The sequence below is a fragment of the Vibrio sp. T9 genome, from assembly GCF_003123985.1.
GTDB classification, from domain to species: Bacteria; Pseudomonadota; Gammaproteobacteria; order Enterobacterales; family Vibrionaceae; genus Vibrio; species Vibrio diabolicus.
Genome location: NZ_NIGY01000001.1, coordinates 1 through 57,671, shown reverse-complemented (window position 1 = coordinate 57,671; position 57,671 = coordinate 1). Strand labels below are relative to the sequence as shown.

Sequence of the window (57,671 nt, the reverse complement as noted above, 5' to 3'; positions counted from 1 at the left end):
GTTTACGATCAGCTTCACACCGTACTCGTTTACTTCAAGCGTCTCTGATACCTGACCTAATTTTTGGTATTGGCTGCGACCCTTCTGCTTTTCACGAACTTTAAGTACTACTTTGTTCGCCTCTACACCTGTCACCTGAATCGTTGCACGAATGATATCCGTTAGGCGACGTTTTGCTTTTTCTTCTGGAATGTTTTTTGGCGCAGCATACTCTTGAATTACGATTTGATCGCCGTATACGTCTATCGCCACATTGTATTCAGGAAGATCAGCGTCATAGATTCGGTAGCAATCAAGCTTCTCTTTACGAGCCCACTTGCCAATCTTGCCAATGTTTTTCTTTAAACGATTTGAAAAGTCTGGTGCGATTTGAACATTAGTATCAGCACCCTTCACCTCATCAGCACTGCGCTCTGCAATACTGTAGTTCTTTTGGTGACAAGGTAACGCACCATTATTCAATTTAAATTGTTTATCAGCACGCATACGAAGACAGCTCAGCAGCTCGTCTGAACTCGAGAAGATAGAGGCTTTACATCCACCAAACTCAGATTTTAGCTGTCCACCAAATGCGGTGTAGAGTGCAATTAGCCCCGGCTCAGTTCCTAGACGTTCACCGTAAGGTGGGTTTGAAACGATAACACCGTGTTCAAATCCTGCAGGACGAGTTATGGTTGCAGCATCACCTTGTGCGAACTCAATCAATTCTTCAACACCTGCTCTGCGCGCGTTTTCTTGAGCAACTTTTAATACTTTAGGGTCGTTATCGAAGCCAAAAAACTTAGCGTCAACTTTCTTGACACCTCGTCTAGCTTGAACATTAGCCTCTGATTTAATCTCTGCCCAAGTCTCTGGTTCAAAGTCTTCCAACACTTCGAAACCCCATTGCTTTCGCTTAACGCCAGGAGCCATGTTGGCAGCCATCATCGCAGCTTCAATAAGCAAAGTACCAGAACCGCACATTGGATCGAGTAATGGTTGATGCCCATCCCAGCCACAACGCATGATAATCGCAGAAGCAAGCGTTTCACGTAACGGGGCACGACCCGATTCTGGTCGGTAGCCACGTTGATGCAAACCACTGCCTACCATATCTATCCCAAGCAACGCTTTATCTTTATGCAAACGAACGTGAATACGAACATCTGGGCGTTCTTTACTGATGTTGGGACGCGGCAAACCTTTATTTTCAAAGCAATCTACGATGCCATCTTTGACTTTCATCGCACCGTACTGGCTATTTCTGATCTCACGGTTTGTGCCGTTAAAGTCCACAACAAAACGTTTAGAGCTATGAAATTGGTTAACCCAGTTAATAGCAGATGTAGATAAATACAAGTCCATGTCGTTGTTACACGTGAACTCAGATAAAACACGTACAAATCGAGACGCTAAACGGCTCCACAAACAACAGCGATAAACCTGTTCGTTTGTCGCTTTAAATTTTACGCCTGCCTGTACTGGTTTCGCATTTTCAATGCCTAGTTTAGTCAGTTCTTCAACAAGCAAATTTTCCATGCCATTTGAAGTTACCGCGAGATATTGATTCATAGTGTTCTTTCGCTGATAAAAAATGGCTTCAATTATACCTGACTTTACGATCAATGCCTCGTTTTTAAAGGAATTTCCCCACCTGTTAGTTCAAATCATCACCAACAAAATGATCTGAAACTTTCAACATCTTCAATTTGAGTATTTTTTATTCACGAACGAAATTTTGTTCCCTTGGAAGGAAGTGAATACTTATTTACATAAATTTTGGTATATACCAGGCAATGATTATTGATGTAAGTTACTTACATTTTTGCCTTATAGGGGAATAAATGGGGTCATTTTAAGCGCTAGGTTGCCTAGTTAAGGGAGTCATCAGATTGAAATAAGTAAAATAAAAGTGACCAGCTTCATGTTTGCATGCATAGAAAACATACAGTTTCATGGCTGATGGGGATCTAGTATCAAAGGAAAGGACAAAAAAAATCGACCTAACGAGGTCGACTAATGCAAACAAAGGAACGAAATAAAGAAAAAATTAAACAGGTTTACCCCACCATTGCCATAGGGGTTATTGCAAAGAGGTGATTTGCACAAGCCATGCGGTCATGCATTACTTTAATCGGCTGCCCAAACTGAAGCGCCTTATTGCCATCAAGCACAAACGCTTCTTGGTTAACATAAGCACATAAGCTCGACGTCTCGCCTGGTTCTAACACGATGAACATGCCATCAGAATATTGGTTTGTTAGAAAGACCATGTCCCCTTCTTCAGGCTCGTAACCTGAGGACTGTGCGTCAAAGAACCAGCTTTTAGGCTGTACAGGTTTATGAAAGCGCTTTGCCGCAACACAATACAGTGTTAACTCAGCTTGGCGGTATTCACTGATGTCGAGGCATCGAATACGTTCATTAAACGTTTGGAATGCACTGGCGTCATCAACGGTAAATTCATTGTTTGAGAAGGCACAGTTAACCAACAATTTTCGGGATAAATTGGTTTGGAAAATCATTTCCTCCCCCAGATCCAGCATTAAGCAAGCTTTTTGCTCGTCAAAATACCAATTCCATTTGTCGCTGGGTTTAAGCATTATTCCGTTCTCTCTTGACTAGTTAAATCAGTGGTAAAGAGGTAAGACGCTTAATTACCTACTCGTGATTTTTAAATTTTACAAACGAACGGATAAAAAAAAAGAGGAAACAAAGTCCTCTTTTTTATGTAATAGCTACTGATTTTTCAGTGGTTTTTGATGTGTATGTTAAAGATTCTTAACAATATCACGTACTAGGCCTGGGCCGTGGTAAATAAAGCCGGTGTAGACTTGAACAAGTTTAGCGCCTGCCATCAGCTTTTCTTTGGCTGCAACATAGGAATCCACACCACCAACACCGATAATTGGAAGTTTGTCTCCTAGCTCTTCATGAAGCTTACGTACGACTTCCGTAGAGCGTGATTGCACAGGGCGACCACTTAAACCACCTGCCTCATTGGCGTGTTTCATTCCTTCTACGATCGTGCGATCCAGAGTTGTGTTAGTCGCGATCACACCATCTATATTGTTTTTCAATAAAGAATCACAGATTTGGCAGATTTCTTCGTCACTCAAATCAGGCGCAATTTTTAATGCTAGCGGGACGTATTTGTTGTATTTCTCTGAAAGTTCCGCTTGTTTCGCTTTTAATTCAGAAAGTAGTTCATCAAGCGCTTCACCATATTGAAGTGAACGAAGACCCGGAGTGTTTGGTGATGAGATATTAACCGCAATGTAGCCTGCGTACTCATACACTTTCTCCATACAAATCAGGTAGTCCTCTGCCCCTTTCTCAATTGGTGTGTTTTTGTTTTTACCAATATTAATTCCGAGAACACAGTTGAATTTTGCTTGCTTTACATTCTCGACCAAATTATCAACGCCTAGGTTGTTAAAGCCCATGCGATTGATGATACCTTCAGCTTCGACTAAGCGAAATAAGCGTGGTTTATCATTCCCTGGTTGCGGACGAGGTGTTACTGTGCCAACTTCGACAAAGCCAAAGCCCATGGCATCAAATGCTTCAATGCATTCACCGTTTTTATCTAAGCCAGCCGCAAGACCTACTGGGTTACGGAATGTTAGTCCCATACACTCAACTGGACGAGTTGGTAATTGTTGGCGGTAGAAGAGATCAAGTGGTGTGCCGTTAAAGCGTTGGAAGTTCTTGATTGCAAGATCGTGTGCCTTCTCGGCATCGAGTTGGAAAAAGCCAGTTCTGGCTAGACGGTAAAGCATTGTGCCTCCGAAAGAAAAAAGCCCCGTATAAACGGGACAATATTATTTACTGTTTTTCATCGTAATTCAATGAAAATGAATGTATTAAGTAAAAACCTATATCTTTCTAATATTTTCAAATATAAAACAAACAATTAGAGTAAGATTTCAACAATAAAATTTATAACTAACCACCCTAAAGCAATCGATTTCAGCCTATTTTAACTTCCCCGCACCGTTACGCTGTAACTCACTCGGCGCTATAATAGAAACGATGAGCAACAAAAAAGCCTCGCTAAATAACGAGGCTTTTACTTACAATTTGACTAACTCATCTACTCTTTCGACGAACAGTTGAGATTCAAGAGTACTAATTCTCGAAGTGCTACAGAAAACTTAGCAAATTCGTGGACAGAGCCAACTTTGAACTCATTCAAGATGCTTTCCCAACGGTGCAGTGATTGCTCGTTAGTTTCCATCCAATCTTCTAACGCTTTCATCACGTCTAGCTCTTCCGTTGCACAGCCGCAATTTAATACCTGAGCCGTAAGTTGACGTTGTTGCCAGTCCAGATCTTCTCGGAATGCAGCTCTTGCTAGTGCCTGCCAGTTATTATCAACGGCTTGGCTGTTAATTTGCTTCAAGAACCAGTGTAACGATAAACGGTCACCCAAGTTAAAGTAGAGCTTCGATGCTTGCTCAACCGTTTTACCTGTTTCACTCGCCACTGATGAGATATCCAGTGCAGATTGTAAGCTGGATAAACGAGCGACTTGATGTGCAAGTTTCTCTTCTACCCCTTTCTCAATCCATCCTTGAGCAAGTTCATTGTGTTCTTCTACTTCAGACTCAACCAGCATAGTGTCTAAGGTTTCAGTGATAACATTGACATCTTGCTTGTAGATAGCAATCAGCTCACCAACTGTGCATTTACCACTGCGGTTGCGAAGCAACCAACGTGCAATTCGACGTAGTGCTCGACGAACATAAAACATGATTTCGTACTGAGCTTGAGCAGTGGCGATATTATCGAGTTCACGAGTCTGCTTAAGAATTGCTTCTAGATCGAAAATTTCACGAGCCGCACTGTATGCGTTAGCAATATCGACAACACTTGCACCGGTTTCTTCTTGCAAACGAGTGACGAAGTTACAGCCCATTTCATTAACCATCTGGTTAGCCAATGCTGTAGCGATAATTTCAGCTCGCAGTGGGTGATTAACCATTTGATCTTTATAGTTACGTCGTAACGCACTTGGGAAATATTCAACAAGCTGTTTCGCATGGAATTCATCATTCGCGATTTCATCCGTAACAAGTTGCTGTTTAAGTACCATTTTACCGTAGGCAACTAACACTGATAGCTCAGGGCGAGTCAGACCTAGTCCCTGTTTTTCACGCTCGATTAGCGTTTCATCATCAGGGATGTATTCGAGAGCACGATCCAAGTACCCTGCTTTTTCCATGGTATGGATGAATCGAATTTGTTCCTTAACAATGCCAACACCTTGCTGTTCAGTAACGGAGATCGACTCAGATTGACGGTAAGCATCATCTAAGACAATTTCACCCACTTCGTCTTCCATAGACTCTAGAATTTGGTTACGTTGCTTAACCGTAAGATCGCCATTTGAAACCAGTCCATTAAGGAAGATCTTGATGTTGACTTCATTATCCGAACAGTCAACGCCACCCACGTTATCAACGAAGTCTGTGTTCACTCGGCCGCCAGTCAGTGCGTATTCAATACGACCAAGCTGAGTCATACCCAAGTTACCGCCTTCGCCAACCACTTTTGCTCTTAAGTCACGGCCGTCAATGCGTAGCATGTCGTTAGCACGGTCACCAACATCCGTATGAGTTTCTGTCGATGCTTTAACGTAAGTGCCGATACCACCATTCCAAAGCAGATCGACTTTCATTTTCAAGATCATCTTAATCAGATCGTTAGGCGCTAAAGATGCTTTCTTAGTCCCTAACATTTTCTGAATTTCTGGCGTTAGTTGGATCGACTTTGATCGACGAGAGAAGATACCACCACCTTGAGAGATCAAATCTTTATTGTAATCTTCCCAGCTTGATCTTGGTAGCTTAAACAAGCGGTTACGTTCTTCCCAGCTGGTGGCTGAATCTGGATTTGGATCAATAAAGATGTGCATGTGGTTAAAGGCAGCTTGCAATCGAATATGCTTCGATAACAGCATACCGTTACCGAACACGTCACCAGCCATATCACCTACACCGATTGCGGTAAAGTCAGTGGTCTGGCAGTTGATGCCCATTTCACGGAAGTGACGCTTAACTGATTCCCAACCACCTTTTGCAGTGATACCCATCGCTTTGTGGTCGTAACCATTTGAACCACCTGAAGCGAATGCGTCACCTAACCAGAAGTTGTACTCTGCAGAAACAGAGTTCGCTAGGTCTGAGAATGTTGCTGTGCCTTTATCTGCCGCCACTACTAGGTATGGGTCATCTTCGTCATGGCGCACAACGTTTTGTGGTGGCACCACTTCACCTTCAATGATGTTATCCGATACATCAAGTAGCGCACGAATAAATCGTTTGTAACAACGTTGGCCTTCAGCAAAAATCTCATCACGGGTTGTGAGAGATGGCTGGCGTTTACAAACAAAGCCGCCTTTTGCACCCACAGGTACGATAACGGTGTTCTTAACTTGCTGAGCTTTTACGAGACCAAGAATCTCTGTACGGAAATCTTCTTGACGGTCTGACCAACGTAAACCACCACGAGCCACTTTTCCGCCACGAAGGTGAACACCCTCAATATCTGGTGCGTACACAAAGATCTCGAACGCGGGTACAGGCTGCGGAATCTCTGGAATATCGCTCGGTTTCATTTTCAAAGATAACCAAGGCTTAGGTTGCTTGCTTTCGTCTAATTGATAGTAGTTAGTACGAAGTGTCGCCATGATCATGTCGATGTAACGACGAATAATACGATCATCATCCAAGCTCTCTACACGATCCAACTGCTCTGTTAGCTTTTTAATCAGATCGTTTTGGCCTTTTTCACTGCCTTTGTGTTTCGGATCGAATCGCTTGGTGAACAGCTTGACTAGACCTGTTGCTAAGTCTGGGTAGTGGCTTAGCGTGTCTTCGATGTATTGTTGACTGAATGGGAAACCGACTTGGCGCATGTATCGAGCATAAGCACGAAGAATGGAAATCTCACGCCCAGATAGCGACGCACCTAGTACCAATCGGTTAAAACCATCACTTTCAAGGTTGCCCGCCCAAATTGCGGCAAATGCTTGTTGGAAACGATCACGAGCCTCACGAAGATCAACCGTTTTCTCGCTCTTATGCAGCATAGAGAAATCAAGGATCCAGAATGTCTGTCCGTTATTTTTCTCGATCTCATACGGTGATTCACCTATCACTCGTAAGCCAAGGTTTTCAAGCATTGGCATTACGTCAGAAAGATGGATTGGCTCATCGCGATGGTATAGCTTCAAGCGAACAGCTTTTGAATCCGCCCCCTCTTCTTGAGGTCGGTAGAACAACATACCAAGTTTATTATCATCACTTAACGCTTCTAAGCGTTCAATATCTGCAACCGCAGAACCTGGCATCATGTCCTCTTTGTATGAGCGAGGGAACGCACTCATGTATTCTTTTGAAAGAGGAAGGCCTTTGCTTTCACCAAAGTTAGCAATGATGGATTCTTTTAGTCTGTCATCCCAAGAGGTAGAAACTTCCATTAGGTTTTGCTCGATCTTTTTCACGTCTACGTCAATGTTGTTATTGTCTACACGAACAATGTAATGTGTTCTCGCTAGTGGGCTTTCTGAGAAGAACGTTGTAAATTCAACCTCTTGCTCGCAACCAAAGTACTGCTTAAGAATGCGTTGAGTTTGACGACGTAATTCTGTGTTGTAACGATCTTTAGTGACATAAACCATACAGCTAAAGAAACGACCAAATGGGTCCTTACGAACAAATAAACGCAGTAGGTCACGATCTTGCATTTGTACAACACCCATACCCACCTCAAGCAACTCTTCTTCATTTGCTTGGAGTAGTTCATCGCGTGGGTAGTTTTCTAAGATATTGTGCAATGCTTTGTATGAATACGATCCGTGACGGTATCCGCTCGCTTCAAGGATACGGTCTACTTTTTCACGGATCAGAGGGATGCTTTGTACCGCTTGGTTATACACGGCAGAGGTATATAGACCAGTAAAGCGATGCTCACCTATTACTTTACCGTTTTCATCAAACTTCTTAATACCGATGTAATCAGTATAAGCTGGACGGTGAATACGAGATGCTTTGTTACCTTTTGTGATGATCAGAGCGTATGGCTTTTTCGCTTCTAACCGCGCAGAGTCTGAAAGCTCAGATAGCTTGACGCTACGCACACGCTTGTCATCAGCAAATAGACCAAGTCCTTTCTCTTTAGCAGGAACAAGCTCGGTATCACCATTGACTTCTTCTAAGTCATAATCTTTGTAACCCATAAAGGTAAAATTATGATCTTCTAGCCAACGAAGAAATGCGATCGTTTCGTCCATACGATCCGTTTGGATAGAAACACGATCTTTATTTTTCTCAAGTTCATCAGTCACAAGCTTAAGCTTATCGACCATTTGCTTCCAGTCATCAACGACTAAACGAGTGTCAGATAGAATTTTTAACAGCTCTTCTTTAAGCGCTTGCATCTCTTCTTTACTAGTAAGGCGATCTACCTCGATATGGAACAGTGATTGAAGAACACCACCCTCACCGTTTACGTCGGTAACTTGACCTTTTTTATCACGCTGTATCTGTGTTGGGTTGTTTAACATTAGGTGGCAAACAAGATCCAAACGCGCTAAAGCCATTTTGACTGAGTCCACTAAGAATGGACTATCTGGAACAACAATTTCTACGATTGTGTGTGTGGATTGCCAGCCTTGACGACTTACGGTCGGGTTAAATACTCGTACCGAAATCTCTTCTGGTTTTTTTTCATTGATATGGTGCCAAAGGCTGACGACAGCACCATAAAGATCGGATTCGTTTCGCTGAATCAGGTCATCATCAGCAATGTTACTGAATAAGTGTTGAGCAAGTTTAGTTACAAGCGTTTGGTGAGAAAGCTCGAGTTTGTCTTGAATCAGTTGGTAAACTTTTTCAAGCAGAACCGGCACTACATTTTCACGCGCGGTCATATTCACACTCCACATTAGAATTGTTGTTTTGTAGGGGGACTTAGTAGCTAGGTTGTTACCTTAGAAACTAAGCATAGGTAATGCATGTGCCCATTGTAAAAGCATAATTACAAATGTTTAACAACTAATCGTGGTGGTAAGAGGTGAAATGTCCGATTCTGTGACTAAGATTCCTATTTAACTCTCTGCAAATACAATACATCACAGAGTTTCTAACTTAAGAAACTTATTATTTTGGTCAGTTGTTAGTCTAAACTGGCCTTTAATGCCTAATTGACTAAGAAATGGTCTAAATCGTGCGGCGGGTAACTGCAAACGTAAACCATTATGTGTGACGACTTGAACAACACTTGCCGCGCCAGAATAATGGGATAAAAACGTTTGATATGAAATGTTGAGGTTGAAGTAGTAATAGTTCATGAAGTAAAAACTAAGTGACATATACAATAAGGTGGCCTTAATGACCACCCTATTGTGTTGTTTACTATTCGTCTAGTGCTTTAGTCACTTTTTCGAATAAGTCTTTAGCAAGATTATCCATTGCTTTGAGCTTTTCAAGTTCTGCTTTGATCAAAGCTTGGCGACCTTCATCGTATTTACGGAACTTAAGCAAAGGATCAATCATTCTAGATGCGACTTGTGGGTTCGAATCATTAAGTTGGCGAAGGATTTCTCCTGCAAATTGGTAACCTGCACCGGATTTATCATGGAAACGTACAGGGTTAGCACTTAAGAACGAGCCAATCAAACTGCGCGTACGGTTCGGGTTCTTCAAACTAAATGCTTCGTGGTTCATGGTTGCTTTTACTTTTTCAAGTGCATCCTCTGCAGGATTGCTACCTTGAAGTGCAAACCACTTGTCCATAACCAAACCATCGTGCTTCCATTTATCGCTATAGTCTGCCATAAGAGCTTCACGACACTCAAGCTGAGCACTATTTGCCGCACTCATCGCTGCAATCGTATCTGTCATGTTATTTGCAGATGCGTATTGTGCTTTCACTAAATCATTACCTTTTTCCGTATGTGCTAGGTATTGCAGACAACGGTTACGTAATGCACGCTTGCCAATCGCAGCATGATCGATCGTGTACTCTGTTTGCTTCAGTGTATGATAAGTTGCACTTAGCTCATCTTCTAACTCTTGAGAAAGTGACACTGTAATGCTGTTTAGCACTTTGTCTACGGCATCGATGTCAATTTGCTGGTACCAGCCAGTAATCTCATTAATTGAAGGCAAAGAGAAAACTTGAGCAATGAAAGCTGGCTCAAGCGTCTCATCCAATAGCACACCACGGAACGCATCTATCACGCCTTCAGAAAGCGACACGTCTTGTCCGGCTTGAACGTTTTTCACGTTCTGACGAATGTACTTAGCCAATAGCATTTGGCTTGCATCCCAACGAGCGAAGTCATTCGTCGCGTGCTTCATCAAGAAGACTAATTCATCATCACTGTAGTCGTATTCTAGTTTTACTGGTGCCGAGAATTCACGCAACAAAGATGGCACTGGCTGTTCTTCGACATTTTCAAATACGAACGTTTGCTTATCTTGTTTAATATCTAGCACGTTGTGAACAGATTCACCGTTAATCAGCAACGGGATAACTCGACCTTTCGAATCGTACAGCTCGATATCAAACGGAATGTGCAGCGCTTGCTTCTCAGCCTGGTCTTGCGTTGGCTCCGTAAATTGCTCTACCGTTAGTGCGTAAGTTTTTGCATCGGCATTGTATTCGCTATTTACGCGCAGCGTCGGTGTACCAGACTGGCTGTACCATAGACGGAATTGTTTTAAATCGACACCAGTGGCATCTTCCATTGCAGAAACAAAGTCTTCGCATGTCGCAGCAGTACCATCGTGACGTTCAAAGTAAAGTTTCATCCCTTTTTGGAAGCCCTCTTCGCCAAGTAGCGTATGGTACATACGAATAACTTCGCTGCCCTTTTCATACACTGTTAGCGTGTAGAAGTTGTTCATCTCAATGACTTTGTCAGGACGAATCGGGTGAGACATTGGACTTGCATCTTCTGCAAACTGAGGGCCACGGATGATACGTACGTTATCGATGCGATTATCTGCGCGAGAGCCTAAATCAGAAGAGAATTCTTGGTCACGGAATACGGTTAAGCCTTCTTTTAGACTTAGTTGGAACCAGTCACGACAAGTGACACGGTTGCCAGTCCAGTTGTGGAAGTACTCATGACCGATCACAGCTTCGATACCTAAGTAGTCACGATCGGTCGCCGTTTGGTCATTAGCCAGAACATACTTTGAGTTAAAGATGTTTAGGCCTTTGTTTTCCATTGCGCCCATATTGAAGAAATCAACGGCAACGATCATGTAAATATCCAGATCGTATTCAAGGCCAAAGCGTTCTTCATCCCACTTCATCGAGTTGATCAGCGATGTCATCGCATGGCCTGCACGATCTAAGTTACCTTTATCAACAAAGATTTCTAAATCAACACTGCGACCTGACATCGTTGTGTATTTGTCACGCAGTACGTCAAAGTCCCCTGCGACAAGAGCAAACAAGTAAGCTGGCTTTGGATGCGGGTCCTGCCATTGAACCCAATGACGACCGTTCTCTGCATCGCCTTCTGCAATTCGGTTACCATTGCTCAGCAAATATGGATAAGCGGATTTATCTGCGATCACTTTTGTCGTGTATTTTGCCAGAACATCAGGACGATCTAAGTAATAAGTAATACGACGGAAGCCCTCGGCCTCACACTGAGTACAAAATGCGCCGCCTGATTTGTACAAACCTTCGAGTGCTGTATTCGCTTCAGGATCAATTTTGGTGACGATTTCAAGTTCAAACTCGGATGGAAGATCGGTCAGTACAAGCGATGATTCTTTCACTTCGTGATGAGCCCAATCCTCACCGTTTACTTTTACAGCGCGCAGCTCAAGCCCCTCGCCATCGAGTTCTAGCGTTGTTGTATCGCCTTTTTGAGCAACCTTTGATATCGCCGTAACGATGGTGTCATTGTCATAAAGATCAAACGTAAGATCGATATCGGTAATCGCGTGAGATGGCTCTTGATAATCTTTACGATATTTGGCCTGGGGAGCTTGGGACATGAGCATAAATCCTTGTATGTCGAACAACAAAAATACCAGACTGCATGATCAAAAATGCAGTTCTGGTATCACTATATAAGCTATTTGTAGGGGTTGTGGTATCAGAATACAAGTCTTTCCATCAAAAAACGGAGCTTTTAGTGCTCTAGCTCCGTTTTTTTGATTAACATTTAAACAACATTGACAATTTACCGTATGCTCGCGTAATTTGTCGTAGCAAGATAAGCTATCAAGGCGTTACCCGATTAAGTACCGCGTACATATCGCCATTTGAATCTTCGATCGTTAATTCATTTTTGTTGAGCTTATAGGTGGTCCCGTGCTCGCCATTTTCATAGAGCAAGACTAAATATTCATCTTCTGTGTAGAAAACACCTTGCTTGATTGACTCATCCCCTTCTTCGTTGGATACCCGAAACATAAACACGAAGTCAGGTTGAAGTATCAGATCCATATGGTTGATGTTGTTTGCCACAAGGCCATCTCCGGATACATAAGAGCTAGACCATATGCCCGCTAGCGAGTTAGACAACCCTTTAGTAAAAGTCACACCATTAAGATCAAGTGTATTGTGATTATTGCGATAGGCATAAATTTGAGGCTCATCTGTGTTTAAGCCAAGAACGATGGTGTCTTCATTGGCGTTATACAATCCTTCCCAATGATCGACAGAATAATCTTTCTTTTGAATATCAATAGAAAAGCTGTAGTCGGAACCCAGTGACAGTTTTATCGCACGAAAATTTTCAGCCGACTCTTCGGGGTTTGGGTTCATTAAATACCAGTCTCCGATGAGAAACGGCGTGTCAAAGTGACTTAATTCATCTTCTCTGGTGTTTTCTCCGCTAAACACACTAAAGCAGCAAAAGCTAAGTAAAATAAAGAACCATTTCATATCGGCATCCTTATCGTTTTCTTTTAGCTTAGGCAGTAGTCCTCACTTTCGCGAAATTTTAGATGTAGATCACGTAAATTATTGGGAAAAAATAAGCGAATATCTTACTTGATACTCAATACAAACAAAGATGAAAAGACATAAAAAAAGAGTGAGCCTGAAAGACTCACTCTTTTTACTTTGAATTGCCAGTTATTATGACTGATTTTTCTGCTTGAGTAGATCAACCATAATCGCGACAGACTCATCTAAATAAACATCAGGCGCTTCATAATCTTTAGGTATATCATCCAATGTTTTGAATGCTTCCTTACCTAAAGCAGCTTGACGCTCATTGATGCGTTGCAATCGAAGGGCTTCCGCTTTATCCGATTCAGCCTTACGAACTTTCTCGTTCAAAGACAACATATTATCGTCTTTTTCTTTACGATACTTCTCTATGTCTTCATTGATGAAACGGAATTCCATCTCATCAGAAATACGCTTGTTATGAAGAGCGGTGAGTTTTTCAACTAATGCTTCGTTGCTTGGGAAGGTTTGATATTTTGCTTTATCAATCTGATCCCAAGGTAGTGCATTGTCTTCTACACTTTCACCCGTTTCAGAAGCTTCAATTGGTGTTGGGTACGAAATATCGGGTGCAACACCGCGATTTTGCGTACTTCCACCGTCAATACGGTAGAACTTCTGAATCGTGTACTGAACGTAGCCTAGCTCTTTATCGAAAAGATCGTAGATATGATTCAGTGAACGATGCTGTTGAACCGTACCTTTACCGAAAGAATTTTCACCTAAAATAATGGCACGATTATAATCTTGCATCGCTGCGGCGAAAATTTCAGACGCCGAAGCACTGTAGCGGTTAATCAACACCGTCAGTGGACCATCATAGCTCACTTTTCCGTCAGTATCGGCGTTCACCTTAATACGACCATAGCTGTCACGAACTTGAACAACAGGACCTTCTTTAATGAATAACCCTGTTAATGCTGTCGCTTCCGTTAATGCACCACCACCGTTGTTACGTAGATCAACGATTACGCCGTCAACGTTTTTGGTTTTTAACTCAGCAAGCAGTTTATCGGTATCTTTCGACAAACCGACGTAGAAACTTGGCACTTCTAAAATACCAATCTTCTTACCATCTTTTTCGATGATCTCCGACTTCACTGCGCGATCTTCTAGACGAACTTTGTCACGAACAATTGTGACAATGTAACTCTTAGCATCGTTACCTTCTGGCAAGATCTGTAGATTAACCTTTGTGCCTTTTGGGCCTTTGATTAATTGAACTACATCATCCAGACGCCAACCGATCACGTCGACAATCTCTTCACCGTCTTGTCCAACACCGATGATTCGATCCCCTTCGCCAAGCTGCTTGCTCTTCGACGCAGGGCCACCAACAACAAGTGAACGAATTACTGTGTAATCGTCAGTCATTTGCAGAACGGCACCAATGCCTTCCAGAGAAAGGTTCATTTCCGATTGGAATTGCTCAGCATTACGTGGAGAAAGATAGCTAGTATGAGGGTCGACTTGTCGGGCGAAGGCATTCATATATAACTGGAATGCATCTTCGTTATTAGTCTGTGTGATCCGCTTCATCGCGTTGTTATAACGCTTCTCTAAAACCTCTTTAATCTCTGGCCACTCTTTGCCAGTCAGTTTCAGATTTAACGCGTCATATTTCACACGCTTGCGCCACAACTCGTTGAGCTCTGCTTCGTCTTTTGGCCATGCAGCTTCAGAACGGTCTAACTCTATCTCGTCATCAGTATCAAACTTGATCTCTTCGTCGAGTAGCGTTAACGCATAAGCAAAGCGCTCGAAACGCTTTTGCATTGAGAGGTTATAAACATCAAAAGCAATTTGGTTGTTACCAGCTTTTAGCTGATCATCAAGCTCAATTGACCAGTCTTTAAAAGAGTCGATGTCCGCGTGAGTAAAAATATTTCTATTATAATCAAGCAATTCTACATAGCGCTCAAAGATCGCTTTGGAGAAATCATCATTGAGGCTGAAATGCTTATAATGAGAGCGGGTAAATCGAGAGGTGACTCGTTTGCTAGCTGTTTCGTGCTGAACTTCAGGAGCGAGAACCGGCAAGTCATCTTTATGTAGTTTGGCTTCGAGAGCCTGAGCTGATGCTGCTAGCCATAAGCTAGCAGCAATCAGTGTCACTTTTGAACGGCAATTCATGCGTAGGAGTATCTCCTTTATGCGCGCAAGTGCTCCGCTTTCACAACCATTTGTAGGCCGTTAGCAAGTTGAACACGTACATCATCCTTATTGATTTCAACAATGGTCGCTGCCATGTTTCCTTTGCCCATGTTCACGTTAACTGCGTTACCTACTGTGATTTCGTCAGCATTTAGAGCGCGCGTTTCTACAGGCTTAGTTGGTTTTTGTACTTTTGGTTTGTTAGTACGACGAGGCTGTTGAGGCTTTTTAGCCGCTGGTTTCGCTTTCGCCTTACCCTCTTCACGAGCTTTTTGTGCTTGTTCTTTACGACGAGCTTGAACTTTTGCCTTGCTTTCTGCAAGTGTCGCTTTCGCGTGTTCAACGTGCTCTTCTTCTAGCTCACCACAAGGGTTGCCGTCTAGGTCTACACGTACTGCACCTGGTTTTACACCATGTAGGTAACGCCATGATGAAGTGTACTGTCTTAACGCTGCACGAAGCTGTGTTTTGCTTACTTTTTCGTCTTCACTTAGACGTTCCGCAAGATCTTGAAAAATACCAATTTTCAGAGGTTTTGCTTCACCTTCTAAAGTAAAGCACTTAGGGAAACATTCAGCAATATATGCAATAACTTCTTTGCTGTTTTTTAACTTTTCAGTCATGAGGGGTCCTGATTTGAGCGGATTTCCGCGAGCATTAAGAAAAAATATTCTCGTATTATAGTGACATGCCAAGGAAAAACCACACTCGAAGGCTAATTTATGCGTCGTTCGCGTGTGAATTAAGCAGCTTTTCTACTTCAGCCATGAAATGAGTGAGACCTTCTTCGTCTGTTTCATTGAATCGACCAATACTTGGGCTGTCAATATCAAGGACACCAACCACCTTTCCATTAATAGAAAATGGAATCACAATTTCTGAATTGCTCGCTGCATCGCACGCTATATGTCCCTCAAATTCATGAACGTCGTATACTCTTTGTATGGTGTTAGTTTTTGCAGCAGTACCACAGACACCGCGCCCCATAGGAATGCGGACACAAGCTGGTTTTCCTTGGAACGGACCAAGAACGAGCTCTTCACCTTTTGCTAGGTAAAAGCCAGCCCAGTTAAGATCGTCCAATTCCATGAAAAGCAGTGAGCTCAAGTTTGCTAGGTTAGCAATAAAGTCTGGCTCAGACTCAATTAGAGCAACGGCTTGTTTGGCTAGTCTATGGTATTGTTCTATGTTCATATTAACTTCCTACTTACTATAAAAGCTTCCATTCTCACTGTATGGCGCTAAAATGCAGCCCTACTTTATAATAGGACTTATTCTCAATTACAATGCTTCTGAAAAATGACACTATTAGCCGTTCTTGGTTGATAACACAAGTAAAAAAGCACAAGTCCAAGCTGATCATAGCGAACTTGATAGCGGTGCTTGCAACCTTGATTAGTGTTCCAATCCCCCTTCTCATGCCGTTGATGGTTGATGAGGTTTTATTGGACCAACCAGCAAAAGGCTTAGCTGCTATGAATGCCATTCTCCCTGAAGCGTGGCACACTCCGACGGGTTATATATTTTTCACCCTTTTCTTGGTCGTCCTGATGCGAGCTACAAGTCAGGGGTTAAATATCCTTCAAAGCCGACAATTTACACTTGTTTCTAAAACGATCACGTTTGAGATGCGCAGTAAAATGATCGACAAGCTTGGTCGTATCAGCATCCGCCAATACGAAACCAAAGGCAGCGGAGGCATCAACGCCCACCTTATCACTGACATTGAGACCATTGATAAATTTATTGGTTCTACGTTAGCAAAATTCGTTATCAGTTTTTTAACGGTCATTGGTACTGCCATCGTTCTGCTTTGGCTCGACTGGCGACTTGGTCTATTTATTTTGCTAGTTAACCCTATTGTCATTTACTTCTCACGTAAACTAGGAAGTATGGTTAAACATCTGAAACGGAAGGAAAATCATTCTTTTGAAATTTTCCAAAATCGTTTAGTTGAAACATTAGATGGCATTTACCAGCTGCGCGCAGCCAATAAAGAGCGAGAATTTCTCCAGCAACTCAAAGACAGTGCGAACCAAGTTCGTGTGGATGCAGACAAGTATGCGTGGCAATCAGAGGCGGCAGGTCGCGTCTCTTTCCTACTCTTCTTAATCGGTTTTGAGTTATTCAGAGCCGTCGCCATGCTGATGGTTATGTTTAGTGACCTCACTATTGGTCAAATCTTTGCTGTTTTTGGTTACCTATGGTTTATGTTGTCTCCTGTTCAAGAGCTGCTCGGCATTCAGTTTTCTTGGTACAGCGCGAAAGCTGCGTTAAAACGCATCAACGACTTATTAGTATTAGAAGAAGAACAAAGACCGGCACCTAAGGTAAATCCTTTCAAAGAAGGCAGAGAAGTCGATGTTAAAGTAGAAAACGTAGACTTCTCTTATAATAATGAAAACAAAGTCCTAGATAACCTTTCTTTACATATACCGGCAGGAAAGAAAGTGGCGCTAGTTGGTGCGAGCGGAGGCGGTAAGTCGACCTTAATACAACTACTTATTGGGGTTTATCGTCAAAACTCCGGTAGCATTCGCTTTAATGATGAATTAACAGAAGATATTGGTTTTGAAGTAATTCGCGACAAAATTGCCGTGGTATTACAGCAACCTATACTATTTAACGACACCTTGAGGCATAATCTAACACTCGGTGGGAATTTTGACGAAATGTCACTTTGGCGAGCTCTTGAAGTAGCCCAGCTGCAAGATGTTATTTCTCAACTGAACCACGGTTTGGATACTCAAGTCGGCCGTAACGGCATTCGTTTGTCAGGTGGTCAACGACAACGCCTTGCCATCGCAAGAATGGTGCTGAGTAATCCTCAATTTGTTATTTTAGACGAAGCCACGTCTGCGCTTGATACCGCTACTGAAGCGGCATTGCACAAAGCATTGACTGAATTCTTACGTGGTAGAACAACATTAATCGTTGCGCACCGTCTATCAGCCGTAAAACAAGCCGATTTGATCTACGTGCTTGAAGATGGAAAAGTGACGCAAACAGGTACTCATGGTGAGTTAGTTGAGCAAGAAGGCTTATATCAAACCTTATATGGGGGCATACAGTCCCACGCTTAAATCGTTCAAGTTAGAGAGGTCGTTATGACCTCTCTGTCTAAGCACGCCATGCAGCCAAATAATGTGCGCTTGTGCCAAGGTTGCGAATTGCCTGTCGATATCGTCGACTTACCCAATGGAAAAAATGCACACTGTCCTCGTTGTGGCACACAGTTGTATCGAGGCGGTAGCCCTAGCCTCTCAGGTAATCTAGCCGTCGCGATAACCTGTATTCTGCTATTTATTCCATCACACTTTTTTAACTTTATTAGTATCCGACTCTTTGGTGTGATGATTCCGGCAACCCTACCTTCAGGGATGATCACATTGATGGAAGAAGGCTTTGTTCTTCTTTCACTGCTTATTCTATTTTGTAGCTCTCTAGCGCCGCTGACGGTTTGTGTTTCAGTGGTTACGGCACATATCTCGCTGCATCAACGGTGGTTTCGAGGGCTTCGTGTTTCACTGTGGCTAATTCAACATTTGAAACATTGGGTAATGCTGGATGTGTTCTTAGTTAGCATCGCCATTTCCTGCTTCAAACTCCAAGATTATTCCGACATTTTTGTAGGCCCAGGGTTAATTGGTCTGGTTCTTTTGCAGATATTTACCGTTTTGTTAGTTTCAAGAATCAGCGTGCGTCGTTACTGGGAAGCCTGGAAACCAGAAAGCCTTTATTCCTTTGAACACAAAGACGTGCATTGCCATGAGTGCCACCTGTCTCAACCTGAAGGTGACCATTGTCGGCGTTGTCACCACGAGTTATATCATCGCAAGCCCAACTCCATTCAGAAGACGTGGGCTTACCTCATTGCGGCAACGATAGCGATTTTCCCAGCCAACTTGATTCCTATTTCCATCTTGCTGACCAATGGCAAACGTTTGGAAGATACTATTTTCTCAGGCGTAGCTGGGTTGGTAAAAAGCGGTATGTATGGCATCGCAGTGATCATTTTTGTGGCCAGTATTGTTGTGCCAGTTGTAAAAATACTTGGCCTTGCCTACATCATGCTTTGCATTCAATTCAAACGTTCGGTGTTTAAGAGACAACGAATGATGGTTTACTTTGTTGTTAAATGGATCGGTAAATGGTCTGTGATGGACTTGTTTGTTATTTCTATCATGATGACCTTAGTCGATCGTGGTCAGATACTTGATTTCACACCAGGATATGGCGCCGTGGCCTTTGGTGTTGTCGTGGTATTGACCATGCTTGCAGCGGAAAGTATTGATCCAAGGCTAATCTGGGACCAAACAGGCCCAACACAATCAGAAAAAGAGTCAATGAATGAGTGATCAGAACAGTTCTCAAACGTCATACGTACCAGATGTAAAGCGGAGCAAAGGCATATCTCCTCTTTGGCTTTTGCCAATTTTGACCATGGTCTTAGCTGGCTGGCTTGTGGTGAAGTCGATACACGATGCCGGACAACGGGTGCAAATCTATTTTTCTGACGCTGCTGGCTTGGTCGCCGGGCGAACCACTATCCGTTACCAAGGGCTAGAAGTCGGTATGGTGAGAGACATTAACCTCACTGAAGATCTCGGCAGTATTTATGTTGATGCCGATATCTACCCTGAAGCGGCAAAATTGCTGAACGATAAAACTCGCTTTTGGCTGGTAAAACCAACAGCAAGCCTAACAGGAGTTTCTGGGCTCGATGCGCTCGTGTCGGGTAATTACATCTCGATTCAACCTGGAGATGGTCAAGAGTTTGAAACAACGTTCCATGCGTTAGACTCTGCACCAACAGATTTGCGCGTTTCACAAGGTTTGAACATTAAACTCAAAAGCCGCGATTTAGGTGGTGTGTCGATTGGTTCTCAAATTGTTTATAAGAAAATTCCAATCGGTGAAGTCTACAGCTACCAGCTGGATGAAGACGCAAAATCTATCACGATTCAAGCCAACATCCAGGATCAATACCGACATATCATTAACAACCGCAGTCGGTTCTGGAACGTAAGTGGAATCGGTGCCAGCATCGGTTTTGAAGGCGTCGATGTAAGGCTAGAAAGCATGAGTGCTCTACTCGGAGGCGCGATCGCCGTCGATTCTCCGGATGACGGTGAGCCTGTAGAAGAGAATACTGAATTCCGTCTGTATAAAGATTTGAAAACTGCAGGTCGAGGTATCGCTGTTAAAATCGTCCTCCCTGATGACAGTAAAATCAGTGGCGAAGGCGCACCCATTATGTATCGCGGAATCGAGATTGGCCAAGTTACAGACTTAAACCTATCCGAAGGGCGAGAAGTGATATTAGCGTCAGCTGCAATTCAACCTGCTTTCAGTGACATGCTGACGACAGGTACCCGATTCGTCTTAGAAGAAGCAAAAGTGTCCCTCTCTGGTGTTGAAAACATTGCCAATCTCGTGAGAGGAAACTTCTTAACCATCGTGCCAGGTGCCGGTGATCGCTCTCGCCGCTTTACTGCCATTCGTAAAAACGTTTTTAACCAACAGCAAGAAAAGTCCATCGCTATTCGTTTAGTGTCTGACAACTCGTTTGGCCTAGATAGCGGTGCCAACGTGCTTTACAAAGGCATCGTTGTCGGTTCAATTATCAACGTAGGCTTAGTTGAAGAAGGTAAAAAATCACAACATGAAGTATTTATGGACGTATTGATTGATCATGAATACAAACATCTGATCAAATCAAACAACCGTTTTTATGTAACCGGAAGTGCCTCTGCAGAGTTAACGGAGTCGGGCCTCAGCGTTACCGTTCCTCCGGCAAAGCAGTTGTTAACTGGGTCCATTAGCTTTGTAAGCGAAGGCAAGCAAGATATTCAAAAAGAGTATCAACTCTTCCAAAACGAATCATTGGCAGAATTAGCACAGTACAACCAAAGTGGCTCTAGAGCACTCACACTGTTTGCTTCTGAATTGCCGCCGATTTCCAAAGGCAGCCCTCTGCTCTATCGTAACCTTCCTGTTGGTAACGTCTCCGATTTCCAATTGGTTGATGGCGGTGTGTTAATTAAAGCAACCATCGAAAACCGCTTTGCTTACCTCGTAACACCGCAAACCGTCTTTTGGAACCGTTCAGGGATCGAGATAGATGCATCGCTAGCCGGTGTGAGTGTGAAAGCTCACCCTTTAAAATCGTTAATCGAAGGTGGCATCGCTTTTGACTCTGTTCCTGGCGTTGAAAACAAAATTGGAGACAACTGGAAGTTATATACAGATCAAAAAACCGCACGCAAATTTGGACGCGTTATTGCGTTAGAAACAGACGGCTCACAAGAAATTGCCAAAGGAATGCCGATAGAGTATCAAGGCGTCAAAGTTGGTGAAGTCACACTGGTTGTACCAAATTTTCGTCGAAATATGGTTGAAATTACCGCAAGAATCCTACCTGAATACGTAGAAAACATTGCGGTTGAAGGCTCACATTTTTGGCTAACTGAGCCAGAGATTGGCTTAGGGGGCGTGAAAAACCTTGGCGCATTGGTGTCGAAATCCATCAGTGTTGAGCCAGGTAAAGGTAAAGCTAAATTTGATTTTCAGTTGGAAAACGGTTCAGAACGTGTTAAGGGCATAATGTTTACTTTACAAAGTGAACAACGAGGCTCAGTACAAGTCGGAACGCCTATTCTTTACCGCCAGATGGAAGTCGGCCAAGTAACCGACGTGAGCCTAGGAGAGTTTGCAGATCGCGTCGTCACGACCATCAAGATACAGCCTGAATATGCTTACCTCGTTCGTCAAAACAGTGTGTTTTGGAATGTTTCAGGAGTAGATGTCTCCATCGGAATTACTGGTGCGAACATCAAAGCGGGCACATTTGATAGTTTAGTTCGCGGAGGAATTGCGTTTTCAACGCCAGAGCAATCGACTATTCCACCAGCGGCAAAAAGTGGGCAATCTTTCTTTTTGTATCCACAAGCTGAAGAAGGTTGGACTCAATGGCGTACTGCGATTCCTAAGCCGTAGAATAAAGCTCAATTGTATGTGAATTGAAGTTTGAGTACCTTAAAAGAGCAGCAATCGCTGCTCTTTTTTATTGCTCGGCCCTTGTCACTATTCGTTTCTGCTTCGCTTTCGTATATTATTTGCCACAAATTCTGCAAACGAGATCCCACATTGCATCCTAATGTTTACATCCCAGACGCGTTTCTGGAAAAAATCCAAACTATCCTTCCTGCTAACCTCAACATGGAAGACTTTATCGCATCGTGCCAAAAGCCATTGCGCAAGAGTATTCGTGTTAATACGTTGAAGATCAGCGTTGAGGCGTTTCTAGAACGTGCAGACGCAAAAGGCTGGAAGCTTTCCCCTGTGCCTTGGTGTGACACGGGTTTTTGGATTGAAGCGGACGAGTCAGTTGTACCATTAGGCAACACCGCAGAGCACATGTCAGGCTTATTCTACATTCAAGAAGCCAGTTCAATGATGCCAGTATCTGCGCTGTTTATGAATGACGAATCTTACGATGCCGTGTTAGATACAGCAGCTGCACCAGGATCAAAGACCACTCAAATCGCGGCTTTAATGAACAATGAAGGCGTTCTCGTGGCCAATGAATACGCCGCAAGTCGTGTAAAAGTGCTGCATGCCAACGTGGAACGTTGTGGTGTACGTAACTCCGCACTAAGTAACTTCGATGGGCGCGTTTTTGGCGGTTGGCTACCAGAACAATTTGATGCGGTTCTGCTCGACGCGCCCTGCTCCGGCGAAGGCACCGTTCGCAAAGACGAAGATGCAATGAAAAACTGGACGCAAGCTTCCGTGCTCGACATCGCTGACACACAGAAAGATCTTATTGAAAGCGCCTTCCATGCACTAAAGCCCGGTGGTGTGATGGTTTACTCAACGTGCACACTCAGTACCGAAGAAAACCAACAAGTTTGTCATCACTTGAAAGAAACCTTTGGTGATGCCGTTGAGTTTGAAAGCCTTGAGACCTTGTTTGAAAACGCAAATGCTGCTCTAACTGAAGAAGGTTTTTTGCATATCTTTCCACAGGTCTACGACTGCGAAGGGTTCTTTGTTGCAAGAATTCGTAAACTGGCTGCTGTTGAACCACCAAAGGTCAAAAAGCGCATGGGCAAGTTCCCGTTTACCAAAGCATCGAAAAAAGAATCGGTTGAAATTGCCCAACAGCTGCAAAGTGCGTTAGGTATTGAACTTCCGAATGACAGTTCTGTATGGCTTCGCGATAAAGATGTCTGGTTGTTCCCTAATTCTTTAGAGCCAATGATCGGCGAATTACGCTTCTCCCGTATGGGTATCAAGATCGCGGAAGCCCATAAAAATGGCTACCGTTGGCAGCATCAGGTGGCAACGGCATTAGCGACATGCTCTGAGGCAAACGCCATCGAGCTAACCATTGAAGAAGCGCGCGAATGGTACATGGGACGTGATGTTCGCCCACAAACGATTCCTGAGGGAATGAAAACAGGTAAAGGCGAAGTACTTGTTACCTATCAAGGCGCAGTCATTGGCCTTGGAAAGTGGGTAAGCAACAGAATAAAGAATGGTCTTCCTCGCGAATTAGTACGAGATAAGAACTTATTTTAAAGAAGTAACGAATCATAAATAAATGAAAAGCCATCGTATTTGCGATGGCTTTTTAATTCGTAAGTATGAAAGCAACTGGGCTCGCTAGCGATCCGGACACGCTGTACTAAACTAGTTGTATCAAAGTAATGCTTTGATATGGCATTTCTCTCTATGTTCCCAACAAAATTATTGTTGGAAAAAGTTTAGCGCAGGCTCTGCGGAGCCGTTTCCCCTAGGCCCAAAAAAAGGAAAAGTTTGGGCCGTTTTTTTGGCTGCAGATCCGCTATACGTGAGCTTGGGTTACGCCAGACGAATACCGTCTTTCTCGATAACAATCTTGCCCTGCTTGTACAATCCACCAATGGTCTTTTTGTAAGTACCTTTACTTGTACGGAAAGCGTCAAAAATCGCTTCAGGAGAAGACTTATCGTTCAAAGGTAAAAAGCCACCCTTCTTCTCTAACAGATCAAGAATCTTGCTAGAAAGATCGTCCATTTTTGCCACGCCGACTTTTTGTAGCGCGAGATCGATTTTGCCATCTTCACGAATTTGCTTAATAAAGCCTTTCAGTTTCTTACCGATGTAAAGCTTACCAAACACATCTGATGGGAAAATCATGCCCCAATGCTTACCGTTAACAATCGCTTTGTAGCCAAGTTGACTGCGCTCTGCGATGATCAAATCAACTTGTTCGTTAACTTCATAATTCGCCGGAGTTTTGTCTAACCATTTGTTGAACTTAGTCGTACCAACAATGCGGCCTGACGCTTTGTCAGTATATACATAGACAAGAATAGTTTGTCCCGCAGAGAAGCGAGTGCGTTGCTCACTAAAAGGAATAAGTAGATCCTTTTCTTTGATGCCCCAATTTACAAAAGCACCTGTCGCGTTGACGCCCTCAATCTTCATTAAGCCCCATTCACCCACTTGGGCAATAGGTCTTTCAATGGTCGCAGCAAGCTGGCTTTCTGAATCGAAGTACAAAAATACGTCTACATGATCACCAATTTCAGTACCCTCTGGTACATACTTATTAGGCAGTAGAACAGAACCGTAATCATCACCATCCAGAAATACGCCAAAATCAGCCTTTTTAATGACTTCTAAGCTGTTAATTTGACCAATTTTAATCATTGATTTTGTCTCTTTTTAAATTTACGTGGAATTATACCTAAACTAACAAGAAAATCAGAGAGAAAAGCATAGTGCTCTGTTATGCTGTTGTCGTTCAGCTATATGCCCCAGTCACTCTTTTAGCACTTTTATGCTTACCTGCTCAACAGTACGCATAAGTTAAGAATGCTTTAACAAAGTCAGGAGCTTTCTTTGGTCACCGTCGATAAACAAGACTCAATAACATTAAAAATCAGTCATGCACTCGCAAAGAGCAAAAGTGTCGACCTAGATATTTACTTTTTTATACCTGGTGAGCTTGGTTTAAACGCCGATATCATCAGTGAATCCGAATTTTATTACACTTCAATCACACAGCAACGCTCTTATTACAGTACTGAAATCCTTCTACCGCTAGTACACAGTCGACTTGCCAAACGTGGACGCCTGTCGAATCAACAATACCGAGTAAGTTTGAGTTTGTTCGCGTACCAATACGTTATCGCGCTAGACAAAGCGGTGGCAAGTTTAAACAAACATCAGAACAACTCCGTAACGGAAGATGAAGTAGACGAAGTTATCGAGCTCACGCTTGAGATCTTAAAGCGCTTGCGACGTTCTATTCCTTATGAAGAGAACTTAAAACGGTACTACGTTAACATCGATAACTACCTGTCTTGGTATACCGAGCAGAAGTTTTTATCTCTAGTGGCTCATCTCCCGCGTGAAGGCGATTATGGCACGATTAAGAAACGCTTGATCACGCTCTGTGAAAAAGAGCAAGCCCATCGAAAACTCAACAAGTACAACTCTCCAAGAGTCGTTGAAGACGTTACTCGCCTATCTAACAAAATGCGCTTGCTAAGACGCTTGATTGAACACCCTATCGTGCTTCGTGAAGAAACCGTATCAATGGGGAACAACATCAAGCGTGCTATCAAAGGTATTGCGACTGGCTTGGTGATGGTTGTCGTGACCTCAACCGTGATTCTCGCTCGCGATTACCTTGGGGAAATTTCCGCGTCCTTCATTATCGCGATGTCATTTATTTATGCTCTACGAGAAATCTTTAAAGATGATTTGCGCGATGCGATGTGGCGATGGATCCGTAAAGGCAAGCCAAAGTGGCGTAAGAAGTATGTTGATCCAACAACGAAAAAAGTGGTAGGCAGAAAATTAGAGTGGCTCGATTATCGTACGTTAAGTAGCTTGCCAGATAAGATTCAAAGAATACGTAAGAAGCGCGTCGTGCAGCGCGAAGAGCAGATACTTCATTATCACGAGAAAACCGAAATGGCGACCTCTCTATTCTTGAGTGGTTATGAGCAAACAAGAGAAACACTGAACATCAGTTTGCGCCCTATCATCCGCTTGATGGATAAAAGCTCAAACCGAGTTTACCGTTTAAATGAAGGGCAAGTGACCAAAGAGTCGGTAGAGAAACGTCATTTGCTCAATGTGATTGTCAAAGAGGACAACCACACCGATGAGCCTGTTTATTACCGTTGGAAAGTGGTCTTAAACCGCTCCAAAATAGTCTCGATTGAGCAGATTGAACTCAATTAAAGCGATATTCTTTAAAAACAGCAAACCACTACGCAGCCTCTTTTCTTTGTTGGGCTGCTTTTTTTATCGAAAGAGTCAACGAGAATTCAGCCATAGGTTCGTCACCATGTAAGCTAGGACACAACGCGACGATTTTTACATCGCGATTCACTCGTTCACCCGTTGCCAACGTATGATCGAGCATCTCATCAATGACATGACCATCGTTACACACAAAGTGTACATCCGCTTCCGGACGTTTTAAAAACTCGGCTTTGACGCCTTTAAATGCTAAAGAGATCGCTTCTCCTTTTTCTTGCGCCTTGCTCATAGCAAGAAAACCACCAGCTACATCCGCCCCAACCGCTAAAGCGCCGAAATACATGCTATTCAAATGGTTCTTTGTTCTTCTTCGCAAAGGGATTCGAACCTCAACGTGCTCGCTATCTATCGCAATGATCTTAGGATGACAAAGCCAAATCAGAGGCACTTTAGAAAAGCCAAATAGATTTAGGTACAAATTTGCACGACGTACAGCTGATAACATTTTGGTCTCCTTACCAATCTAGTCAGACCAGTTAATCAACGAAAGAAATAGATGTCAAAGAAATGTTAACAAAAGCTCGATCTCACGAGTTATTTAGCCACTAATTTAGTGACATTGTCACACAGATAAACATGAGGTTTGCCGCAGTTATCTTGATTGCCTAACGGTGAGATAGATGAAATGGTTATAAATTCAAATGTATATATATTGATTTAATGATCAAGTTTTGTCATTTATACATAAGTCATTTAAATGAATACCTACACCTTTGTATACAATTCGGTATTTCCTGGCGAAGATTCCCGTGAAACGGTTTATTCCTGCCTGTAATTCCGTTATCTTTACCCCTTCGCAATAGAGAATAAAGCTATAACATGCCTATAAAAACAGATGAATTGAGAACCCAACCTTTGGGTCCAATGCCTACCCCAGCAGAGCTAGGTAGTGTACATCCTATTACGGATGACGTTGCAGACCGTATCGCTCAATCTCGTCGTCAGATTGAAAACATTTTATCGGGTGAAGACGATCGCCTTCTTGCGATTGTAGGTCCGTGTTCTGTTCACGACACTGAAGCTGCCATTGATTACGCCACTCGCCTGAGTGAAATCCAAGACAAGTACAAAGACGAACTGTTTATCGTGATGCGTACTTACTTTGAAAAGCCTCGTACAGTAGTTGGTTGGAAAGGTTTAATTACCGACCCTAACCTAGATGGCTCTTACGCGCTTGAAGCTGGTCTCCATAAAGCACGTAAACTACTACTGGATATCAACAAGCTTGGTCTTGCGACTGCTACTGAGTTTCTTGATATGATTACTGGTCAATACATAGCGGATTTGATCACGTGGGGCGCGATCGGTGCTCGTACAACAGAATCGCAAATTCACCGTGAAATGGCATCGGCGCTGTCTTGCCCAGTTGGTTTCAAAAATGGCACAAATGGCAACGTAAAAATTGCAATTGATGCAATTCGCGCATCGAAAGCCTCGCATTACTTCTACTCTCCAGATAAGAATGGCCGCATGACGGTTTATCGTACAAGTGGTAACCCATATGGTCATATTATTTTACGCGGCGGAGAGAAAGGCCCTAACTTTGATGAAGCGTCAGTAAAACAAGCGTGTGATGCTCTAGCCGAGTTTGGCTTGCCACAACGTTTGGTTGTGGATTTCAGCCACGCAAACTGTCAGAAGCAGCACAGAAAACAAATCGACGTTGCTCAAGACATTTGTAACCAAATTAAGTCAGGCAGTACTCGTATTGCGGGTATCATGGCTGAAAGCTTTATTCTTGAAGGCAATCAACCAATGACTGACATCAACAACCTAACGTATGGTCAATCTATTACAGACCCATGCTTAGGCTGGGAAGATACTGCTACAATGCTAGATATGCTGGCAAACGCCGTTAAATCCCGAAAGTCCCTATAACAAAATAATCAAGGAATCTTCATGCCATCGTTTGATATTGTTTCTGAAATCGATACGGTTGAACTACGTAACGCCGTTGATAATGCTAACCGTGAATTGTCTACTCGTTTCGATTTCCGCAACGTTAATGCGAGCTTTGAGCTAGTAGAAGAAAACGTAAAAATGTCTGCGGAAGGTGACTTCCAACTTAAGCAAATGCGCGATATTTTACGTAGCCACTTGGCAAAGCGTAATATTGATGCAAACGCAATGGATGCACAGGACCCAGATGTAACTGGTAAGAATTGGCACCAAACTCTGCTTTTCCGCCAAGGTATCGATACACCAACAGCCAAAAAAGTAGTGAAACTTATCAAAGACGCAAAGTTAAAAGTGCAAGCCTCTATTCAAGGCGACAAGGTACGTGTTACTGGTAAGAAACGTGATGACCTGCAAGCGACAATGGCAGCGATTCGTGAAGCAGAGATGGGCATACCATTCCAGTTTAACAACTTCCGTGATTAACTCAGTCTGAGAAGTAATTTAGTTTAAAAACGCCAGCGCATAGTTCGCTGGCGTTTTTGTTGGCCTTTTAATCAAGAAGCCAAGTGCCCACTTTTTAACGTGGTTATATCACCAAGTCCTGCCCTTGCAGCAATAAGAACTCGCTCGTCCCTTTAGGGATAAACACGCAAACTCGAAGCTTTTCAGATTTAGCCTTGGTCAACATATCAGAGAGTTCAGCTGCGCTGGAGAAAGCTTCTCGCTCTGCATCTCTTCGTATTAGCTCTAACACGTTCGCTTCGCATCGAGTTGAGTAAAGTGCTAGCTCGGCTTGTTGCATGTAGCGCACGGCCTTAATTGGCAACATCTCAACGTCTTTCCCTACCTGTATCCAAGTACAACTTCCCTTTTCATCCAAAGGTGTTGCCATGGTCGCTTGGTAAATCGTTTCTAACTCTCTATTATCTCGCGCGTTTTCAACCTCAGGATTCGAGAAGAATTGCTCCCAAAACTTACGACGTAAATCGACGCTAGGTAGTGCTTCTTTAATCGAATTACGCTTTGAGTTAGCAAAGTCCGCCATCAACCCCATGTTTTGTGGCAGTATCGATTCAAGCTTTTCACGGATGTTTCGAATTAAAACTGGTGAGGCGCCGCCACTAGAAATAGCAATTTGTATGCGGCCACGATTGATCATAGAGGGCGTAATGAAGTCACAATAAGGCTTATCATCCACAACGTTCACTAGGATGCCTAATTCTTTCGCATCTTTATACACTTGGTGATTTAGCTCAGGATTATCTGTCGTGGCCCACACTTGAACAAAGTTTTTAGTGACAATGTCACTTGAATAGAAACGTTGCACCCAGCGCACTTGATGCTCTGCAGCAAGCTTAGACAGAAAATCGACCAACGTTGGAGAAACGATAGTGACATCCGCCCCTGCCTTTAGCAACGCTTCCACCTTTCTGCTTGCCACTTCACCGCCGCCCACGACAAGAACGGGTTTATTGATTAAATCTAAGAACAGAGGAAAATATCGCATTTCAATCCATGATTACTCTAATTAGCTGTTGCGGACCATGCTACCAAAAATGGGGCAAGCTCATCACCCTGTTTCGGTATCACAAATAATTTTTGTTCGAATTTTTACTGAACTTCACCAAGCTCAGCTAATGACAGTTTTAATAACAACTTTTTATTCTCTTGTATTGTTCACTCTTCTATTGATTGTTCTGATGCACCAAATTGTCCATGATTTGCACTATTTACAAACAATTAACATTTCGTCATTCTAAATCTCAAGGCGCTTTGTAAGTTCTCTCAAAACTTCATTTAAATTATATATTTGAGAATTAACAGATCCTTTCCTACGCTTATAACTGGTTGATCTATCGAATACCGTTTCTTCGAAAATCAATCACGTAGGACGATAACTCTAACGAATTGGACACGTTGTTTCAGGTCACTCCTGATTAAACATGGATCATACAGGAAGGATACAAATGGCAAATAAACTCACAGTTCTTGCTTCCGTCGTAGCGGCTTCTACTGCGATGATGGCAACATCAGCTCAAGCAGCAGACACTACTCTGGACAAAGTCACAAAACAAGGTTTTCTTACTTGTGGCGTAAGTACCGGTCTACCTGGTTTCTCTAACCCTAACTCAAAAGGTGAATGGGAAGGTATCGACGTAGAATATTGCCAAGCACTGGCTGCAGCCGTTCTTGGGGATAAAACGAAAGTTAAATATGTACCCCTAACCGCGAAAGAACGTTTCACTGCGCTTCAATCAGGTGAGATTGATGTGCTTTCTCGTAACACCACCTGGACACTGCATCGTGATACTGCACTTGGCCTCAACTTCGTAGGGGTAAACTACTACGATGGCCAAGGCTTCATGGTGAAGAAAGATCTTGGCATTTCAAGCGCAAAAGAGCTTGATGGTGCATCAGTTTGCGTACAGTCCGGTACAACAACTGAGCTGAACCTTGCTGACTACTTCCGTAACAGCGGTATGTCATACAAGCCGGTCGTATTCGATACGGCAGCCCAAACGTCAAAAGGTTTCGATGCAGGACGTTGTGATGTGTTAACGACTGACCAATCTGGTCTTTATGCATTGCGTCTGAACCTGAAAGATCCCTCTTCTGCAGCCGTTCTTCCGGAAATCATTTCCAAAGAACCACTAGGTCCCGTCGTTCGTCAAGGTGATGACCAATGGTTCAACATTGCGAAGTGGACATTATCAGCAATGATTAACGCCGAAGAGTATGGTATTAGTTCGAAAAATGCGGATGAAATGCTGAAATCGAAAGATCCAAACATCAAACGTATTCTTGGTGTTGACGGTCCGAAAGGCAAAGGTTTGGGTATTCGTGATGATTGGGGCTACCAAGTTATCAAGCAAGTCGGTAACTATGGTGAAAGCTTCGAACGCACAGTCGGTACTGGTTCGCCGTTAGAAATTTCTCGTGGCGTTAATGCGCTATGGAATGCAGGCGGCTTTATGTACGCGCCACCAATCCGATAGAACGAGTTAATCAGGGCGGTTCATGCCGCCCTTTTTCTTGATTTTATCCATCTGTATGAGTAAGGACCGCTCATTGAATGGCAAGAAGTTTTCGCTTAGACAGGCTATTTCAACTCGAATATCGCCGTTTAGCTCTGGTGAAAACATGCTTCGACCAGCAAGGACGTGACTATTTATACAGGCAGATATCTATAACTAAGGTTTGAGGTTATCGCTGTATGAAACCGACAAAAGATGCATCGCCAAGTACGATGTCCAAACCGAGCGGAAGCAAGAGCTTGATTTATAATCCCGCCTTTCGTTCTGCTATTTTCCAGATCATTGCCATAGCTGCACTGGTATTTTTCTTTTACACGATTATTAACAACGCACTGAACAACTTAGATGCTCGTGGGATCGCTACGGGTTTCGGTTTTTTAAATCAAGAAGCCGGGTTTGGTATCGGGCTGACGCTAATTGAATACGATGAAACGTACTCTTACGGCAGAACGTTTATTATTGGCCTTCTAAATACAGCGCTGGTCTCCGTATTAGGTATTATTCTGGCTACCGTGATTGGTTTTACCATGGGGGTCGCTCGCCTTTCTTCTAACTGGTTAGTGAGTCGCTTGGCTGCTGTTTATATCGAAACGTTCCGAAATATCCCACTTCTTCTACAAATATTTTTCTGGTATTTCGCTGTTCTTCAAGCATTACCCTCACCTCGTCAAAGCTTGAGCCTTGGCGAAGCCATCTTCTTGAATGTTCGTGGTTTATATTTTCCAGCACCAGAAATGGAGCCAGGCAGTGGCTTTGTTATTGCTGCATTAATCTTCGGGGTGATCGCCAGCTTGCTGATCAATGTATGGGCGAATAACAAGCAACGCCTAACTGGGCAACAAACGCCAATGGGAAGAATAGCTTTAGGCTTAGTCGTTGGCCTTCCGCTGATTGTCTACTTCCTTGCTGGTATGCCAATTTCACTAAATTATCCTGAACTGAAAGGGTTTAACTTCCAAGGTGGTATTAGCATTATTCCTGAACTTGCTGCACTACTTTTGGCACTGAGCGTTTATACCGCCTCCTTCATTGCCGAAATTGTACGTTCTGGTATTAATGCGGTTAGCCATGGTCAAACGGAAGCGGCGATGTCGCTGGGCTTACCACGCGCGAAAACTTTAAAGCTTGTTGTCATTCCGCAAGCGTTACGAATTATTATTCCACCTTTAACCAGTCAATATCTCAACCTCACCAAAAACTCATCGTTAGCGATGGCGATTGGTTACCCAGATCTTGTCTCTGTCTTTGCTGGTACTACCCTGAACCAAACGGGGCAAGCGATTGAGATCATTGCGATGACGATGGGCGTGTACTTAACCTTAAGTTTGATTACGTCTGCATTAATGAACTTGTATAACCGTAAAGTCGCACTGGTGGAGAGATAATATGAGTACTCATCAATTTCAACCGGATCTCCCACCACCAGCCAATACCGTCGGCTTTGTTGGTTGGATGCGGAAAAACCTATTTAATGGACCTGTCAATTCCATTGTTACCGTAATTCTTGCTTATCTTGTCTTTAGTGCAATTTGGCATATCGTTGATTGGGCGTTTATCAACGCGGACTGGATTGGTTCGACGCGTGACGATTGCAGCCGAGAAGGTGCTTGCTGGGTATTTATCAGCGTGCGCTGGGAGCAGTTCATGTACGGTTTCTATCCTGAGTCTGAACTGTGGCGCCCTCGCCTTTTCTATATCACATTGGCTATATTTACTGTGTTGCTAGCGTATGAAAAGACACCGAAACGGATTTGGATTTGGCTTTTCTTCGTAAACATCTACCCATTCATTATCGCTGGGCTGTTATATGGTGGGATATTTGGGCTAGAAGTGGTCGATACACACAAATGGGGCGGATTACTCGTTACGCTCATTATTGCGTTAGTTGGTATCGTAGTTTCACTGCCAATTGGTGTGGTGCTTGCGCTTGGTAGACGTTCAGAGATGCCCATCATTCGCAGTATTTGTACCGTCTATATTGAAGTTTGGCGTGGTGTGCCACTGATTACCGTTCTGTTCATGGCTTCCGTTATGCTGCCTTTGTTTATGTCCGAAGGGTCCGAGACAGACAAACTTATTCGCGCTCTTATTGGTGTAGTGATGTTTGCCTCGGCTTATATGGCAGAAGTGGTACGGGGTGGCTTACAAGCGATTCCAAAAGGCCAATATGAGGCTGCCGACGCACTTGGGTTAAGTTACTGGAAAAAAACAGGGCTTATTATCTTGCCACAAGCGCTGAAGATTACGATCCCTTCTATCGTGAACACGTTTATCGGATTGTTTAAAGACACCAGTTTGGTTCTTATCATTGGTATGTTTGACGTACTAGGTATAGGACAAGCAGCAAACACCGACCCTGACTGGCTAGGCTTTGCTACTGAAAGTTATGTATTTGTCGCGTTAGTGTTTTGGGTATTTTGTTTTGGCATGTCGCGTTATTCGATATGGCTTGAAAACAAACTTCATACCGGTCACAAACGATAACTCATCAAGCTCAAGGACGTATTATGACGCAACAACAAGACTATATGATCCAATTGAAGGACATGAATAAATGGTATGGTGAGTTTCACGTACTAAAGAATATTAACCTCGATGTTAAGCGCGGGGAAAAGATCGTAATCTGTGGCCCATCAGGTTCAGGAAAATCAACGATGATTCGCTGTATTAACCGCCTCGAAGAGCACCAAGCTGGTAGCATCTATGTTTCCGGTACGGAGTTAACTGAAGATTTAAAAAATATTGAAGCTGTGCGCCGTGAAGTGGGCATGTGCTTTCAGCACTTTAATCTCTTCCCTCATTTAACCGTACTGGAAAACTGTACGCTCGCGCCTATTTGGGTGAAGAAGATGCCTAAAGATGAAGCAGAAGCGGTCGCGATGAAATATCTGGAACGCGTTAAAATTCCGGACCAAGCAGAGAAATATCCTGGCCAGTTGTCTGGTGGTCAGCAACAACGCGTGGCGATTGCTCGCTCTTTGTGTATGAACCCTAAAGTCATGCTTTTTGATGAACCAACATCAGCACTTGATCCGGAGATGGTTCGCGAAGTGTTGGATGTAATGGTCGAACTCGCCGAGGAAGGCATGACCATGCTCTGTGTGACACATGAAATGGGCTTTGCGAAAGAGGTTGCCGATCGCGTGATATTTATGGACGCAGGAGAGATCATCGAAGAGAACAACCCTGTTGATTTCTTTGAAAACCCTCAATCAGATCGAACTCAAAATTTCCTAGCGCAAATCTTACATCACTAAGATCTTTTGCAATTGGCATAATAAAAGCACTGATTTCAATGAAGTCAGTGCTTTTTGTTAGTAAATGCAAAATTCTGTGTGACAATCACTATGACTTTGCTCTGCAGTAATATTGTGTTACAAGTTGTCAAATACATAACATCTTATTTCTATTATTATTTTATCTAAGTTACGCATGGTTAGGGCTTGATTTTTTGAACTTTCAGCCCCATAAATGTACCAATAGTAAACTCCCTTACTGAGGATAATTATGAACAGTCCAATGTTTACTCGTTCAACAAGTGTTCCTAACACACTTGAAACTAACAAAGTACTGAAAAACACTTACTTCCTACTGTCGATGACACTGATGACCAGTGCGATCGCAGCAGTAGCAACAATGGCAATGCAAATTTCACCAATCATGGCGATCGTGATGCAAATTGCAGCGATTGGTATTTTGTTCTTTGTCATGCCAAAAGCAATCAACTCATCATCTGGTATCGTTTGGACATTTGTTTTCACAACTCTAATGGGTGGTGCTTTAGGTCCAATGCTTAACTACTACGCATCGATTCCAAACGGTCCAACGATCATTGCTCAAGCTCTAGGGTTGACTGGCATGGTGTTTCTAGGCCTATCGGCTTACACCATTTCGAGCAAGAAAGATTTCTCTTTCATGCGTAACTTCCTGATGGCAGGTTTGATCATTGTTATCGTGGCGATGTTGATTAACATTTTCGTTGGTTCAACAATGGCCCAACTAGTAATAAGCAGCGTCTCTGCACTAGTGTTCTCTGGTTTCATCTTGTTTGATACAAGCCGTATCGTTCGCGGCGAAGAAACTAACTACATTAGTGCGACAATTTCGATGTACCTAAACATCCTTAACTTGTTCACTAGCCTACTAAGCATTCTAGGTATTATGAACGACGATTAATCGTTCGCTCTAAGGTGAATACTAAAAGCCCGAAGGTAATTCCTTCGGGCTTTTTCTTTGTCAGTGGTTACGTACATTACGCCTGTTCGACTGCTAACTCGATAACTTCATCAGCCTCAGGGTTTTCTCTAAAACGTCTCACTTTAATCGTATCTTCACCCAACATTATTTGCTTGGCGATTCGATGCATACCATCAAAAACGCGGTAATCATTGGTTAAAATTACGGGATACGACAAATCGGCATTGTTGATGCGTTGGCAATGCTTCGCGATCTCACGACAGGTTGGCTGTGGTCCATCATCACTAAACCAGGTCACTTCATTAGGGCCTTTGATATCATCAATAGCAATTTCTTCTACAGGTAGGGACTCCGCGAGCTCCCAAATACGCTCAATAGACCAAATGGATTTTACGTTGTCATTTATTTCAATGTAACGTTGTTTCGACATGACTAACTCCTTGTCATCATTATTGTTTACAACCAGAATGTAGGTTGCTTATCAACCAAGAGAATATCGGTCTATAAGAGCAAACACAACGTCGTAAGCTATTCATTCACCGATAAAATTCCATATTCAGACAAGTAGCCAAGAAAAAACCAAAACAAAAATGAATAAGCCTGGATATCCATGCAATTTTATTGGTACTCAACCCGAAAAATTTCTAACAAACTGAATAGTTTCCTATTTATTTGAATAAAAGAACATTTATATCAAAGCACCTGGCTCAGTCAAAAAGCACTCACCATTTTGTACGCTTTTGCTTCGCTCGGCACTACTTCGAGATTCTTTTGTTGAGAACATCCTCACCTGTCGCTAATCTATAAACATCCATGTTCACTTAACGGATAAAACGTTATGTTCGTTTACAACGGCAAAGAAATTGAAACTGATGCTCAAGGCTACTTACTGGATCATACTCAATGGGAAGAAGGTATGATTGAGCTTTTAGCAAAAGAAGAAGACATCGAGCTTACGGATGCTCATTTGGAAGTTGTGCACTTTGTGCGAGATTTTTATGAAGAGTTTAATACTTCCCCTGCTGTGCGTATGCTTGTCAAAGCAATGGAAAAAGCGCACGGCCCAGAAAAAGGTAACAGTAAGTATCTATTCAAGCTGTTTAAAAAGGGGCCAGCCAAACAAGCGACTAAATTAGCCGGCCTACCAAAGCCAGCTAAATGCTTGTAGAATTTACAAAATCTTAAAACCGCGCAACGGCTTATATGACGCAGACTCCTGTATCACACTCTCTACTGTTGCCGTTCGCGGGCCTTCTTTCAACCACTCGGAAAACGCAGCTATTTGTGCATCTGTTCCACACGCCATCACTTCAACATCACCATCGTTTAGGTTCTTCGCGTAACCCGTCAAACCCAGTTTCAATCCTTGATGGGAAGTATGGTAACGAAAGCCGACGCCTTGAACGTGACCTTTTACTATAAATCTCTCACACTTTACGTTCATCTTTGTACCGCTTCTTTTTACTGAGTGATATATTCTTTTCGTCTATTCACCCCACTAAGGATAGTGGGTTTTTGCACGGTTATTATAATTATGAAAGAAATTCCATTCCGCTGGATTGATAAGTATCTCATTCACTTAAAGATTCAAGAAAAGTTCTATTTGCTCTTCGTTCTCCCTCTTCTTGCTTTAGTCATTCTCACTCTCGTCCTTAATAGCGCGGCTAATACGTTGACCTCAAGTATGTACCAAGAAGAGCTCATGCTTATGAAAGGTCTGATAGAGGCAGGCAACCTTTCTCAATCTCAAGTAGCAAGCCTCATAGCTGGTTCAGAAACCGTTTCTATTGGCTCAGGGCCGCAATCCGTGTCAGTTTTAAATGGTGCGTACAGCTTGGTTGCAAACCATGAACTTTCATTATGGTCTGCCCTATCAACGACTCAAGTGAGCATCATCTGTGTGAGCTTGTTTATTCTCGCGCTTGGCGTTTACTACATCATGACGTTTATCGGCGGCGCAATGTTCACGATGAATAAAGCATTAAACACCCTAGCGGATGGTGACCTAACCGCGAGAATGAACTTCTTCCCAGTTCGCGACGAGTTTAGTGAAATTGCTATTACGATAGACAAAGTTGCAGAGCGAGAGCAACAAATGGTGCTGTCGATTCAAGAGTCTGTGGCGTTAATGCAACAAATTAGCTCAGACCTGAATCAATCAATTCATCACAGTTCAGATATTTCTGCGACGCAACAAGAGCACCTCAACTCTCTTGCGAGTGCAACGGAACAGATGGCATCAACGATTCGAGAAGTCGCGACATTAGCCCACGATTCAAGCGCGCAAACCGATGATGCACGCAGCGTGGCTCAGTCTGGACAAGTAAAAGTAGAGAATACGCTTCACTCGATTTCGAACCTCTCTAATGAGATTCAATCTGCGTCTCAAGCAGTAGCGGAGTTAGATGCCAATGCCGCACAAATTGATGAAGTCGTGACAACCATTAATGGGATTTCCGAGCAAACTAACCTACTTGCATTGAACGCAGCCATTGAAGCAGCACGTGCTGGTGAGCAAGGTCGTGGATTTGCGGTCGTTGCGGATGAGGTTCGCGCTCTTGCGGGACGTACTCAACAAGCAACTGTTGAAATCCAAACGATGATCGAATCATTACAGCGTAACAGTCAATCACTTACTAAACTGATGGAAGTGACTGTCAACAATGCAAATGAGGGACAAAACCTCATGACGGAAGTGAATCACGAAATCGGCTCTTTGGCAGATAAAAATCAAACTATCTCCGACAGTAGCATTCAAATTGCAACAGCGGCTGAAGAACAAGGTGTAGTCGCGGACAATATCGCCTCAAGCGTTGAAGAGATTCGAGTTCAAGCAGATAACGTGTGCAATATGATCAGCACGACTTCACAAAACGTGGATCAACTGCGTACGCAAAGCGACACCATGGAATCGCTCCTTACTGGACTTAAAGCGTAGCAACGTAATCTGTTACGACCAGTTCAAATAAAAGGGTTACTTTGGTGACCCTTTTTTGTATTTAAAAGCCACTACAATGTACTGGATTGCCGAGGGATATTGCTTTTACCATTCACATCCCGGACAATACGCCCCTTTCAAAATTCAACAAGAGCTAATGAAATGACAGCTGCTATCTATTTGGTAAAAGGTCGTGAGAAATCGGTCAAGCGCAAGCACCCTTGGATCTTCTCTCGAGGCATCAACAAAGTTGAGGGCGAACCGGCTCTTGGCGAAACGGTTGATGTATTCACTCACGACGGTAAATGGCTAGCTAAAGCGGCATATTCGCCAGCTTCACAAATTCGTGCTCGTATTTGGAGTTTTGATAAAGAAGAAATCGACACCGCGTTTTTCGTAAAACGATTAAAAGACGCACAACTTCTTCGTGAAGACATTATCGAACGTGATGGCCTTACGGGTTACCGCCTTATCGCGGCAGAGTCTGATGGTATGCCAGGCGTTACGATTGACCGTTACCAAAACTTCTTTGTGTGTCAACTTCTCAGTGCTGGCGCAGAACACAATAAACAGGCCATTGTTGATGCTCTAGTTGAGTGCTTCCCTGATTGTAATGTGTACGAGCGTTCTGACGTCACGGTACGTAAGAAAGAGGGTTTGAAAGAAGCCACTGGTGTACTGCACGGCGAAGAACCACCTAAATCGGTCGTCATCGAAGAAAATGGCGTAAAGATTAGTGTAGATATCGTTGGCGGTCATAAAACAGGTTTCTACCTAGATCAACGTGATAGTCGCCAGCAAGCGATGAAATATGTGAAAGGCAAAGAAGTTCTTAACTGCTTCTCTTACACAGGTGGCTTCGGACTTTACGCTCTGAAAGGTGATGCAAAGCGTGTGATAAACGCTGACGTATCACAACCTGCTCTAGACACTGCGAAGTTCAACGCAGAACTGAATGAATTTGATATCTCGAAGAAGCGCGCCGTGTTCCTAAACGCAGACGTGTTTAAACTGCTTCGTGAGTATCGTGACCAAGGAACTCAGTTCGATGTGGTTATCATGGATCCACCTAAGTTTGCAGACAGTAAAGCCCAACTAAACGGCGCATGTCGTGGTTACAAAGACATCAACATGCTAGCAATGCAAATTCTAAAACCGGGCGGCACGCTACTGACCTACTCGTGCTCTGGCTTGATGGATCAAGTTTTGTTCCAGAAAATCATTGCTGACGCAGCCTTAGATGCTAACCGCCAAGTAAAGTTTGTGGAGCGCTTTGAACAAGCTGCTGACCACCCAACCGATACAGCATACCCGGAAGGTTTCTACCTGAAAGGTTTTGCATGTAAAGTTCTGTAATCACAGTGCTAGTGTACCGTATTATTAAATAAAAAAACGGAGCGAAAAAGCGCTCCGTTTTTTTTATTTTTGGCCATCTATTCTCGTAATTGCTCGAGATTAGAAATCAGACTATTGGCAATATCGGCTGCAGAGGCACCATCAAAGTTAACCTCTAGCTGTTGTCCATCTTTGTTGATGGTCAACGTCGAGTTACCTCCACTTTCAGTCACTTCAACGGAAATGTCATCCACACTGCCGCGATAGTCACCCGAACCAAGATCATCAAGCAAGGCGGAGATATCCGTACCACTCATATCATCAAATACATCGGTAAAATCAAGCTGATCCCCGTCACTGAAATCTGTCACGGTATCAGTTGCGGATTGCATTTCTGTCCATTTGAATACGTCATCACCTTCACCGCCAGTCAAGATATCATTACCTAAACCACCGATGATCAGGTCATTGCCTTCAGTACCAACCAGAATATCATCGCCATCTGTCCCCATAACCAGATTCAGATCCGAATTTAAGGCCATGGTTTGATAACCAAGCGCCGTGACAGCGTCTACCGTGACGTTCTCGAAATCAACCGCTACCGTAGCTTCGTTACTTACCGCACCATCAGTGTCAATAGCTTGGTAGGTAAAGTCATCGTTCACGTCAGTAAAACTGGTGATTTCAGTTCCCACCAAGGTAAAGCCCGCTTTATCACTCGCGCTATCGGTTTCTGGAGTAAGTCGAATTTCATCAAAGCTGCCATTTGCTAACGCAACGGTAATAGAACCTTCGTGGTTGCTGGTATAAGTAATATCCGTTGAGTAAAACTGCTGAACATCAACAAGTGCACCATTTAGGAAGATGTATGCCGTTAACCATGCACCACCACTGTTGAAGCGGTCATTCAGACTGGCTAAGTTCAGTTTCGCTTCGGCAGCTGATAAATCCTCATCCAGTTCTAACGTAATATATTCACCAGTACTGATTTCATCACCCTGACCCGTTTCATTTGGCGAAACGACAACCAATCCGACCTGTTGATTCGCAAAATCGACTGAAATCTGAGCGTCGGAATCAAAGATGATGCTGTTGCCAATGGTGATGATCTGGCCTCCAGTGAACGTTAAGTTCGAGTTAGGAGGAGTGTAAGAACCAACCAAAATATCTTTCCCTTGATCTTCAAGAAGATCGGCTGAGTCAAAGCTCTGCTCCTCAAAGAAATCTTCAGTCAGACGATACTTAACCTCTGTGTTTTCAGGGAACTGTGTGGTTTCGTCTATAATGACTTCCTGTCCATTTCCATCCACATAATACAGTTCACCGTGTTCAGGAAGGCTAACGACCTGAATTAAAATATCATCATCATTTGCAGTAACTGCGTCATCTTCGAGATCTTCAACACGCTGTTCCCCAGACGTCGTTAATCCATCAAACTCAACATCCTGAACCGGGAAAATACCATTTTGAACATCGAGCGAAATGATGAAATCACGGGCTGTAGGTGGTGAGTTATCCACGATGGTCGCCAGACCAGTATCGCTGCCCTGAACTGCTCCCAAGCCAGTTGCTGTAACGCTGAAATCTTCAGAGCCTTCGTACACACCGTCATCAATTGATTCGATGCGTAGATCAAATTCCGTCATACCTGCCGGCACCGTCACGATGCCACTGACAGGTACACTTACCCAACCTGAACCGGTGTTGTACTCTAGAGTGCCAAGGTCACCTACTTCTGTTTCATCCAGGTTCAGCGTTAACTGAACCTGGACCGCGGCTTCTGAAGCATTACTCAATGACACGGTAAATGTAGCGAAACTACCTTCATCAATGGTACCCGCATCCGAGATAGACACAGTTGGTCGATCGTCGTCCGTTTTAGTGCCATCATCCACAATGGTCGCTAAACCAGTATCAGTGCCCTGAACTGCGCCCAAACCCGTCACGGTCACGCTGAAGTCTTCCGGACCTTCATAAACTTCATCATCAATGGTCGCAATGCGCACATCAAATTCGGTAAGCATTGCTGGCACTGTTACGATGCCATCGACAGGCACAGCAACCCAACCTGCTCCGGTGTTATATTCTAGCGAGCCAAGATCATCCACTTCTGTTTCGTCTGGGTTTAAGGTCAACTGCACCTGGACTGTACCTTCCGAAGCATTACTCAATGACACGGTAAACGTCGCGATATTACCCTCATCTACGATACCCGCATCTGAGATAGATACGGTCGGGCGATCATCATCCGGGTCAGGACCAGGGCCGTTACCACCGTCGTAAATAATGCCCAGCGCACTGTCACTGCCTAGGACGCCCGTGTCACCTTGTACCGCCACAGTGAAGGTTTCATCCCCTTCGTAGACGCCATCATCTGTGGTTGGCACAGTGACTTTCAGCTCGTTCTCACCGGCGGGAATGGTATACGTACCGTCACTGTTGGCATTCACCACTGTCACACCATCAGCAAGGGTCACCACAAAGCTACCTATATCGTCCGCTTCCGCCGTGTTGCTGCCGTCGGTTGAGGTGTTCAACCTGACGGTCACATCGATATCGGCTGCCGCCGACAATCTAACGGTATACACAGCATCGGTACCTTCGTTAACACCCACGCTATCTTCAACGATGTAGACATTCGGACGGTCATCATCTGGATCGGGACCTGGACCACTGCCGTCATCCACAATCGTCGCCGTGCCCGTATCACTGCCTTGTACTGCGCCAATGCCCGTTACCGTAACACTGAAATCTTCCGGACCTTCGTACACTGCATCATCAATGGAAGCGATACGCACATCAAACTCAGTCTGCCCGGCAGGCACCGTCACCACGCCATCGTTTGGCACCGCAACCCAACCGGAGCCCGTGTTGTATTCTAAGGTACCTAAGTCTCCGACTTCGGTATCGCCTAAGTTGAGGCCGAGTTCAACTTGAACACTCGACTCTGAGGCATTCGATAATGTGACTTTAAAGTTCGCCGTATCACCTTCATTAATGGTGCCAGCGTCGGTAATAGTCACACTCGGGCGGTCATCGTCTGGATCGGGGCCCGGGCCACTGCCGTCATCCACAATCGTCGCCGTACCTGTATCGCTGCCTTGCACCGCCCCAATGCCCGTTACCGTAACGCTGAAATCTTCCGGACCTTCGTACACTGCATCATCAATGGAAGCGATACGCACATCAAACTCAGTCTGACCGACAGGCACCGTCACCACGCCATCGTTTGGCACCGCAACCCAACCGGAGCCCGTGTTGTATTCTAAGGTACCTAAGTCTCCGACTTCGGTGTCACCTAAGTTGAGGCCGAGTTCAACTTGAACACTCGACTCTGAGGCATTCGATAATGTGACTTTAAAGTTCGCCGTATCACCTTCATTAATGGTGCCAGCGTCGGTAATAGTCACACTCGGGCGGTCATCGTCTGGATCGGGGCCCGGGCCACTGCCGTCATCCACAATCGTCGCCGTACCTGTATCGCTGCCTTGCACCGCCCCAATGCCCGTTACCGTAACGCTGAAATCCTCTGGGCCTTCATAAACGGCGTCATCAACAGAAGCGATGCGCACATCAAATTCGGTTTGCCCGGCTAGCACGGTCACCACGCCATTATTTGGCACTGCAACCCAACCACTTCCCGTGTTGTATTCTAAGGTGCCCAAGTCACCGACTTCGGTATCACTCAAGTTGAGGCCTAGCTCGACTTGAACAGTGGACTCGGAGGCATTCGACAGCGTCACTTTGAAGTTCGCCGTATCACCTTCATTAATAATGCCAGCATCGGTAATAGTCACACTTGGGCGGTCATCATCGGGATCAGGTCCAGGGCCACTGCCGTCATCCACAATCGTTGCTGTACCCGTATCGCTGCCTTGCACCGCACCAATGCCGGTTACCGTGACACTGAAATCTTCAGGGCCCTCATAAACGGCGTCATCAACAGAAGCAATGCGCACATCAAATTCGGTCTGTCCGGCAGGCACCGTCACCACACCGTCGTTTGGCACCGTAACCCAACCGGAGCCCGTGTTGTATTCTAAGGTGCCTAAGTCACCCGCTTCGGTATCGCCTAAGTTGAGGCCAAGTTCAACTTGAACACTCGATTCGGAGGCATTCGATAAGGTGACTTTGAAGTTCGCAGTCTCACCCTCATTAATGGTGCCAGCGTCGGTAATAGCCACACTCGGACGGTCATCGTCTGGATCGGGACCTGGGCCACTGCTGTCATCCACAATCGTTGCCGTGCCCGTATCGCTGCCTTGCACCGCACCAATGCCCGTTACCGTAACACTGAAATCTTCTGGACCTTCGAACACCGCGTCATCAATAGAAGCAATGCGTACATCAAACTCAGTCTGCCCGCCAGGCACGGTCACCACACCATCGTTTGGCACCGTGACCCAACCACTTCCCGTGTTGTATTCTAAGGTACCTAAGTCACCGGCTTCGGTGTCACCGAGGTTGAGACTTAGTTCGACCTCAACATCTGTAGCTGATGGATTCGATAAAGACACTTTAAAGCTGGCTAACTCACCTTCATTAATCGTCCCTGCATCGCTCATCATTACCGTTGGACGATCATCATCAGGACTTAAACCAGGCCCACTACCATCATCAACAATGGTTGCAATCCCAGTTGCAGGTGTACTTTGTTCTTCTGTGTTGCCTGAAAGCGTAAATGTTTCTGGACCTTCGAATATAGAGTCATTTATAGAGTCGAGAGAAACCGTAAAACCATTTTCCCCTAACGGGACCGACACAGTAAAAATACCGTTGTCATCGACTGAGATTTCTTCTGTTGTGCCATCGGAAAATGTTATGAGAACACTCTCGTTGACGTAGTCACTTCCGCTCTCGTCAGTAGATCCACCAGTCGCAGTCTGATCGAACAGAGAAAAAGTGATATTGATATTGTCTTCTGTTGGTTGGTTAAGTGTGACGTCGAAAGAAACCAGATCGCCCTCATTGACAGTTGGGCTAGAAATCTCTTGAACAATTACTGTTGCAGGAACTGATATTGCTGTTGGTTCTGGTGGTTGTATTTGGAAAATATCGAGTAGCGTCTCTACCTGAGTACTTGAAAATCCTATTCCGTCAGTTCCTACTGTCTCAAAATTGGTACTAGCGAGTAATTCAGCACCTGTGCGATCTATAGCCCCCGTATTTTGTGGGCTAGACCCGTTTCCTTCACCTGCAGCAGGATCAAACTCTTCACCCAGCTCAGTCGGGTCTTCCCCACTAGCAATTGCTTCAATTAACGCTGTGATATCATCAGTTACGTTTATCGAGCTTCCTTGTGGTGTCACCTGCTCGATCACAAGCTCAGAAGTATCTGATACCTCATCAATTATTAACTCTCCTGGTTGAGGTAGTTGTCCCTCTTCTAGGGTCCTAATTTCCCCATCCAGCCCGATAACCACGATGTTGCCCATCAATGAGCTCAAAGTTACTCGATCCATATCTACCTCGCCCCACTTCAAACCAAGTCAAAAGTTTGTCACCCCTACATTTACGTCTATAGTTTAGTCAAAATCATCATTTTTTCGTTGTATGCGCAGCTCGTGGGATGCTTGGTAACTCAAGGGGCGGAGTTATTCAAAAAGTACAGAGTTACGCTAGCTGCGAAACGCTATGATATTAAGAATTCAAGCTTTTCTCTGGCCTAAACATGCTGTGTTGCTGAGCAACATTTGCCATATGTGCTAAGGTTTAAAAAGGCGAAATTCTGGAATTTTTAAACAAAAGCCTAGTTTTAACAGTAGGTTGATAAATCCCTTACTCAAGCACTGTTATTTATGATGTTTCGTCTCAGTTATGAGATGAAACAGCAAAAAGCAACACGAATTTTTAGGAGAAATACCGTGAAATGGAACCGACTAAATATTGCTTGCTGCTGTAGTTTAATAGTGTCTTTACCCGCTTTCGGTCAAACTTTAGAGCAAGCCGTGGCATTGACGTTAAAAAACAATCCTGACATTAAGAGCGCATTTAACGAGTTCACCAGTCGAAAATACGTAAATGAAGCCTCTTCGGGCGCCTACTTACCTTCTATTGATTTAGATGCGGGCATTGGTTACGAGGGATTAGACCCTTCTGACGAGGTGGGACGTGGGGATACAGATTACACTAGAAAGGAAGCTTCGGTAACACTAACTCAGCTCATATGGGATGGCAGTGCAACCTTAAATGATATCGATCGTACCGCAGCTGACGCTGAATCAGTAAGATTTCAACTTTTAGCCGATGCATCAGATAAAGCACTTGAAGTCACCAAAGTGTATCTAGATGCAGTAAAAGCTTACGAAATACTCAAGCTTTCTGAAAATAACTTGGCGGTTCACAAAGATATTTACGAAGACATTAAAAAACGAGTCAACTCAGGTATCGGCTCTACCGCTGACTTAACACAGGTAGAAGCACGTTTGGCAAAAGCGCACGGTAATTTGGCAGCTGCTCAAAATAATTTGTACGACTCTCACACTATGTTCACTCGTTTAGTGGGTCAAACCCCGCAAGGGTTGATCTTTCCAAGAGCGGATCAGAATTTCATTCCATACACCATTGATGAAGCGGTAGGTTTGGCATTTGAGCTGCACCCTGTCATTCAGGTCGCGCTCGCAGACGTAGACTCGGCTAAGTTTCAATACAAACAATCTAAAGGTGTTAATTACCCAACCATTTCCATTGAAGCTTCACAAACATGGCGTGACGACGCTGATGGCTTAAAAGGCCGCAGTGATGAGACACTTGCCATGCTGCGTCTACGCTACAACCTATTTAATGGCGGCAGTGACGCTGCAAACTCAGAAAACTTCGCCTATCAGTTAAACAAAGCGAAAGACTTACGTGAAGGTGCTTATCGCAATGTTGAAGAAGGGTTAAAGCTTTCATGGAGCGCACTGGATTTGACCCTACAGCAAAAAGAGTTCCTGTCAGATCATGTAGACTCAGCATCTGAAACCGTTATTGCGTATGAAAAACAATATCGCATTGGTAAGCGAACGCTGCTTGATCTATTGAATACTGAAAACGAACTCTTTGAGGCACGTAAAGACTACTTAGATTCTAAATACGCAGAGCAGTACGCCAAATATCGAGTGATGAACGCAACAGGTCAACTGTTGAGTGCATTAAGGGTCGAAATGCCTAAAGAATGGCTAGAAGAAGTGGAGTATTAATTATGAAACACATAACTCTTATTGCACTCTCATTGATGATTTCGGCATGCAGTTCATCCGATAAAGGCGATGAATATGATTATATTGATACGCCAATTGCCGAGCAGTGGGCAGATCATCTTGATGATGATTCTGATGGAGTCATTAATGAGCGCGATTTATGTCCGGGTACTCCTTTAGGTGCCGAGATTGATAACGATGGCTGCGGTTCGTATGTCGACTCCTCGCAAGAAATGCAAATTCGAGTTCTGTTCGCGAATGATTCCGATGTGATCAATCCAATCTTTACGGAGCAAATTCGAGAACTATCCGACTTCTTGAAGGAGTATCCAAATACATCGATAGAGATTCAGGGCTATGCCAGTCGTACTGGTACTGCAGAACACAATCTTGACTTATCTAAACGCCGCGCTGAGAACGTTAGAAAAGAACTCATGATGAATGGTATTAGTGGAGATAGAGTCACCATTGTCGGCTATGGAGACACGGTACTTGCAACACAAGGCACCGACCAAGTGAGTCATGCGTTGAACCGTCGAGTCACCGCAACGGTGATTGGCCACAAAGGTGAAGTGAAGAAAGAGTGGACCGTTTTCACGACACTTCCTAAGAGCTAACATCGCAATGAACGGAGTTTAAAAGTAAAAGGTCTAGCAAAATGCTAGACCTTTTTTGATTTTCAATTTCACCTGTGGCTAGACATGCTACATGTCTTTGTATTGCGCTTCTAAACTTGCAATCAGACTTTGAGTCACATCATCGACACTTGCACCATCAAAATGGATGTCCAACGTCGAGCCTCCTTTCGTAATACTCAAGTTCGCTTCCGAGCCGCCATCTGGTGCCACTTCTACGTGATACTCTCCGACATCACCAGTATGATCACCTGATTGAAGATCATTAAGAAGCTCTCCAATTTCATCTTTAGATAAGTCATCAAACAGATCGGAGAAGTCTAAAGTATCCTCATCTTTGTTGAAATCAGTAACCGTATCAACCTCGTTGGTCACTTCACTCCACTTAAAGATGTCAGAGCCCTCATCTCCCGTTAAGATATCATTACCTAAACCACCAATCAGAATATCATCACCTTCACCGCCAACGAGTATGTCGTTACCACCCTGACCAAACAGTAAATCGTTGCCAGCACCACCAGATAAGTTATCCGACTTATCACCTTGGTGAGATTGGTTGAATTCTTCTAAGTTATTTTTAACGTATTCATGGATGTCTTCACCATCAATGGTAGAAACATCTTGACCCGTTTGCTGTGCCACATGTGATTGAATCGCACTCAAACCTTGCTCATTACCGCCAAATTCAATTAAATCACCCAGCAAGATATCGTCACCTTCTCCACCCTGAATAGTGTCTGAGCCTTGTTTTAGGGGCACATCTTGACCCAATATCGTTTCAGCAAGTTTAGTAACATCGATATCTGACTCTACCACACCATCAGTGTCATACTGCTTAAGTGTTTGTTCATCAACACCACTACCAAGACCTATCGACTCTACTGAAGACAATGCTGCTAACACTTGATACATATGTTGAGCTTGTGTTGAGCTACCACCTTCATCGTAGTAACGGATAGAACCATTATATCTGTCGATATCACCAAGGGTTCTGCCTGTTAGCGGTGAATATACCTGACCGTAACTATCTATAACGACGTCACCTTTGTAGGTAACCGTCTGTCCGTATGAATAACTACTGTTACTAACTATATCTTGCAGGGTAACAAGCTTGCCAGAATCATCGACATCCAAAATCACTTTCGAGAATTCATTCGGCGCTAAATGATAGAGATGCGTTGCTCTATTTGGTTGACCATCAGTAACAAAGTACGTGATATTTTGGCCATTAGGGTTAGGTTGACTGCTAAACCATTCAACAGCTGACTGTAAACCCGCCTCATAGTTTGTGCCGCCGTCACCCTCATCACCTATAGCACTATTCAGTTCTTTTACAAACTCATCTCTTGCTGTTGGAGAACTCAAGTCAACGGAAATAACTGCTGACGCACTTGAAGCAAACTCACTGAGGTGAATATTCACTGTTCCAGGCTTCTCACCCTGATTTGCAGCGCTTAACAGTTCATCAAACACATCTAGCACTTCTTGCTTCGCAGTTCCTACCCAGCTACCCATGCTCCCTGAAGTATCCAAAACAAAGGCGATGTTGTAGTCCTGACCCGCAATAATCTCCAATCCTTGTACATCGCCAACAATAATATCGTGATCGTCACTGCCCGTTATCTGATCGTTCCCATGTGAACCCGACTCTAGAACATAGTCACGAGCTGTAAGCTCAACAGACTCTGTTGTTGAAGCAGCATCATTATTTGCTTCTTCAACCGACGTCGCGGTAACGCTTAGTGGGAACTCTAGACTACCTTTATAATCAAACGGCACTCTGATATCTAAAGAGACCTTACCGTTAGCATCCAGGGTGACAAGGTAATTACCGTTTGCGTCCTGATTAACGGCATGTCCATCGATATACAGCTCTACACCATCCGGCAAACCTTCCACAAAAACAGTTTGCGCCAAGCTTTCACTTCCATCGACATCAACCAAATCAACGTTAATATCAACGGGAATCCAACGCTCTTGAAGCACTTCATAGGTACCGTCGGGCTTCAATTCAACGACTTTGTCTGCAAAAACAATTCGTTCAATCTCATATAAGTGATCACCACGATCATCACTACCTGTGTGGTCGTTTACCGAATCGATAGAACGATTATCTAGCAAAATCCAATATGGGACTTGACCTCCATGATCGTCTTTGAAGGTCATTTTGTAGTCACTGAAGTTTCCAGTTAAGTAAACCGTATCTTGGCCATCATAATCTGTAATAGTGGACGCATCATCACCATAGAAAGAATCGTTATTACCACCGCCAATAAATACGTCATCACCGCCGCCACCATAGAAGGTGTCATTGTAATCAGTCCCAACGAATAAGCTATCGGTATCACTTCTGTCGTTGTTGTTTCCTAGCATCACTCCGGTGTATGAGTGATTTTTTTGCACAACATCATCCAAACCAAGATCAGCAGCGACGAGTTCATTCTCTGTAGGCGTTTTATCTATCGCAGAAGTGGCTAAGTTGTGATTAGGATCAACAGCATCTCTCTTTACTAACTCTCCAACATTAATCGTGATCGCAGGGGCATCTGCAACTGCGACAACGTTGATATCAAGCGTATTTGTTGCGCCAGTATTTGTGGTGTAATTAATTAATGGAACATCACCTGACCAGTGCTCGGTAGGTTCAAATACGTAACTACCATCTTGGTTTACTAATAAAGTACCACTAGTCAAAGATACGTTTTCACCTACCGCATAGTCAGTGCCATTAATAGTAATGTGATCAACCATCAGAAGGTTGTCGTCATCAGAGTCATTACGCAATACGTTACCCTGTAGCGAATTATCTTCGTTGGTCTTCCCAATATCACTTTCCGTTTCCGTCGGTAAGTTCTCATGTACTACAACATTGATGGCTAAGTTAGACTCTGCTGAATCACCATTCGCGCGTTCTGTACTCGTTGCCGTCAAATTGATTGTGAAGTCATCATGGGAGCCAGCTGGTGGAGTCACAGTAAGTGTATCTAATGCCCAACTTGTCACGTCCAGTTCTTCATCAATGGTTGCTACAGTAATAGAACTGTTTCCATCTGAAAGGATCGCACCTACAGGTAAGCCAGTTAGCGTGACTTTAAGTGATTCAGAGCCATCTTTATCATTTAAGCTTGTTTTAATTTCAGAGAGCGGTATCGCTGTATCTTGTAACCCTTCGTTCAGCTGATATGTTTCGTAAAACGCAACACCATTAACTTCTTGTAGTTCAGACGTTCTGATATCAGTTGCTTCTAGTGCACTTTCATCACTAACTACGTAAAGACTGCTGTTGCTCAGATTGACAGGTGCTTGTCCATTAATGGATACATCCACATTAAAGTTACCCGGACCACTTTGGTTATGGTGATAAATTTCAATTGGATAAAAGCCAGATACCGAAGGTGTAAAGCTAGCACCCTTAATATCACCACTGTCGCTACCCCAACGAGCTTGATCAAGTAACGTACCACCCAACTTGATAGCAAGGCTATCATCTGCTTGGCCAACAAAGTCGTAACTCGATCCAGCTTCGAGATAAACAAGAGATGTGACTAGAACGGCCTCATTTGCCAAGGTTGCATGAGTCCCTAAATCTTCCACATTTGACCAACTCAATTGAGTTCCATCTGCTGCATCAAGAGCGTTGATCGCTGCAATTAGAGTCTCGCCGTTGACCCCCATGCCATTACTAGAACCAACTTGAACATTGCTCCATGTTGTAACGTTAAACTCTTGTTGGGGTAATGAGTTCTCGTGCGTCACTGCGATTAAGTTCGGTTTATCAGCGATAGGGTTTACGTCTATTGTCAGTGTTGACTCTTGACCGGTACTCTGTCCATCTGTTGGTTTAAAGCCAATTTGAGCGTAACTAGACTCCTGATCTCCGACTTGATTTCCGCCGAAACTGTCACTGCCAGACTCATTTAATTCAGGTACAAAACGAACACTGTTTTCATCAAAGAGCGATTTATCAAGCACTTGATCGATTTGGACAGACTGCCAATCGCCCTGCGAATCTTTATACTCTAATGACCCATCGCTAGGAAGCGTTGTGATTTGGACGGAGAGCTCTGATACGTTAGAGTCCACATCGCTAATACCGAATGATGACCAATCAAGTATCACTTGGGTATCTTCACTCATCTCAACCGCGGAAGGCGAAGATTCAGGTGCATCATTCACATTTACCAGAGAAACATTGACCTCGGCAGTATCAATCCCGCCAGTTCCATCGATAACCTCAACCTGAAGCGTATAATCGCCCAAGTCAACATCATCGATTGTCTTGTTCAATGAAATCTCTCCGCTTGTCGGGTCGATATCAAAAATACCATTAGTGGTCGAGCCATCTGCAAAGCGGTATACAAGCACGTCATTATCGTGATCTTCAGCAACGACCGTACCAATAACGGACCCACTCACCGTGTTTTCGTTAACTGACCCGAAGTCGTAAACATCATCATTTGGTTTGTCACCAGCACTATCGCCGTCAGAAATAAACTCTGGAGCGTGCTGAGCATCTATAATAGAGACTGTTGCTTCATTCGAGTCACTTGCAAGCGTCGAATCTGCACCAACCGTATCAATTAGAGTCACGGTTAGGTTTTCAAGATCTTCGTAAATACCATCATCGAGAGTTTTTATATCAATCGGCGCCGACGTTTTACCCGCTGGAATCGTGACTGTGTAAGTACTTGGAGCAATATAATCTTTGTCATCAACATTTCCGCCGATTGTGAATGTTACCAGTACATCTTCATCTGCTTTTTGGTCAATGTTGACGATAAATTTTGCATCACTACCTTCATCAACTGAGGATTGATCTGAGCCAATAGTCACTTTCGGTGCACTTTGGGCATCAACGATCACAACACTTGCGCTGTTATTTGAAGCAATGCTCGCATCAGCGCCATCCACCTCTTTAATGGTTACTGTGAAAGATTCTGCGCCCTCATAAATACCATCGGTGAGCGTCAGTAAGTCAAGAGCAGCTGAAGATTGACCCGCAGGAACTTCAACACTCAGAACGCCAACAAAATCTTTTCCATCTTGGGCCACGCCACTATATTCGACATCAACCGTAACGCTCTCATCTGCAACTTTATCAAGTGTCAGTGTAAAGCCTGCCGTTTCACCTTCATTTACGCTGTTTTGATCAGCACTAATACTAACTAAAGGTGCAGGATCAGAATCCACAATATTTGCGTTACCAGTTGCAATACCATTACTGGTGACACTACCGATTTCCGTAACCGTCAGACCAAAGCTCTCACCACCTTCATGGACATTATCTAGTTTGGTCGGGACTGCGACTTTAATTTCAGCGACACCTAGAGGTATGGTAACGTCTCCATTAGGCGCCATATCTAATGTTTGAGTTTGACCATGAGTATCCACATAGGTCACTACCATAGTGCCTAAATCAACATCTTCCGCAGTATAGCTATCATCTGTTGTTGACTTCAGATTGACGACAACGGCCTCTTGAACAGGGTTAGAGAGTAAAACGGTAAATATTGCGTCAGTTCCTTCAATGACATCGCCGGCATCTACTACGCTAAGTTCTGTACTATCATTATCAAGAACTGTTGCCGTCCCCGTTTCACCGCCGATCTCAAGAACGATCGTTTCGCTGCTTTCCACAACCAAATCATTAATAGTCGGAATCGATATTTCGAAGCTGCTTATACCTGCAGGAACAATCAAGTAACCACCTAAGAAAACAACACCATTTGTGTAGGTTGCATTTGATAGATTTACGTCATTCTTATCAACTGAAGAACCTTGAGCAAGCATATCAACTTGGTACTTAACAGCAGTACTGGTGACTTCATCTAGAACAACCGAAAACGTGACATTGTCACCCTCAGTCACGCTATCACCGACCACAGACAGACTTGGCCCATTTTCAGCAACATTACCATCTAGCATTTCATTAACGATATTGACTATAGATGGATCGCTAACGCCACTTTCAGAGTCGACGGCCACATATCCAAAGCTGTCTTCGGCAGGAACACCTTCTACATAACGTAACTCCCAGTTACCTTCATTTTTCGTAGAAAAATCTAACTGAGTAATGACCGAAGCTTCAGGAAGAGCTAGCTCTTTCCCATAACCAACGCTTGTTTCTTGGAATAGCATGAAGTTGCCTTCAGGCTTCAAAAACTCGAACGTTTGAGTCTGTTGGACATTATTTGAATCTAAGTATGTAACCGTAATAAGCGCTGCGTTGTCATCACCGTAATCAAACAATCCACCTAGTCCATCTAGTCCAAGGTTTACGCTGCCCACAGGGTTATTAGACAAATCGATCGTAATTGTTTCACCCTTCTCAATACCCTGCCCATCATTGTCAGCAATACCATTGCCGATATGTGACACCTGGCGGTTGTATTGAGCAAGCTCATCACTATCAGAAGATATAGTGATGGAGGAACCATTTACTAAATGCTCAGTACGGGAATGTGAAGGACCTCCGTCCTCACTTAGCCCCCAATTGTTGAAGTCTGTTGTAGACTCAGAGCTATTAGGAGTATCTGGGCGACCCTTGATACCTAATAAGAAACCAACATTATCAGCTTCATAGTAAAGACTGTCTTTGTCATAAAGCGTATCGCTTACTTCTTTAATTTCGTGCAACTCACCGTCACTATCTTTAAAGAACAACGTACCTGATGTTGGCAGTTCAGTAATCCGAACATGTAGATCGTTGCTATTTAAGTCATCTTCAATATCCGCTATATGATCCTGAGAGTCGCCATCACCTAAAGGTTTCGTATCGGTATCAAACACAACGTGCGTAAGCTGATCATCGGCCACATGCGTAAAGTCTTCACTGTCAGGTTTGTCGTTTACTGGCGTGACATCAACTTTAACAATGGTGGATTCACTGACGCCCCCAGACGTAACGATGTAGGTGAAGCTGTCTGCCCCGTGATAGTTATCGTTTGGCGTGTAAGTTACGCTGCCGTCAGGGTTGACCGCGACCGTGCCGTTGGCTGGTCCGTTATTGGTATCGAGCGACACCACTTTATCGTCGCCTTCGAACGTGTCGTTACCTAAGACCTTGACGATGGTCGGCGTGTCTTCCACAACCGTCGCTTTATCTGCCACGATGTCTGCCACAGGCGCTACCGTGAAGTTCACCGTTTGGCTGATGCTTTCACCACTTGGGTCTTTAGCTGTGAACGTAATTGTCTCTTTGCCATTCCAATCCGCAGTCGGAGTGATGGTGGCAACGCCATTCACAATAGAAACCAACACGTTGCTGTTACCGGCTACTGAGAAGCTAAGCACGGAGTCGCTGTCTTTAAATGCGTCGTTTAAATCAATCGTGTAGGTCGCGAAATCTTCCGATAACACTTGATCTGCAATGGCATTTTCAACAGTCGGCGCATCGTTAACACGATTCACAACCAAGCTATCACTGTCGCTAGCCGTTGGATTAACACCATCCGACACTGACGCGCTGATAGTAAGGTCTTTAAGGTTGAGTTCATCGTTGTTAACCGCGTCAACACCCGCTTGAGTTAGCTTGACTTCATTGCCAACCAACACGAAGTAGCCGTTTGAGTTGTTTTCTAGAGAAATGGTTAATGGGTCTTCTGGCGTATCAGTATCACGAACCGTTAAGGTTGCGACTACCGTATCAGTGCTCACTGCATCTTCAGTGATGCTTTCTACGGCATCAACTTTGATAGTTGGCGCATCGTTTACTGGGTTAACGGTAACTACCACTTTCGCTTCGTCGGTCAATTGACCATCCGTTACGATGTAGGTAATTTCAGCGTCGCCATTGAAGTTTTCTGCAGGAGTGAAAACGAGTTTTCCATCCACCACTTCAACCGTACCCTGCTCTTTAGGTACAGAGGCTGATTCAATACTCAGCTTATCGCCATCCACATCGCTGTCGTTTGGCAGGACATCAATCGTCACTGCGGTGTCTTCTTGTGTCGTAGCGATGTCATCTTTCGCCACAGGCGCATCGTTGACCAGTGTCACATCGACGTTCACCGTGGTGGACTCACTTACGCCACCGGAGGTGACGAAGTAGGTGAAGCTGTCTGTACCGTGGTAGTTGTCGTTTGGCGTGTAAGTCACGCTGCCGTCAGGATTGACCGAGACCGTGCCGTTGGCTGGGCCGTTATTGGTATCTAGCGACACCACTTTATCGTCGCCTTCGAACGTGTCATTACCTAAGACATTAATGATGGTTGGCGTGTCTTCCACGACTGTCGCGCGATCAGATTCAATATCTGCCACAGGCGCAACTGTGAAGTTCACCGTTTGGCTAACGCTTTCACCGCTTGGATCGGTTGCAGTTAAGGTTAGGATTTCAGAGCCATTCCAGTCTGCCGTTGGAGTGAACGTAGCAATGCCATTGACGATCGCCACTTGAATGTTGCTGTTGCCAGAAACGCTGAAGCTCAGCTCGCCATCCACGTTATCCACATCGCTGAAAGCGGTATTCAGATTGATGCTGTATGGCGTAAAGTCTTCCGCCAAGGTTTGGTCTGCAATGTTGCTCTCAACCTCTGGCGTGTCGTTCACCGCATTCACGGTGACGTTGACCGTCGCTTGGTCGGTCAGTGTACCATCGGTAACGGTATAAGTGATTTCGGCGTCGCCATTGAAGTTCTCTGCCGGTGTGAAGACCAATTTGCCATCAACAATCTCGACTGTACCTTGGTCACTCGGCACAGATGCCGAGTCAATCGACAGCTTATCGCCATCAATATCGGTGTCGTTTGGCAGGACATCAATCGTCACTGGTGTATCTTCGTCAGTAACGGCATTGTCATTGGTCGCCACTGGCGCATCGTTCACTGGTGTGACATCGACGTTCACCGTGGTGGACTCACTGACCCCACCGGAGGTAACGATGTACGTGAAGCTGTCTGCCCCGTGGTAGTTGTCGTTTGGCGTGTAAGTCACGCTGCCGTCCGGGTTGACCGAGACCGTGCCGTTGGCTGGACCGTTGTTGGTATCCAGCGACACCACTTTGTCGTCGCCTTCGAACGTGTCGTTACCTAAAACTTTAATGATGGTTGGCGTGTCTTCCACAACCGTCGCTTTATCAGCCTCAATGTCCGCCACAGGCGCTACTGTGAAGTTCACCGTTTGGCTGACGCTTTCACCGCTTGGATCGGTGGCAGTAAAGGTTAGGATTTCTGAGCCGTTCCAGTCTGCGGTTGGGCTAATGGTCGCGATGCCATTTTCAATCGACACCAACACGTTGTTGTTGCCAGAAACGCTGAAGCTCAGCTCGCCATCCACGTTATCCACATCGCTGAAAGCGGTATTCAGATTGATGCTGTATGGCGTAAAGTCTTCCGCCAAGGTTTGGTCTGCAATGTTGCTCTCAACCTCTGGCGTGTCGTTCACCGCATTCACGGTGACGTTGACCGTCGCTTGGTCGGTCAGTGTACCATCGGTAACGGTATAAGTGATTTCGGCGTCGCCATTGAAGTTCTCTGCCGGTGTGAAGACCAATTTGCCATCAACAATCTCGACTGTACCTTGGTCACTCGGCACAGATGCCGAGTCAATCGACAGCTTATCGCCATCAATATCGGTGTCGTTTGGCAGGACATCAATCGTCACTGGTGTATCTTCGTCAGTAACGGCATTGTCATTGGTCGCCACTGGCGCATCGTTCACTGGTGTGACATCGACGTTCACCGTGGTGGACTCACTGACCCCACCGGAGGTAACGATGTACGTGAAGCTGTCTGCCCCGTGGTAGTTGTCGTTTGGCGTGTAAGTCACGCTGCCGTCCGGGTTGACCGAGACCGTGCCGTTGGCTGGACCGTTGTTGGTATCCAGCGACACCACTTTGTCGTCGCCTTCGAACGTGTCGTTACCTAAAACTTTAATGATGGTTGGCGTGTCTTCCACAACCGTCGCTTTATCAGCCTCAATGTCCGCCACAGGCGCTACTGTGAAGTTCACCGTTTGGCTGACGCTTTCACCGCTTGGATCGGTGGCAGTAAAGGTTAGG

At 44.2% G+C, this 57,671-nt stretch carries 35 protein-coding genes (1 of these 35 running past the window's edge); 17 read left to right on the top strand and 18 right to left on the bottom strand.

The annotated features are described in order from the left end of the window. The 10 genes from rlmKL to CBX98_RS00130 all read right to left on the bottom strand — a co-directional run. Positions 1 to 1,551, bottom strand: the 5' portion of a protein-coding gene (gene rlmKL, locus CBX98_RS00175; protein WP_005396504.1) for a bifunctional 23S rRNA (guanine(2069)-N(7))-methyltransferase RlmK/23S rRNA (guanine(2445)-N(2))-methyltransferase RlmL. It extends 570 nt beyond the left edge of the window; 1,551 of the gene's 2,121 nt are visible here — the first part of the coding sequence; it begins with the start codon at positions 1,549 to 1,551; its stop codon lies beyond the left edge, outside the window. A 488-nt stretch (positions 1,552 to 2,039) separates the two neighbouring features. Next, positions 2,040 to 2,582, bottom strand: a complete 543-nt coding sequence (locus tag CBX98_RS00170; RefSeq protein ID WP_005396505.1) for a cell division protein ZapC — start codon at positions 2,580 to 2,582, stop codon at positions 2,040 to 2,042. A 168-nt stretch (positions 2,583 to 2,750) separates the two neighbouring features. Continuing rightward, a complete protein-coding gene (pyrD, locus tag CBX98_RS00165; protein WP_109168322.1) occupies positions 2,751 to 3,761 on the bottom strand; it encodes a quinone-dependent dihydroorotate dehydrogenase in 1,011 nt (336 codons plus the stop codon). A gap of 314 nt (positions 3,762 to 4,075) precedes the next feature. After that, positions 4,076 to 8,917, bottom strand: coding sequence for an NAD-glutamate dehydrogenase (locus CBX98_RS00160; RefSeq protein WP_109168321.1), 4,842 nt, complete (start codon positions 8,915 to 8,917; stop codon positions 4,076 to 4,078). Between the two features lie 201 nt (positions 8,918 to 9,118). Continuing rightward, positions 9,119 to 9,337, bottom strand: coding sequence for a DUF2835 domain-containing protein (locus CBX98_RS00155; protein WP_046876238.1), 219 nt, complete (start codon positions 9,335 to 9,337; stop codon positions 9,119 to 9,121). A 64-nt stretch (positions 9,338 to 9,401) separates the two neighbouring features. Beyond that, on the bottom strand, positions 9,402 to 12,008 hold the full coding sequence (gene pepN / locus CBX98_RS00150; protein ID WP_109168320.1) for an aminopeptidase N: 2,607 nt from the start codon (positions 12,006 to 12,008) through the stop codon (positions 9,402 to 9,404). A 229-nt stretch (positions 12,009 to 12,237) separates the two neighbouring features. Continuing rightward, entirely contained in the window at positions 12,238 to 12,903 is a 666-nt protein-coding gene (locus CBX98_RS00145; RefSeq protein WP_005396553.1) for a hypothetical protein, read from the bottom strand. Between the two features lie 195 nt (positions 12,904 to 13,098). Then, positions 13,099 to 15,105, bottom strand: a complete 2,007-nt coding sequence (gene prc, locus CBX98_RS00140) for a carboxy terminal-processing peptidase (protein WP_109168319.1) — start codon at positions 15,103 to 15,105, stop codon at positions 13,099 to 13,101. A 17-nt stretch (positions 15,106 to 15,122) separates the two neighbouring features. Beyond that, on the bottom strand, positions 15,123 to 15,749 hold the full coding sequence (proQ, locus tag CBX98_RS00135) for an RNA chaperone ProQ (protein ID WP_005396555.1): 627 nt from the start codon (positions 15,747 to 15,749) through the stop codon (positions 15,123 to 15,125). Between the two features lie 97 nt (positions 15,750 to 15,846). Continuing rightward, on the bottom strand, positions 15,847 to 16,320 hold the full coding sequence (locus tag CBX98_RS00130) for a GAF domain-containing protein (RefSeq protein WP_109168318.1): 474 nt from the start codon (positions 16,318 to 16,320) through the stop codon (positions 15,847 to 15,849). A 92-nt stretch (positions 16,321 to 16,412) separates the two neighbouring features. On the opposite strand from CBX98_RS00130, the gene CBX98_RS00125 reads away from it, so the two are divergent. The 4 genes from CBX98_RS00125 (at position 16,413) to rsmF (ending at position 23,712) form a co-directional block, all read left to right on the top strand. Beyond that, positions 16,413 to 18,209, top strand: coding sequence for an ABC transporter ATP-binding protein (locus CBX98_RS00125; protein WP_109168317.1), 1,797 nt, complete (start codon positions 16,413 to 16,415; stop codon positions 18,207 to 18,209). 24 nt (positions 18,210 to 18,233) lie between these two features. Next, the gene (locus CBX98_RS00120; RefSeq protein WP_109168316.1) at positions 18,234 to 19,484 is read left to right on the top strand and encodes a paraquat-inducible protein A; all 1,251 of its coding nucleotides are present in this window, start codon (positions 18,234 to 18,236) and stop codon (positions 19,482 to 19,484) included. Then, a complete protein-coding gene (locus tag CBX98_RS00115; RefSeq protein WP_109168315.1) occupies positions 19,477 to 22,125 on the top strand; it encodes an MlaD family protein in 2,649 nt (882 codons plus the stop codon). Before CBX98_RS00120 ends, CBX98_RS00115 begins: the two co-directional genes overlap by 8 nt. A gap of 150 nt (positions 22,126 to 22,275) precedes the next feature. After that, the gene (gene rsmF, locus CBX98_RS00110) at positions 22,276 to 23,712 is read left to right on the top strand and encodes a 16S rRNA (cytosine(1407)-C(5))-methyltransferase RsmF (RefSeq protein WP_109168314.1); all 1,437 of its coding nucleotides are present in this window, start codon (positions 22,276 to 22,278) and stop codon (positions 23,710 to 23,712) included. A 282-nt stretch (positions 23,713 to 23,994) separates the two neighbouring features. Here rsmF and CBX98_RS00105 read toward each other — a convergent pair whose 3' ends face one another. Further along, on the bottom strand, positions 23,995 to 24,828 hold the full coding sequence (locus CBX98_RS00105) for a S1-like domain-containing RNA-binding protein (RefSeq protein WP_005396561.1): 834 nt from the start codon (positions 24,826 to 24,828) through the stop codon (positions 23,995 to 23,997). Between the two features lie 192 nt (positions 24,829 to 25,020). Here CBX98_RS00105 and CBX98_RS00100 point away from each other — a divergent pair, with 192 nt between their 5' ends. Further along, positions 25,021 to 26,373: a hypothetical protein gene (locus CBX98_RS00100; protein WP_104971743.1), complete on the top strand. Its 1,353-nt coding sequence runs from the start codon at positions 25,021 to 25,023 to the stop codon at positions 26,371 to 26,373. A gap of 28 nt (positions 26,374 to 26,401) precedes the next feature. On the opposite strand, the gene CBX98_RS00095 is transcribed toward CBX98_RS00100, so the two are convergent. Further along, positions 26,402 to 26,899, bottom strand: a complete 498-nt coding sequence (locus CBX98_RS00095) for a DUF4442 domain-containing protein (RefSeq protein ID WP_005396564.1) — start codon at positions 26,897 to 26,899, stop codon at positions 26,402 to 26,404. A 374-nt stretch (positions 26,900 to 27,273) separates the two neighbouring features. Here CBX98_RS00095 and CBX98_RS00090 point away from each other — a divergent pair, with 374 nt between their 5' ends. Both CBX98_RS00090 and CBX98_RS00085 read left to right on the top strand, forming a co-directional pair. Beyond that, the gene (locus CBX98_RS00090) at positions 27,274 to 28,332 is read left to right on the top strand and encodes a 3-deoxy-7-phosphoheptulonate synthase (RefSeq protein WP_006743262.1); all 1,059 of its coding nucleotides are present in this window, start codon (positions 27,274 to 27,276) and stop codon (positions 28,330 to 28,332) included. Positions 28,333 to 28,353: 21 nt separating this feature from the next. Continuing rightward, a complete protein-coding gene (locus CBX98_RS00085) occupies positions 28,354 to 28,836 on the top strand; it encodes a YajQ family cyclic di-GMP-binding protein (RefSeq protein WP_048626417.1) in 483 nt (160 codons plus the stop codon). Between the two features lie 103 nt (positions 28,837 to 28,939). Here the strand turns inward: CBX98_RS00085 and CBX98_RS00080 are convergent, their stop codons facing one another. Further along, complete coding sequence (locus CBX98_RS00080) at positions 28,940 to 29,860, bottom strand: bifunctional precorrin-2 dehydrogenase/sirohydrochlorin ferrochelatase (protein WP_048626418.1); 921 nt, start codon at positions 29,858 to 29,860, stop codon at positions 28,940 to 28,942. A gap of 460 nt (positions 29,861 to 30,320) precedes the next feature. Between CBX98_RS00080 and CBX98_RS00070 the strand changes: the two genes are divergently transcribed. Further along, positions 30,321 to 31,349, top strand: a complete 1,029-nt coding sequence (locus tag CBX98_RS00070) for an amino acid ABC transporter substrate-binding protein (protein WP_005396567.1) — start codon at positions 30,321 to 30,323, stop codon at positions 31,347 to 31,349. A gap of 6 nt (positions 31,350 to 31,355) precedes the next feature. Here the strand turns inward: CBX98_RS00070 and CBX98_RS26240 are convergent, their stop codons facing one another. Then, positions 31,356 to 31,496 (bottom strand): hypothetical protein, encoded by a 141-nt coding sequence (locus CBX98_RS26240; RefSeq protein WP_172605900.1) that lies wholly within the window; start codon positions 31,494 to 31,496, stop codon positions 31,356 to 31,358. A 71-nt stretch (positions 31,497 to 31,567) separates the two neighbouring features. Between CBX98_RS26240 and CBX98_RS00065 the strand changes: the two genes are divergently transcribed. The 4 genes from CBX98_RS00065 (at position 31,568) to CBX98_RS00050 (ending at position 35,564) form a co-directional block, all read left to right on the top strand. After that, on the top strand, positions 31,568 to 32,773 hold the full coding sequence (locus CBX98_RS00065; protein WP_006743259.1) for an amino acid ABC transporter permease: 1,206 nt from the start codon (positions 31,568 to 31,570) through the stop codon (positions 32,771 to 32,773). A gap of 1 nt (position 32,774) precedes the next feature. Then, a complete protein-coding gene (locus tag CBX98_RS00060; protein ID WP_012841798.1) occupies positions 32,775 to 33,872 on the top strand; it encodes an amino acid ABC transporter permease in 1,098 nt (365 codons plus the stop codon). Between the two features lie 23 nt (positions 33,873 to 33,895). Beyond that, on the top strand, positions 33,896 to 34,645 hold the full coding sequence (locus tag CBX98_RS00055) for an amino acid ABC transporter ATP-binding protein (RefSeq protein ID WP_005377400.1): 750 nt from the start codon (positions 33,896 to 33,898) through the stop codon (positions 34,643 to 34,645). A 250-nt stretch (positions 34,646 to 34,895) separates the two neighbouring features. Continuing rightward, positions 34,896 to 35,564, top strand: coding sequence for a Bax inhibitor-1/YccA family protein (locus CBX98_RS00050; RefSeq protein WP_046876207.1), 669 nt, complete (start codon positions 34,896 to 34,898; stop codon positions 35,562 to 35,564). Positions 35,565 to 35,640: 76 nt separating this feature from the next. On the opposite strand, the gene CBX98_RS00045 is transcribed toward CBX98_RS00050, so the two are convergent. After that, entirely contained in the window at positions 35,641 to 36,015 is a 375-nt protein-coding gene (locus tag CBX98_RS00045) for a hypothetical protein (protein ID WP_005396572.1), read from the bottom strand. A gap of 408 nt (positions 36,016 to 36,423) precedes the next feature. On the opposite strand from CBX98_RS00045, the gene CBX98_RS00040 reads away from it, so the two are divergent. Continuing rightward, complete coding sequence (locus tag CBX98_RS00040; RefSeq protein WP_005377396.1) at positions 36,424 to 36,753, top strand: TusE/DsrC/DsvC family sulfur relay protein; 330 nt, start codon at positions 36,424 to 36,426, stop codon at positions 36,751 to 36,753. A 3-nt stretch (positions 36,754 to 36,756) separates the two neighbouring features. Here the strand turns inward: CBX98_RS00040 and yccX are convergent, their stop codons facing one another. Next, positions 36,757 to 37,029 carry an acylphosphatase gene (yccX, locus tag CBX98_RS00035; RefSeq protein ID WP_005396574.1) on the bottom strand — a complete coding sequence of 91 codons (273 nt, stop codon included), beginning with the start codon at positions 37,027 to 37,029 and terminating at the stop codon, positions 36,757 to 36,759. A gap of 90 nt (positions 37,030 to 37,119) precedes the next feature. Between yccX and CBX98_RS00030 the strand changes: the two genes are divergently transcribed. Together CBX98_RS00030 and CBX98_RS00025 are read left to right on the top strand one after the other, a co-directional pair. After that, positions 37,120 to 38,523 carry a methyl-accepting chemotaxis protein gene (locus tag CBX98_RS00030; protein ID WP_109168313.1) on the top strand — a complete coding sequence of 468 codons (1,404 nt, stop codon included), beginning with the start codon at positions 37,120 to 37,122 and terminating at the stop codon, positions 38,521 to 38,523. 162 nt (positions 38,524 to 38,685) lie between these two features. Continuing rightward, positions 38,686 to 39,879: a class I SAM-dependent methyltransferase gene (locus tag CBX98_RS00025; protein WP_172605899.1), complete on the top strand. Its 1,194-nt coding sequence runs from the start codon at positions 38,686 to 38,688 to the stop codon at positions 39,877 to 39,879. A gap of 77 nt (positions 39,880 to 39,956) precedes the next feature. On the opposite strand, the gene CBX98_RS00020 is transcribed toward CBX98_RS00025, so the two are convergent. Continuing rightward, positions 39,957 to 45,320 (bottom strand): Calx-beta domain-containing protein, encoded by a 5,364-nt coding sequence (locus tag CBX98_RS00020; RefSeq protein ID WP_172605898.1) that lies wholly within the window; start codon positions 45,318 to 45,320, stop codon positions 39,957 to 39,959. A gap of 402 nt (positions 45,321 to 45,722) precedes the next feature. Here CBX98_RS00020 and CBX98_RS00015 point away from each other — a divergent pair, with 402 nt between their 5' ends. Together CBX98_RS00015 and CBX98_RS00010 are read left to right on the top strand one after the other, a co-directional pair. After that, on the top strand, positions 45,723 to 47,039 hold the full coding sequence (locus CBX98_RS00015) for a TolC family outer membrane protein (protein WP_172605897.1): 1,317 nt from the start codon (positions 45,723 to 45,725) through the stop codon (positions 47,037 to 47,039). Between the two features lie 2 nt (positions 47,040 to 47,041). After that, positions 47,042 to 47,656, top strand: a complete 615-nt coding sequence (locus CBX98_RS00010; protein WP_172605896.1) for an OmpA family protein — start codon at positions 47,042 to 47,044, stop codon at positions 47,654 to 47,656. Between the two features lie 87 nt (positions 47,657 to 47,743). Here CBX98_RS00010 and CBX98_RS00005 read toward each other — a convergent pair whose 3' ends face one another. Beyond that, positions 47,744 to 57,622, bottom strand: coding sequence for a tandem-95 repeat protein (locus tag CBX98_RS00005; protein WP_242446567.1), 9,879 nt, complete (start codon positions 57,620 to 57,622; stop codon positions 47,744 to 47,746). Positions 57,623 to 57,671: the final 49 nt, after the last annotated feature.

Bases quoted from the DNA above. Each gene is read 5' to 3' on its own strand.
- CBX98_RS00055 (WP_005377400.1), top strand. From the start codon at position 33,896: ATGACGCAACAACAAGACTATATGATCCAATTGAAGGACATGAATAAA.
- proQ (WP_005396555.1), bottom strand. From the start codon at position 15,749: ATGACTGAAAAGTTAAAAAACAGCAAAGAAGTTATTGCATATATTGCT.
- CBX98_RS00085 (WP_048626417.1), top strand. From the start codon at position 28,354: ATGCCATCGTTTGATATTGTTTCTGAAATCGATACGGTTGAACTACGT.
- CBX98_RS00155 (WP_046876238.1), bottom strand. From the start codon at position 9,337: ATGAACTATTACTACTTCAACCTCAACATTTCATATCAAACGTTTTTA.
- CBX98_RS00095 (WP_005396564.1), bottom strand. From the start codon at position 26,899: ATGTTATCAGCTGTACGTCGTGCAAATTTGTACCTAAATCTATTTGGC.
- CBX98_RS00115 (WP_109168315.1), top strand. From the start codon at position 19,477: ATGAGTGATCAGAACAGTTCTCAAACGTCATACGTACCAGATGTAAAG.
- CBX98_RS00130 (WP_109168318.1), bottom strand. From the start codon at position 16,320: ATGAACATAGAACAATACCATAGACTAGCCAAACAAGCCGTTGCTCTA.
- CBX98_RS00080 (WP_048626418.1), bottom strand. From the start codon at position 29,860: ATGCGATATTTTCCTCTGTTCTTAGATTTAATCAATAAACCCGTTCTT.
- CBX98_RS00160 (WP_109168321.1), bottom strand. From the start codon at position 8,917: ATGACCGCGCGTGAAAATGTAGTGCCGGTTCTGCTTGAAAAAGTTTAC.
- CBX98_RS26240 (WP_172605900.1), bottom strand. From the start codon at position 31,496: ATGTTTTCACCAGAGCTAAACGGCGATATTCGAGTTGAAATAGCCTGT.
- CBX98_RS00170 (WP_005396505.1), bottom strand. From the start codon at position 2,582: ATGCTTAAACCCAGCGACAAATGGAATTGGTATTTTGACGAGCAAAAA.
- CBX98_RS00025 (WP_172605899.1), top strand. From the start codon at position 38,686: ATGACAGCTGCTATCTATTTGGTAAAAGGTCGTGAGAAATCGGTCAAG.
- CBX98_RS00065 (WP_006743259.1), top strand. From the start codon at position 31,568: ATGAAACCGACAAAAGATGCATCGCCAAGTACGATGTCCAAACCGAGC.
- pepN (WP_109168320.1), bottom strand. From the start codon at position 12,008: ATGTCCCAAGCTCCCCAGGCCAAATATCGTAAAGATTATCAAGAGCCA.
- CBX98_RS00040 (WP_005377396.1), top strand. From the start codon at position 36,424: ATGTTCGTTTACAACGGCAAAGAAATTGAAACTGATGCTCAAGGCTAC.
- CBX98_RS00045 (WP_005396572.1), bottom strand. From the start codon at position 36,015: ATGTCGAAACAACGTTACATTGAAATAAATGACAACGTAAAATCCATT.
- pyrD (WP_109168322.1), bottom strand. From the start codon at position 3,761: ATGCTTTACCGTCTAGCCAGAACTGGCTTTTTCCAACTCGATGCCGAG.
- prc (WP_109168319.1), bottom strand. From the start codon at position 15,105: ATGAATTGCCGTTCAAAAGTGACACTGATTGCTGCTAGCTTATGGCTA.
- CBX98_RS00070 (WP_005396567.1), top strand. From the start codon at position 30,321: ATGGCAAATAAACTCACAGTTCTTGCTTCCGTCGTAGCGGCTTCTACT.
- CBX98_RS00030 (WP_109168313.1), top strand. From the start codon at position 37,120: ATGAAAGAAATTCCATTCCGCTGGATTGATAAGTATCTCATTCACTTA.
- CBX98_RS00120 (WP_109168316.1), top strand. From the start codon at position 18,234: ATGACCTCTCTGTCTAAGCACGCCATGCAGCCAAATAATGTGCGCTTG.
- CBX98_RS00020 (WP_172605898.1), bottom strand. From the start codon at position 45,320: ATGGATCGAGTAACTTTGAGCTCATTGATGGGCAACATCGTGGTTATC.
- CBX98_RS00125 (WP_109168317.1), top strand. From the start codon at position 16,413: ATGCTTCTGAAAAATGACACTATTAGCCGTTCTTGGTTGATAACACAA.
- yccX (WP_005396574.1), bottom strand. From the start codon at position 37,029: ATGAACGTAAAGTGTGAGAGATTTATAGTAAAAGGTCACGTTCAAGGC.
- CBX98_RS00145 (WP_005396553.1), bottom strand. From the start codon at position 12,903: ATGAAATGGTTCTTTATTTTACTTAGCTTTTGCTGCTTTAGTGTGTTT.
- CBX98_RS00105 (WP_005396561.1), bottom strand. From the start codon at position 24,828: ATGATTAAAATTGGTCAAATTAACAGCTTAGAAGTCATTAAAAAGGCT.
- CBX98_RS00060 (WP_012841798.1), top strand. From the start codon at position 32,775: ATGAGTACTCATCAATTTCAACCGGATCTCCCACCACCAGCCAATACC.
- CBX98_RS00010 (WP_172605896.1), top strand. From the start codon at position 47,042: ATGAAACACATAACTCTTATTGCACTCTCATTGATGATTTCGGCATGC.
- CBX98_RS00050 (WP_046876207.1), top strand. From the start codon at position 34,896: ATGAACAGTCCAATGTTTACTCGTTCAACAAGTGTTCCTAACACACTT.
- CBX98_RS00090 (WP_006743262.1), top strand. From the start codon at position 27,274: ATGCCTATAAAAACAGATGAATTGAGAACCCAACCTTTGGGTCCAATG.